The following is a 57671-nucleotide window of genomic DNA, read 5'->3' on the forward strand; positions in this document are numbered from 1 at the left end:
TTAATACCACTGAAACGGTTGTAAAGAAGACCAGCTACAACCCCTGTAATAATACCACCAAGGGCAGCCATATTAATATCTTTATTTATCGTTGTTGTTCCTGCAGTTAATACAAAGTAACCGATTGCACCTGCAAGACCGGCGGCTCCATTTCCATCCTTTGAAATACCGATTGCAACACCGATTGCAAAGATTAATGGAAGATTAGAGAAAATTGCATTACCAGCAGCCGCCATAAACGGTATGTCTAGTAGATCGGGTTGTCCAAAGCGCAGTAAAAGTCCTGCAGCAGGAAGGACAGCGATTGGTAACATTAATGCTTTACCAATACGTTGTAAGAAACTAAGCATATTATTTTCCCTCCGAAAATTTTTATAATGATTACGCTTTCAATAATAACTTAAAAGCTTTAACTTGTCTATACAACTAGTTAAGATAAAAATTGCTATTTTCTTCCAAAAAAATTAAAAATAAAAAGGGAAGAATCAAATCTCCCCCTATATTAAGCCATTTTATATAGTTTGTTTTTCTTTAATTATTGACCCTTTAAATGACTTTGCGCTTGAGCAATTAAACGTTTAGTGATTTCGCCACCAACTGATCCGTTTGAACGTGCAGTTGTATCGGATCCTAAAGTTACACCGAATTCGTTAGCGATTTCATATTTAAATTGATCAAGTGCTTGTTCTACACCTGGAACTAATAGTTTATTTGTTCTTGTCATGATGATCTCCCTTTCTGTAAGTAATAGCTTACAATTCTATTTTTTACATTTAGGGTTTTCTCATGCTTGGTAAATACAGTCATATTAGGGTTATGTTAACTTTTTAACCAACGCTGATCCCTCAACAACGAGTACATTTTCTTGATTATATACATTCGTTTGAAGCGTTAATAATTTTTTATCATCTCTTTTTCGTACAACATTGACGATTACTTTAATTGTGTCATTAATTTTTACTGGTGCTTTGAAAAATACTTCTTGAGATAGGTAGATGGTGTTTTTGCCGGGTAATTTTGTACCTAGTACTGAGGAAATAAAGCTGCAAATCAACATGCCATGTGCAATTCTTTCCTTAAAGATGCTTTCTTTTGCAAAATCATCTAATAAGTGAATTGGATTTACATCTGTTGAAATTGCAGCAAATTGTTCAATTAACTCTGCAGTAATTTTAACTTCAAGAGTAGCTTCGTCACCAACTGAAATGGAGTCAAAATGAACTTCCTGTACATGTCTTGCACTTTCGAAAACATTCATTTTGTTTCATCCTCTCCTTGATGAAATGTCTAGCTAATCAAGAAAATTGTTTAACTATATTGATTATAGTTTAGTGAATGAGAATTCTTGTAAGTTTTTAAACCAATCTTCTTGTGTTTTTTGGAACTGTTGGTACATGTTCGTCCAAGCAGTGTAAGGTGTGCTATTTAATGGTTGTTTAAATAATTGTTGAAAAAATTGTTGTTGTTGATTTGAAAATGTACTCATAGCTTGGAAAAATGGTTGATATGGGTTTTGATTCATATTTGTCCATAAAGATTGAAATGGAGCAAACTGATCAACTAATTTTTTCCAAGTCTTTTCATAAGTTTCTTGATTAATTGTAGGCTTAATTTCGTTTAATAACTTAATCATTTCTTGGAACTGCTCGTAAGACTCTTGTTGTTGTACTTGAACTTGCTCGTTTAACGTTTTCCATTGTTTTGCTTGTTCTTGAAATAAAGACTCTGTCCATTGTTGAATTTGTAATTGATTGTCTAACAAATATTGAAGCATTTTTTGAAAATTCTCAGCTGCAAGTTCAGTTTGTAATTCGATTGTTTTTTCAGTCATTAGTGTTTCCTCCAAAAAAATTTATTATTGAATGCATTGCTGCAATTTCAATCATCTTTAAAACTTTGATCAGAGTTGCTAAAAGGAAAGAATGAATTTGTGTAAATCGAAAAAAATGTTTGGAGCATCTGATTATATTGAGTAAATGAATTATGACAAGTTTTTAGATATTCCTCTCCGGCATCTGTAATTGAGTAAATTCGCTTTGCCGGACCTTCCATTCCATATTCCCAACTAGATTTAATATAACTTTCTTTTTCAAGTTGTCTTAGAATTCGATAAACATTACTTGAATCAAGCGTAGTAAAACCTAAATCAAATAATACTTGCATTAATTTATAGCCATGCATATTCCATTGCTTAAGGCTAAGAAGTAGAAAGGGAACTAAGAAGTTTTTAGGCAATGTAATCGATTCAGAGGTTTCGTGTTTATTTTTTTTACTTGTTTCCTTTTCATTTGTTGTCATAAAGTTATGTTCCCCCCTATATCGTAGTAATGGAATCATCATCCCTTAGGTGTAATTTACACTTAGTTAAATTTATTGTCAATGTATTTTAAATATAATGAATATTAAAAAACAAATTTCGACAGAAGATGTAGAAATATCGCGAAAACATTGGATTGTTTTGTCGTTAGCTTGTTTTCTATACTTAAAAGTAGTGAGGGGGATTAACATGTCAGAGCAAAATTATTCAGATCCATTGAAAATGTGGAAGCAAATGTATGATGTAAATGAAAAATACTTTGGAAAAATGATGAACGAATATGTTCAGAAAGAAGAATTTTCCGAGTGGATGGGTTCTGTAATAGATTTTAATCTATTCTGTAAAAAGATGTTGAATGATCAATCAAAAACCTTCTTAGAGGCTTCAAATATTGCTTCTAAAGAAGATATCGCAAATGTAGCTAGCTTAGTGATTAATTTAGAATCGAAAGTAGATACATTAGAAGATCAATTATATTTAGATTCCCAACCCGAGTTAGATGTAGCAGCATTGAAAAAAGAGTTAGACATTGTGACAGTTAAACGAGATCTTACAAAATTGAAAGCTGAAACTAAATCAATTCATCAACAAGTTAGTGAATTAAAGTCTTCAATGGAAAGTATTGAACAACTAAAATCTTCAATGGCTAACATTGAACAACTTTTACAACAATTAACGACTAAACAACCAACAAAACAATAATTAGTTAAAAAAGGAGAAATGATAATGGATTTAGTAAATCGTGTAGCGATCGTAACAGGTGGAGCAAAAGGGATAGGAAAAGGTATAGCATTTGCTTTAGCAGAAAAAGGCGCAAAAGTTGTAATCAATTATAATAACAGTGAAGCACACGCAAAAGCAGTGGTAGATGAACTTTTTGAAAATGGTTATGAAGCGTTAGCAGTGCAAGCTAATGTTGCTGAATTAGATCAAGCGAAAGCATTAATTGATCGTACGGTTGAGCATTTTGGCCGTTTAGACATTATTGTTAATAATGCTGGTATTACTAGAGACCGTAGTTTCAAAAAACTAAGTGCAGAAGATTGGCATGAGGTTATTGATGTAAATTTAAGCAGTGTTTATAACACTTGTAATTCTGCTTTACCATACTTACTTGAATCTGATAACGCACGTATCGTTAATATTTCATCAGTTATTGGTCAGGCAGGCGGATTCGGCCAAACAAACTATTCTGCTGCAAAAGCTGGTATGATTGGATTTACTAAATCATTAGCACTTGAATTAGCTAAAACAAACGTTACAGTAAATTCTGTATGTCCAGGATTTATTGAAACTGACATGGTGAACGAAATTCCAGAAAATGTAAAAGAGCAAATTAAATCAAGAATACCAAAGAGAAGATTTGGTACTGTAGAAGAGATTGCAAAAGCTGTTATTTACTTATGTGAAGGTGGAGAGTACATTACTGGTCAACAGATTAATGTAAATGGCGGACTTTACGTTTAAGTCTAACTTATAGATTACCTTTTTTAAGATCAAAAGGGGGGAAATATGTGTTTAATTCTCAATTGTTAGAAGAAGCTACGAAATCGCTTCCGAGCGGATTAAAAGAATCATACAAAAGATTGAAGAAAACTGCAGATATTCTTATAAAAGAGGGAGAACCTTTAGTAGGTCAATCTCCTAAAGAAGTGATTTGGACGAAAAATAAAAGTAAATTATATCATTATATTCCAACTACAAAAAAGGTAAAAAAGACTCCAATCCTTCTTATCTACGCTCTAATTAATAAACCGTATATTCTTGATTTAACAAAGGGGAACTCTTTTGTTGAGTATCTTGTTAATGAAGGATTTGATGTTTATTTATTAGATTGGGGAACTTTTGCACATGAAGATCGTCATTTGAAATTTGACGATATTATTCACGACTATATTGCAAAAGCGGTAAATAAGGTACTTCGTTTTTCAGGTGCAAAAGAATTATCGATGTTAGGATATTGTATGGGTGGTACTTTAACAAGTATTTACGCATCACTTTATGAAAATGCACCAATTAAAAACTTAATTTTTGTAACTAGTCCATTCGATTTTTCAGATACAGGATTATATGGTGCATTTTTAAATGAGAAATACTTTGCACTTGATAAAGCTGTTGATACATTAGGGAATATACCTCCTGAAATGATCGATTTTGGTAACAAAATGTTAAAACCAGTTACGAATTTTGTTGGGCCTTATGTAACATTATTGGATCGCTCTGATAATACAAAATTTATTAAATCATGGCAGTTAATGCAAAAATGGGTTACAGATGGTATTCCATTCCCAGGTGAAGCATATCGCCAATGGATTAGAGAGTTTTACCAACAAAATAAGTTATTAAGCGGTGACTTAGAAATTAGAGGAAGAAAGGTAGATGTATCTAACATTAAAGCTAATGTTTTAAATATATCTGCTACGAAAGACCATATTGCGATGCCTTGCCAGGTTGAAGCTTTAAATGAGCATATTTCTAGCGTAGATAAGCAGTATGTTTCGATTCCATCGGGCCATGTATCAATCATGTATGGACCTGTTTCATTAAAAACGACATATCCGACAATTGGTAAATGGTTAGCTGAAAGATCATAATTTCAGTAAATTTCTAGAAAACCATTCATATTATATTATGTTAAAAAATCTCACTTTTAAAAAAGTGGGATTTTTTTTATTCAACTGACAAAAACTACCTTAAATATGATCTAAAAGAAAGGAGAATTGAAGACGTGAAAAGTATTAGCGGGGTCTTGTATTGGCCAACGACTTACACTGATTCACATCCTGAACTTGAAAATATAAAGCCACTCGATAAAGATCTAGATTGTGATTTTGTAATAGTTGGAGGTGGTGAATCAGGGAGTTTATGTGCATATTTCTTAAGTCAAACAGGAGCTAAAGTCGTTTTACTAGATAAACGAAAAAAAGTAGTACAGGGAAGTACTAGTGCAAATACGGGGCTCTTACAATATTCAAATGACAAAACTTTAAAGTCGTTGATTAATTCATATGGAAAAGAAAAAGCTGTCCGTCATTATCAATTATGTGTAGAGGCAATTAAAGGTCTTGAAGAAATGTCAAAAACAATTGATATTAATCCTGATTTTATAAAAAGAAAAAGTTTATATTATGCTAGTAATTTAGATGGTAAAGAAATGATTGATTTGGAATATAAAACATTAAAAGAAAATGGTTTTAATGTTGAACGATATACAAAATCGCAAATTGAAGAAAAGTTTAATTTTACAAAGGAAGTTGCACTATTCACAGGGGATGACGCAGAAGCTAATCCATATAAATTCGCACACGGCTTACTTTTATATGCTATGAAACGAGGATTGAAGGTGTATTCGGATACAGAGGTAACTCAGATCATCGGTACAGATGAAGGGGTACAACTTTTTACTAAGAAGAAACATACGGTTCGCGCAAAAAAAGTTATATTTGCTGGAGGCTATGAATCGATGGAGGTAAAAAGTGAGAAAAATGCAATCTTAACTTCAACATTTGCGATTGCAACACAACCTCTAGTTGAGAAAAACAATGCATGGTATGAAAATTGTTTAATTTGGGAGACGGCAAGGCCATATTTATTTCTCCGGACTACAGTTGAAGGAAGAATAATTGTCGGAGGACTTGACGAACCTACAATAATACCAGAAAAACGTGAATCTATGTTATTCCATAAAAAAGAACAGCTTATAAAAAATTTAATAGAGTTGTTTCCTCATTATAAAGAAGCTAAAGCAGAATATTATTGGACTGGTACATTTGGAGGCACACATTCCGGCTTACCAATGATTAGACAATACGATGAATATCCTAATTGCCTTTTTTTAATGGCCTATGGTGGCAATGGAACGGTTTATAGTTATATATTAGCTAAAATATTAAAAGATCTAGTTACTGTCGGCTCTCATCCAGACGCATCTATTTATATGGATCATTAAATTTTAATTAGAATGTTGATCAATTACCAATTTTATGTATAAAAAGAGTAAAGTAGTAAGAAAATTTAATAGGTAATAAAAATATAGGAGTGTATTACATGAGTTATCATGAAATGTTTACAGAGTTGTTTTTAGGTTATATAGCTCTTTTTATTGTCGTTAAAATTAATGGGAAAACACAAATTACACAAATAACGCCATTTGACTTGATTTCGTCACTAGTGTTAGGAAATATACTTGGGGATGGAATATATGATAAAGAAGCAAATCTACCAAAAATTCTTTTTAGTATTTTTGTTTGGGGTGCATTAATATTTGTTACTGAGGTCTTGACACAAAAGTCAATGTGGGCAAGAAAGTTCTTAGAAGGTGATGCTTCAGTTGTAATTAAACACGGAGCAATTCAATGGAAAGAATTGAAGAGAAATCGTTTGGACACTGACCAATTGATGCAATTGCTAAGAGCAAAGGATACTTTTGCAGTCAGTGAAGTTGCGTATGCTATTTTAGAAAATGACGGTACGATTAGTGTCTTGAAGAAATCAAATTTCGACACGCCTACGAAACAGGATTTAAAGATTCAAATGGAAAAAGAATTTTTACCTGTGGTTGTAATTAGTGATGGGAAAATAATTAAAAGAGCCCTTAACTCGTTGAAAAAAGATGAAAAGTGGGTTCATAAAAAACTTTCTGAGTCAAATTTATCACTTAAACAAGTATGCTTTGCAGAATGGGATTCAAAACAATTACATTTACATACGTATTAATATAAAAATTTGAGGATGAGATAAATGAAATATTATATTTATTACTGTTTTGGAGGCACACATTCTTCACCTTTGGCTGCTGCGTATCATTTAAAGCAATTACCACTTGATCGCCAGCCGACAACGGAGGAAGTAAAGAATACCTACTTATTTAATAAGCTAAAACCTAAAGATGGTGGAAAACTATTTTATCACGGTGAAGATGAAAATGGGGACCAAGTGTATACAGTAGCAAAAAGATATACTAAGAATGTGCCGACAGCAATCGAAGGTTTAGGAAAAATCTTATTAAATGAAGAAGATAAAATTATTTTATCAAGTACATCGCCAACAGTCCCTTTAGCTATGACTTTAGGTGGTTTTACTTCAAGATTTTTACATATCGATTTTATTGGGGTTCCATTACTTGTATTAGGGGCTAAGCAAACTTATCTTAATTTGATAAAATTAGTTGAAAATACGAAAAGATATCACAACATAGCAGCTGAAAAGGTCACTGACTTATCTAATAAAAACTTCAACAAAGATTAAAAAATGGACGTTCTATTACGTCCATTTTTTAATATTGCATATTTATGACATCCATAGCTTTTTTAGCATCGTTTTCGATTAACTTATTAATATTAAATACGGAATATTGACCTTGCTTTGATAAATAGCTAAAAATTTGAGTATGCAAATTGTTCACCGCTACAAGATGCTTAATAAATAAATTATTTAAATCAGGAGTAGCTGTTTCTGTAAGCGCATGCGCATACATTTTTGTTAATACTTTTGTTGCTGATAATAAATCTTCTGCACTCATTTCACTTGCTAATTTATCGCTTGCCGCATCCCTTTCCCCAATCGTAATATTGCTCATAAATTTAAGTAATTCCCGTAAGTTATTTTCAAACAATGTAATAGAAGTTTTATATAATTCTTTTAATCCAGAATCTGTTATATTTTTTATATTTGTTTTAAGCTTATATAAGTAATAAGTAGTTGTAGCAACAATTTCATGTAATTCTAAGGTTTCATGCCAAGCCAATGTTCTCATTAATATCCCTCCTATATGGTACAAGTCTATTCAGTAGGAAAGGGTTATATGACGGATAAAAAAAGTAGAGGTTAAGCAGGAAAGGAGGAAAAGGGAGAAGGTTGGTAATTAATTGAGGGATTGATCTAGAACTATTCCGCCATTCTTGTCCCGCCCAACTTATGTATATTGAAAATGTTATTCATCAATTGAGTTTATGTGTAAAGAGTGTTTTAGAAATGATTGATTTAATTAATGAGGAAGATTTAAATTTCCGACCTGTTGAGGACAAGAAATCGATCGGGGAGTTAGTCCAGCATCTATGTGAACTTATTGGTGCTGATATGGTAATTATGAGCGGTGTTAGTCAAGAAATGATGGTTAATTACTATACTGGGGTTGAATGTAAATCACTAGTTGAAATGAAAAGTTTATTACAAAATAATTTTCAAGACTTAAAGGAATTCTACTTTAATATAAAAGAAAAAGATTTAGTTGAAAAAACTACTTCATATTGGGGTCTTCAATATTCAAAATTTGAATGGTTATTAGAGATTTTAGTTCACTTCACTCATCACAGAGCACAATTACATATGCTACTAGTTCAAAAAAAGGGCGAAATTAATATCGGACTATTTTAAAGATAAAATAGGGGATAGAAGAAATGATACTTTCTTCCTATCCCCTAAATCTTGCACTTCATCAGTCCGTCGTTTCATGCTGTGGATGCATAAATTGTTTTGCAGGTTGTTCTCTCTTTTTTGATTCTAATAGGTCAGTGTTTTCTGCACTTGCCCAACCAATATCATTAGTTGGATGAACCCATTCGTCACCTGCCATAACTGATGGATCAACATCTTCAGACCAATTATTTAATGGAGAGTTAGGAGAGCTATACTTACTGTCTCCAATTACTACACCCTTTGAATTTACAAAAGGTTCTTCCATTTTAATGTCTGTACCTTTAAAAGAAGGAAAACTTGAAATATGGGGTAAAGTATCATTCATTACCGGTGAATCGATTTCAGTTTTCTCATTTTCTCTCTTCATTATATATCACCTCTACTTACAAATTATTATTTGCTAAATAGTAAAATCAATACAAAAAGGACAATATCTAAAATGAATATTGTCCTCTTTTACTTATGCTTCAATTGTAAAAAATGAAGGCGATAATGCTTTAGGAGAGAAATAAACTAGCATCGCATAATTACCAGTTCTATATTCTCCAGTTAATAAGAAATGTTCGATATCAAATGAAAGTGACTCAATCATTGTATGCTTATAAATTTCTTTTTCATTTAAATTAAGTGAAATAAAATCCAAACCTAAAAATTCAGGATTTTCGATAATTCGCTTATAAATATCCTTCGCAAAATCATGGCTTGTTACTTCGTCCCACCAAGGTTTACGCGGTTTATATTTATGATTTAAATAATAATCAATTTTCATAATATCTTTAACGATTGTCTCGTTTTTAATTTGATAGTGAGTTAAAAATTCATTTAGACGCTTAAATAAATCTTCAAGCTGGTGTCCGATTCTTGACCAACCTCTTTCTTCCCAATATGAACCAAATAATTGGAAGAAATCAAATGGACTTTCAAACTCATTTTTAATTAAATATTCAATCGTACTATTAGTTCGATGGTCATTCCAATATTTTTCAAGTACGTCTTCAACTTGCTTAATTTTTACAATATCGTCAAAGGGTAATACATTATTACTTAATATTTCATACGGAGCATAATCCATATACACATAATCATGTTCATGCGCTCTTAATCGTACGCCAGTGCCTCTTAGCATTTTTAAGAATCCTAGTTGCAGCTCTTCCGGCCTTAATGCAAAAACGTCATTGAATGTTTGACGGAATGAATTGTAATCCTCTTCAGGTAAACCAGCAATTAAATCTAAATGTTGATCTATTTTTTCGCCATCTCGTACAAGTGTGACAGTTCTGCAAAGCTTTTCAAAGTTTTGTCTTCTCATAACTAGTTCGTTTGTAGCATCATTTGTAGATTGAACACCTATTTCAAATCGGAATAAGCCTTTAGGAGCATTTTGATTTAAAAATTCGATGACTTCTGGTCGCATAATATCACCAGTAATTTCAAACTGGAATACCGTTCCTTCTACATGTTCGTCAATTAAAAATTGGAACATATCCATTGCATAACTACGACTTATATTAAACGTTCTGTCTACGAATTTAAACACCTTCGCTCCATTTGCCATAAGATAACGGATATCATCTTTGATTACCTCTCGATTAAAATATCGCACCCCAACCTCAATTGAAGATAAACAAAACTGGCAATTAAATGGGCAACCTCGGCTTGTTTCGATATATTGAATTCTTTTACTTAGAAATGGTAAATCTTCTTTAAATCGATATGGGGAAGGAATAGTTGTTAAATCTAATTTTTCGGTTTGTGGTTTAATGATATTTTTTCCTTCATCTCGATAACCAATGCCATTGATGGAAGTGAAATCATTCCCATTTTCAATAGCTTTAATTAATTTCTTAACCGTAATTTCTCCTTCACCAATCGTAATGATGTCAATTTCCTTTACGCGATCTAACCAATAATTCAAATCATAGCTTACTTCTGGTCCGCCAACAAAAATAATAACGGAAGGATCAATTTTTTTATACATACGGATGACTTCAATTGTTTGTTCGATATTCCATATATAGCAGCTAAAACCAAGTATCTTTGGCTTACGTTTATATAAGTCAGTGATGATGTTAAGACTTGGGTCTTTAATTGTATATTCTGCAAGCTCTATATCATATTCAGGCTGAGCATACGCTTTAATGTATCGAATACCCAAATTAGTATGGATATATTTTGCATTTAATGTTGCTAAAACAATGTTCATTTATATACCTCGTTCTAAATTATTATCGATTTATTTTATCATAAAATATTGAGATTACTAAATTTTCAAAAGCGAAATAAAAAATGAATGATGAAAAGAAGCGATCCAAATATCAAATTACTTATTTATTAGGGGATTTTAGTCCGTACCTTCTCCAAAATATTTACCGCCTTAAAGTGATTTCGTCTAACTGAAACTTGCCAGATTTTATAGTAGATTTTCTTCACATTTTTTGTAAAAAAGACATATGATTTACTAAATACAAAAAAGTTTCCCTAGGGAAAGAAAGGATAAATAATATGAGTAAGAAAGTTTTATTTTTCACTTATTTGTGTAATAAAATAGGAGTACTGTCAAATCAGGATGTAAAAAAAGTATTAAATCATTAATTACTATCAAAAATGGATAAAAGTTGTAGAAAATTGATGATTGTTCATTTACTTAGAACTATTGACAATGAAGACCGACACATGACATAATTTTATTAAATAGTATGAATAGTTTGAATTTTTAACGGTGTCCAAATAGATAGTCTAAATAAGTGGAGGTGTAAATTATGAGTTTATTTTTAGAACAATGGAAAAAGCTTGCGAATATTAAATGTGATTTGGCTAAAAGAGATTGGTTTTATGGTACTAGTGGAAACTTGTCTATGAAAATTTCAGACGATCCATTATTATTTCTTGTAACAGCGGATGAGAAGGATAAGAGAGCACGCTGTGATGAAGAATTTATAGTAGTTAATAATCTTGGTGAACCAGTATTTGATACGGTATTAAAGCCATCACTTGAAACTTTAGTTCATGCAAATATTTACGAAAAAACATCTGCTAGTTGTGTGCTCCATGTACATACCGTAGATAATAATGTTATTTCTGAATTATTTGGTGACGAGGGGCAGGTAGAACTTGAAAATAATGAAATGATTCATATCTTAACAAGTTCTTATTTTGAAAATAAAATAAAAGTTCCAATCATTGAGAATGCACAGGACATGGAAACTTTTAAACGTGCATACACTCCATTTTTAACTAAGGATTTTGGGGCTGTTCTTGTTAGAAATCACGGGATCACTGTTTGGGGGAGAAGCCCACTAGAAACGAAGAAGTGGCTAGAAGGAATTGAATTTTTAATAAGTTATAAAGTGAAACTAATGATGATTCAAGGTCATAAAATAAAAGCAGGCAACTAAATAAAAGCGAAAAAAGCTGAAATAGTAGTGGTAAATAAATTCCATTACATTTCAGCTTTTTTATTTTATAATAAAAATATACTATTTTTTAATAGTCGTCATTTGTAGTAGTTTTGCTAAATAAAAATTCTTTAGAGTATACTGTATATAAAGAAATTGAGCATTACTATTTATACATAGCTACAATTACTAAATTTTAGATTAAAGTGCCTATAAATATTTCACTTAAATCAAAATTAATCAATTTAAGCAGGATTTAATAAAAAGTCGTCTAATTTATAAGTAAAGAACGATAGAAATAAGCGCTATTTCATAAAATAAATAAACCTACTAGGTAATTTTGCTTAGTAGGTTTCATATTGTATCTATTTTAAATAATTTAGATAGAATGAATAATAAAAATTAATTCGATTATGAATGAAAAGGTTTGTTAAAAAACATCCTGTAGAAGGGAATCAGTCTAATGAATGAATATCAACTCAGCCGTTTATTATTATCTATTTCATTAAAAAGGGAAGAAATGGTATTTTTTGCGGAAACTAAGGGTTTAAACGAACATTTGACCTTAAAGGCCAGTCAAGAATTGGACGAGTTAATTATTTCATACCAAAAAAAATTGCTATCGGAATTAAATAAGTCATTTTCATTGAAATAATCTTAAGATTGATTAATAAGTGTAAAATAAAAATATAGAATAAACAATGTAAAAGAATTGAAGGGGTAATATTATGGAAGAGACAAATAGAAAAGATATAGAGCTTTCTTTAAAGCTATTTATTGTGTTATCGCGAGCTCATAGAAAGATTAATGATTCTGCAAATAAATCAATTGCTAGTTTTAATTTAAACCCAACTGAATTTGCAGTGCTAGAGCTCTTGTATCATAAAGGAAATCAGCCACTTCAACATATTGGAGAAAAAATATTAATTGCAAGCGGCAGTATTACTTATGTTGTAGATAAACTTGAGAAAAAAGGTCTAGTTTATCGAAATCCTTGTAGCGCAGATCGTCGAGTAATTTATGCAGAAATAACTGAAAGTGGAAATAAACTGATGGAAGAAATATTTCCTGTGCACGAAGAATTTTTACATGAGCAAATGAGTGATCTATCTAATGAAGAAAAAAATTTCTTAATTCACTTATTGAAGAAAATTGGATACCATGGGTCTAACTAAAAAAGCTCTCATTTAATGGAGCTTTTTTTATTTTCAATCAATTAACGCTTAAAAACAACTATTTATGCTAGTAAAAACTAGTATATTTGAAATTTTAGTGTTAGGTTCTAAGTGGATAATTTTTAAATTTTCAGAAATTTATTTAGATTTAGGTTTTTTTACACGAAGTTTTTTTATATAATAGCAATATCACAAAAAATGGAGGGATTAACATGGGTTTTCAAGATTACCAGTATTCTAGACCAAGTATTAAGAACTTTGGTGAACAATTTAAACGTTCACTACAAAATTTTTATGATGCTTCAACGGTCTATGAACAAGAATTAGCAATGAATGAAATCAATGATTTAAGAAATGAATTTTCAACAATGGAAAATTTATGTGCAGTTCGCCATTCGGTTGATACAAACGATAAGTTTTATGAGGATGAGCAAGCGTTTTTTGATGAGAACACTCCAATTGTTCAATCATATGGACAACAATATTATAAAGCATTAATCGGTTCTCCGTTTAGAGAGCAACTTGAAGAAAAATATGGCCATCAATTATTTGCTTTAGCTGAATGTGAAGTGAAAATTCTAAGTGAAGAAGTAATTCCGGATTTACAGGAAGAAAATAAACTAACGACTGAATACGCTAAGTTAGTAGCGGCTGCTAAACTTCCGTTTTATGATGAAGTGAAAACGTTAGCACAAATTTCAGCACATTTCGAGGATAAGGATCGAGAGGTTAGAAAGACAGCTTACGATACATACTTTGGATACTTCTCGCAGAATCAAGATAAATTTGATGAGATTTACGATAAATTAGTAAAAATCCGAACTCGTATTGCAAACAAACTTGGTTTCTCAAACTTTATTGAACTAGGGTATGCTCGTATGATGAGAACGGATTACGATGCAAAAGATGTTAAGAAGTTTAGAGAGCAAGTTCTTGAAACAATTGTTCCAATCGCTACCGAATTAAGAGAACGACAAGCTAACCGAATTGGCGTAGATCAACTTTATTACTATGACGATAAATTCGAATTTGTAACTGGTAATGCAACACCTAAAGGTGATCCTGAGTGGATTATTGAGAATGGTAAAAAAATGTATGATGAATTATCAAAAGAAACAAGTGAATTTTTCAATTTTATGTTAAAGGAAAACTTACTAGACTTAGTTGCTAAGGAAGGAAAACAAGGTGGGGGATATTGTACTTATATTCCAAACTATAAAGCTCCTTTTATTTTCTCGAATTTCAACGGAACATCTGGTGACATTGACGTATTAACACATGAAGCTGGTCATGCATTCCAGGTTTATGAAAGTCGTAAATTTGAAACACCTGAGTATAACTGGCCAACTTTTGAGGCGTGTGAGATTCATTCAATGAGTATGGAATTTTTTACATGGCCTTGGCAAGAAGAATTCTTTAAGGAAGATACACAAAAATATTATTTTACACATTTAAGTAGTGCAATTACTTTTATTGGTTATGGTGTGGCAGTAGATGAATTCCAGCATGAAATCTACGAAAATCCTGATTTAACACCTGAGGAACGTCACGGACTTTGGAAAAGCATAGAAGAAAAATACTTACCACATCGAGCAAATGATGGAAATAGTTATTTAGAAAAGGGTGGTTTATGGCAAAGACAGGGGCATATTTACCAATCACCATTCTATTATATTGACTATACATTAGCTCAAATTTGTGCATTACAATTTTGGAATAAAATGCATGAAGACCGAAATTCAGCTTGGTCCGATTATGTTGGACTATGCCAATTAGGTGGAAGTAAATCATTTTTAGGCTTAGTTAAAGAGGCTAAACTTGAATCTCCATTTAATGATGGCTGTATTGAGGAGACATTAGAACCTGTTAGAAAATGGCTAGCAGGAGTTAACGATCAAAATTTATAAGGAATTACTCCGACTTTTTAATAGTCGGAGTTTTTTTATATAGGTTTGAAAAGATGAGGAAATGATTTTTATGCCGATGAAGTACAATTAAAGATGAAAGCAAAAAGAGAAAGGATTATTACCTTTCTCTTTTACTATTTATCAAATTTAATGATTAACCACTTTAGCAGTTTCCTCAGAATTAGCATGCTTCTTTGTTCTTTTAGTAAAGAATAGTTCATATACGACCGGAATAAATACTAGCGTTAATAAAGTCGATGAAGTCAAACCACCAATTACTGTAATAGCTAAACCTTTTGAAATAAGTGTACCACTAGACTTTGTTAATGCCAAAGGTAGTAATGCAGCTATTGTGGCAAATGCGGTCATTAAAATAGGTCTTAGACGTGTTTTACCTCCTTCGATGATTGCTTGGCGAAGAGGTAATCTTTTTTGTTCAATATTTTGTCCGATTCGATCGACTAGTACAATTGCATTTGTTGTAACGATTCCAATTAGCATAAGTAAACCAATCATTACACTAATCGAAAGCGGTTCGCCTGCTAGGAATAGTGCAACAAATGAACCGATTGGTACAAATACTAATGCGGATAAAATAATAAATGGAATGCGAGCTTTTCCAAAAGTAATTAACATCGTTAAATAGACTAATCCGATTGCAACTCCCATCGCAACACCTAAGTCTTTAAATGTTTGAGTAGTATCATCACTACCGCCACCACCTTTTAAAGTTACATCAGATGGTAAGTCTATATCTTTTTTTACATCATTGATTACTTCATTTGTTACTTTTGCAATGTCTTTTCCCTTTATTTGAGCTGAAACCTTCGCAAATACTTTTCCATCTAATTTTTGAATTGCAGAATATGTTTCAACTGCTTTTACTTCGGCTACATCTGATAATTTAATGGGTCCTAATTTACCAAGCAATTTAATATTTTTAATATCCTCTACAGATTGGAGTTCTTTATTATAAGTTAATTGCACATTTTGGTCTTTACCATCAATTTTTAATGTTCCCATATTGACTGGGTTTGTTTGGTCTGCAACTAAGCCTAAGATCATGCCAGCGGAGAGACCATTTTCAGAAACTTTTTTCTCATCAACTGAAACAATAACTTGTTTTTGTTTTTCAGAAAAATTATTCGTAACATATTTTATGTGATCATTTTTTTTCATATAATCTTCAACTTTTTTTGCACTTTCTTGAAGTGCAACTAAGTTATTAGAATATAAATTGATGTCAACATTATTATTTGAAGGTGGACCACCAGAAGAGTTTTCTTGCAATCCTACTTTAGCACCTTGAACTTCTGAAGCTGCTACTTTCGCCATTTTACTTTTTGTATCTTTAATAAATTGATCAACATCTGCACTTTGTTTTAAATTAATAAAATAGCTAGCTTTATTCTCAGTTTTTAGGCCAGTCATAAAGTCCCGGCTACCAACACCAGTAGAAACTTCTTTCACTTGCTTCATATTTAAGAACATCTTTTCCATTTTTAATGAAACATCATTTGTTTTTTCTAATGATGTTGATGATGGCAATTCTAAAGAAGCAATAATTGATCGTGAAGATTCATTTGGAATAAATGTGAAACCAAGTCTACCTACTATAGAGAAAGAACCTGCAAGTAATACAATTGCTAGTAAAATGATAATCCATTTGCGATTCAATGATTTTTCGATCACTTTTCCGTACCAAACTTGAATTTTTTCTTCTTTTTCTTCAGGTGGCACTTTTTTAAATGCATAGCAACCTAAAATTGGTACGATTGTAATCGAAACTAATAATGAAGCAAGTAAAGAAAAAACAATTGTTAAAGCAAAAGGTAGGAATATTTTACTAGTAAATCCACCTACAACACCCAAAGGTAAGAAAACTACAATAGTTGTAATAGTAGAAGATGTAACTGCTTTTACTATTTCTTTTGTTGAAGATAAAATTAAATTATTTGAAATGCCTTCTTTTGATTTACGTATTCTTCGGAAAATATTTTCAATTACAACGATACTATCGTCCACTACACGTCCTACTGCAACTGCCATACCACCAAGGGTCATAATATTTAACGTTATATCTAATTTAAGCAAGAAAATTGATGTAATTAATAATGATAAAGGGATCGATATAATAGCAATAAATGTAGCTCTGAAATTACGTAAGAAAATCAATACTGCTATTGAGGCGAATAATGCGCCTAATAAACCTTCTTTAATTAAAGATTCAACAGATGACTTTACGCCTTCAGCAGAACTATAACCCACTTTATATGAAATTTCATTTTTGTACTTTTTTAGTATGTTTATTACTTTGTCAGCTACTTCAACTGTATTTGCATCTTGTTTCTTCGTTATTGCCATTGAAATAGCATCGTTTTCGTTATAACGAATTAATTCATCTTTAGAGTCTACTGATTCAATTTTAGCGATTTCTCCTAATAAAACTTTCGGAGTTTGAGCATTTTGATTTGGTGCGGTAGAAGTAAATGATGCAGGTTGTAATTCTAAATCCTTTAATTTTTGAAGTGTATCTAATTTTTCTTCGACTCGAATTGGAATTTTAATATCGCCATCAGTTATTTTTCCAGCCGGGAAGGATAGGAATTTTGCATTAATTTGATTCTTAATACTTGTTAATGAAAGCCCTAAGTTTGCAATTTTTTGCTTATCAACTTCGATCGTTAAGGAAGTAGATTTTCCTCCACCTATCGAAACACTGTTTACACCTTCAATTTTATTTAAAGCTGGTACAATTTCTTCATTTAAAGTTGATTCAATATTTGAACCATCTTTTGAAAACATAGAGATGTAATAAATAGGGAATGATCCGAACGAAAAACGGTCTACCTTTGTTGTTACATTCTCAGGCAAGCCAGCGTCCTTTAAAGTCGTATTTACTTGTTGTTCAACTTTATCCATATCCGTATTAAAAGGAAATTCTAAATTAATAACAGAAACGCTTTCGAATGAAGAGCTTGAAAGTGTCTTAATTCCTTCGATTGATTTAAATGAACTTTCAAGTTTTGTTGTAATCTGCTCATTTATATCATCTGGTGCTGTACCAGGGTAAACAACTTGAACAGAGATTGCTGGAAATTCAATATTCGGAAGCTCTTCAACTTTTAATTTTGAATAAGAATATAATCCTCCAAATATTAATAAAAACGAAATAATAAATATTGCTACAGAGTTTTTTAAACTAAACTTAGTTAAAAAGTTCATTAACTACCTTCCTTTCTATTAATAGTGATAAAGTGATAAATATGTATAATCCGAATTTTCAATCTTTTAATGGCGTTTTTTCTATAAGAAATAGAATGTTCATTTCAGCTCTAGGATGCGCGTTTTAAAATTCAAGAGAAAGAACTTAAAATTTTATACGATTTTCATGCTCAATCCTTCTAAAAATAATTAACATAGATTTTCATTTTTTGTGAAATGATAAGATGGCAAGAAATTGATTAATTTTAGGAGGTATGAAAATGTCAAAATCAAAAAAAGAAAAGGAACGATTTTGGAATGAAAGAAAGTCGAACCAACAGCCACATGATAAAGTAAAATCGTTTAAAGAATTGGACAAAGAAACAAAATAGCCATCTCCTTTCTAAAGAATGATTGGTACAGATTTTTTTCGTGAAGATCACTTATCACATTTTCATTTGTAATCATAGAAAAAAGTCCCGTGATATACACGGGACCTGAGACTGATTTGGTAAAGAATTCTAATGAAATTTTAATAAAATTGAAATATATGTAGTTCGAACCTTTTAAAATATGAATATAAGCAGAATCTACTATTTTTAAACTATTCGGCTGTTCTTAGTATTTTATAATTTTTATGATTTACGACTGTTAGCGGTTCCATTTCTAAATCTCTGAAGTTTTCCATTATGGATATGTCAACAATGACAGAATTTTTATTAACTTTTTGTACTCTACCTTTCAACCCCTGTTTAAACTCAATGATATTTCCTGCTTCTGCAATTTTCATGAGCGTATCTCCTAACAAAGTTTTGACTTGACACCTTCTATAATGCATGAAAACGGTTTAAAGGTAAAGAGAAAATTTAAATTTTTTTACAATTTTGTCTTTTTTCATAAGAAATTATGTTTAAAAACCTTTTGAAAGGCAAAAATGGTTGTAGCACTTTCAGGAGGTTAGTTTGTTGAAAGAATGGTTTGAAGAGTTTGAGGTAGAAATTTCAAATGAAATTAAAAATTTGGTTAGTAGTAATACGCTAATAGGTGATCCGATTTTATTTTTTGAAAACATTATTTTAGTACCATTTTTTGAGATGATTTTAGCGCTAGGCGAAGCTCATTCATCATACGAGTTTGCGAGTATTGGAACAGGAGTAGAAGTAATTCCTAAAGCATTTTTAGTTTTAAAAGATGGAAAAACTGAAGTAATTTTAGTAAATAATAAAAATATGAATTTAGCTGTTACAGAAAAAATTCTTGATGTAACGATTTAGTTTCCATTAAGTTCATTCTTTGTTAATGTTAGGATTGAAGTTTATTTCTTGTAGCCATCAATAAAAAACGATCAAAATAATAAAGGGTGATTATATGGAACAAAATGAATTTATCAATTTGATTGATCAGCTAGTTAAAGGTGAGATTTCAGAAATTAGCGTTACAAAAGATGATTTTTTAATATTTAGACAAATAATCGTTAATCGAGAGGATTTTAAGCACTTTCGAGGAATCGCTCAGCATGGTGGACATGTAATTTATACTTACTTGGAAGAAGCTAGAAGTTAACTGTTTTTGTTAAAATCTAAAGTCAAAATAATATTATTTTAATCGTGTACTCATTAAAAGTTTGCGAAAAAAAAAAGTTTTTTTAGCTTTTTTTCTTATTTCGCAAGGTGTTAATGAGTACTTTTTTTGTGAAAATGTTATGACCTCATTTGACAAAAAAATCGTTTTACACTTTATTGCACTCTTCTCCATAATTTGTTAAATTTCATATATTGTTTTATTTCGAGACATATTGTCGAAATGTTTATTTTTTAAATTCAGTACCTATATGTTGTGTTTGCTCTAAAAAGGTAATACAATATGTAGGTATATAATATAAGTATTTTCAATATTCTTACATATTAACGAGGGTGATAATATGGTGATAGTTTACAGTTCAATGACTGGCAATGTTAAGCGATTTGTCAATAAAGTTAGAATGCCGTCAATCCAAATAAAAGATGGACTAAAAATTGAAGTACCGTATATTCTCGTAACCTATACTACAGGATTTGGTAACGTACCTGAAAACGTAAGTACTTTTTTGGAGAGTAATTCGAAGTATTTAAAAGCAGTCAGTGCAAGTGGTAATAAAAACTGGGGAGATTCTTTTGCAGCAAGTGCAGATAAAATAGCATCAGACTATCAAGTTCCAGTGTTATCAAAGTTTGAACTGTCAGGGACAAGTCGAGATGTACAATATTTTATTGAGGGAGTGGAAAAGCTTGAGACATATTGAGCTTAATAATGAATTGACGATTAAAAAAGATGGTTTTTTTGATCTCGCAAAAGATAAAGAAGCGCTTCTTTGTTTCCTAAAAGAAGTTGAAGATAAAAAAATTCAGTTTTCTTCTTTAAAAGAACGCTTAAACTATATGATTCAAGAAAACTACTATTATAATGTTGAGATGGATTACTCCTTTGATGAAATAGAAAAATTATATGAGTTAGTATACAATGCAGGATTCACTTTTCAATCATATATGGCCGCATCAAAATTCTTTAAAGATTACGCATTAAAAACTAATGATGGAAAGCATTATTTAGAAGGATATGAAGATCGAATTGCGATCGTTGCACTATATTTAGGAAGAGGCAATATTGAAAAAGCATTGAAATTAGCAAAAATGATGATTCAACAAAACTATCAGCCAGCTACTCCAACTTTCTTAAATGCTGGAAGAAGTAGAAGAGGCGAATTGGTGTCATGTTTCTTATTAGAAATGGATGATAGTTTAAATTCAATAGGATTTCAAATTAATACGGCAATGCAACTGTCAAAAATCGGCGGTGGTGTTGCATTAAATCTATCAAAACTTAGAGCTCGTGGAGAGCAAATAAAGGAAATTGATAACGCTGCAAGTGGTGTTGTTCCTGTTATGAAGCTATTAGAGGATTCATTTTCATATGCTAACCAGCTAGGACAACGTAAAGGTGCTGGTGCAACCTATTTAAATATTTTCCACTGGGACGTAGTTGAATTTCTTGATACAAAAAAAATCAATGCCGATGAGAAGAGTAGAATTCAATCACTATCAATCGGTTTAATTGTTCCAAATAAATTCTTTGAACTAGCAGAAAAAAATGAACCATTCTATGTATTTGCACCATATACAGTGTATAAAGAGTATGGCATTCATTTAGATGATTTTGATATAGATGAAAGATATGAAGAGTTAGTAAATAATGAGCGAGTTAAAAAGAAAAAATTAGATTCAAGTGCACGTGATCTATTAGTAAAAATTGCTGCGATTCAGTTAGAATCTGGTTATCCATATTTGATGTATAAAAGTAATGCTAATCAGCAGCATGCATTAAAGGATATTGGCGAAATTAAAATGTCTAACTTGTGTTAATAGCTAGCACCTTCTAGAAGAAATTCTAGTCGAAAACTCTGTTAAACGGGAGAAGCCTTATAATAGGTAATCTACCGTGCTAAATCTTATCTTAATTGGTTTTATAGTAAGTGTCTTATAGGTATTAAGTGTTATTAATTTTAATAATCAAGATGTAACATAATATTTAGGAATATCTGAAGAAACTAAATCAAAATCGCGATAAATTTCCTACCTATAAGAGACTTTCTGAAAGATTAAGATAAGTAAATGCCTAACGACTATCGAAAGCATAGCTGGATGAAAAACTCCAGTGAAGAAGCGAGTAGAGTACACTTAAAAGCGAGTGGAAAAGCAGAGCACCTTACCAGGTTGAGCTGAAGGTGATGATATAGTCTATCCTGCATGGTGACATGTAGCAGTTCATAAGAGAACGGGTTGGGTTGTAGCGGGCCTGATTGAATATAAGAGACAGAAATTTTTCAACTACAAGAAACATCAGTCATCAATAACTATGGCGAAGAAGATCAAATCAAACGTGATGTGAATTGTAATTTAGGATCATTAAACATTGTAAATGTAATGGAAAATAAAGCGATCAGAGAATCTGTACATGTTGGAATTGAAGCATTAACAGCTGTAACAGATATGACGGAAATAGAGAATGCACCTACAGTGAAAAAAGCAAATGAAGAACTTCATTCGGTTGGTCTAGGTGCAATGAATTTGCATGGATTTTTAGCGAAAAATGGAATTTCATATGAAAGTGCTGAGGCTAAGGATTTTGCGAATACATTTTTTATGATGGTAAACTATTATTCTATTGAAAAAAGTATGCTAATCGCTAAAGAAACTAGTAAAACGTTTAAGGATTTTGAAAAGAGTGAATACGCTAAAGGAACTTATTTCGAAAAGTATACTTCAAAATCATTTGAACCTAAAACAGATAAGGTAAAGGAATTATTTAATGGAATCTATATCCCAAATGAATTTGACTGGGTTACATTAAGTAAGCAAGTACAAGCGTATGGATTATATAACAGCTATCGTTTAGCAATCGCGCCTACACAATCGATTAGTTACATTCAAAATGCTACTTCATCGGTTATGCCGATTGTAAATGTTATAGAGTCTAGAACTTACGCAAATTCAACAACTTATTATCCGATGCCATATTTATCAAAAAATAGTTTCTGGTATTATAAATCAGCTTATGATATTAACCAATTTAAGTTAATCGACTTAATTGCTGAAATTCAGCAGCATGTCGATCAAGGTATTAGTACTATTCTTTATGTAAACAGTGATATCTCAACGCGAGAGCTTGCTAGATATTATATTTATGCTAATAAAAAGGGTTTAAAGAGTTTATATTACACACGTACTCGTAAATTGAGTGTAGAAGAATGTATAAGTTGTTCAGTATAAAAAAGTAGTATTGAACTTTAGTATATAAAGAGTTCAATAGTCTAAATTAAATTACTTAATGATCTAAAATGAAAAGCTCGAATATAGAATGCTTTATGCATATTGTTCTATATCATCGAGCTTTCTTTATGATTAGGGGGAAATATGAATGAAAGCTGTTAACTGGAATAAAAAAGAAGATGAGTTTAGTTTAGTATTTTGGAAGCAAAATCTATCACAGTTTTGGACTGAAGAAGAAATTGTCGTTTCATCTGATAAAAATACTTGGAATACATTATCAAAAGAAGAACAATCAGCATTTAAAAAGGTTTTAGGCGGTCTAACATTATTAGATACTAAGCAAGGCGGAGAAGGTATGCCTTTAATCTTAGTTCATCTTAAAAATTTACAAGCAAAAAGTGTACTAGCGTTCATGGGTGCGATGGAAGAAGTACATGCTAAAAGCTATTCGCATATTTTTACAACTTTAGCTACAGAAGATGAAATTGAAGATTTGTTTAAATGGGTGGACGAGCATCCAATTTTAACAAAAAAATCGGAATTAATTTCCTCTTATTATCTAAATTTATTAAAGCGTGATGTTTCGGATGAAGAGTTATACATGGCAATGGTTGCAAGTGTATTTTTAGAAAGTTACTTATTTTATAGTGGATTTTTCTTCCCGTTATACTTAGCTGGTCAAGGTAAAATGACTGCTAGTGGTGAGATTATTAATCTAATTTTACGAGATGAAAGTATTCACGGTGTATTTGTTGGACTATTAGCGCAACAAATTTATGACCAATTTACTGATGAACAAAAAACTCGACTTTACAATGAAACAATGTCATTATTAGTTCAATTATATGAAATTGAGTTACAATATACTGAAGAAATTTATTCTTCAATAGGTTTAGTAGATGAAGTTAATAAGTTTATTCGATATAATGCAAACAAAGCGTTAATGAACTTAGGCTTTGATACTTATTTTGATGAAGAAGATATTAATCCAATTGTTTTAAATGGTTTAAAAACGGATACAAAAAATCATGATTTCTTCTCTGTTAAAGGTAATGGGTATGTAAAAGCAGTTACAGTGGAAAAATTAACAGATGAGGATTTTGTTTTTGAATTTTAAATGTAAGGAAGTATGTAAATGAAAGCACTTGTTTTTAGAGAATTTGGTCAATCAGACGTATTGAAATATGAAGAAATAGCAACACCTAAAATTTCAAATGATGAAGTATTAGTTGAAATGAAAGCTGTAGGTGTTAATTTTGCAGATATCTACCGTCGTAAAGGAAATTATCATTTAGCAGGTGATCCTCCGTATATTTTAGGGTATGAAGGCTCTGGAATTATTACCGAAGTCGGTTCTGATGTAAAAGACTATAAAGTAGGAGATCGCGTAGCGTTTGCAGATGTTCCTTTTTCGAATGCAGAGTATGTTGCTGCAAAGGAATCTCATATTGTACCAATTCCAGATGAAATTAATTTTGAAATTGCTGCGTCTATTATGCTACAAGGGTTAACTGCCCATTATTTAATTAATGATAGTTATAAAATAAAAGCTGATGATATTGCACTTGTTCATGCAGTAGCAGGTGGTGTTGGCCAATTATTGACTCAAATGATTCTTTTAAAAGGTGGAGAGGTAATCGGATTAACCTCATCTCAAGAAAAAAGAGAAAAAGCTTTATCAATCGGTGCGAAAGAAGTATTTTTATATAGTGATAATTGGGTTTCACAAATAAAAGAGTTTACAAAAGAAAAAAATGGTGTAGATGTTGTATATGAATCAGTAGGATCTACAATAATGGATAGCTTTGAAGCAACAAAAGTTCACGGTACAGTTGTATTTTATGGAATGGCTGGAGGGGATCCAGTTCATATTGATCCAAGAATGTTAATGGATACTTCAAAAACACTAACTGGTGGAGACTTGTGGAATGTGCTAATTTCGAAAGAAGAGAGACTACGTAGAAGTAAAGAGCTATTTAATTGGATTGCAACTAAACAATTAATCGTACAACAACCTACTGTGTTTCCTTTAAAAGAAGGTAAACTTGCTCACGATCTATTAGAAAGTAGAAAATCAACCGGAAAAATCATATTATCTGTTTAATAAAAAAGACCAAAACTTTGATGTTTTGGTCTTTTCTTTTTTCACGCTGTTAAAAACAACCTTTTCAATAAATTACCAAATTTTCGTAAAAGGAGTAGAGTGATGTTGATTCCAATCAACTTATTCATCAAAAAATGTCTGCGATAAAACCTAATCAAATAGCCTTTACTTAGAGTAAACTAAAAGTTGTTTCTTAATCAGTATATGTCAAATAAATTAATACCGAACATTAATAAATAAACTAATCAATTGATTTGTTTTTCTTAAATCTAGCTCAAAATATTTTTAACCTTAAAAAAACATTACTAGTGTTATTGGAATCATAAAATTGCTTAAACATATTTACAACAAAAACCATTAATAGCACAACATCCAAAAGATAATTCAATCATTAATTAATGTTCATTTAATGACCGTTTTCTAATTCAACATGCTGAAAAACGAAGTCAATATTGAAAAACGGAAGTCTAAGTATGTTTTTAAGCAAAAATATGGAAATAATATACTCATAACAGGCTTTAGTGAAAACAACCACAAATTAGTGACAGTTGACAAACCCATTTTTCTTCAGCCTGAAAAAAGACCAAAACTTTTATGTTTTGGTCTTTCTTTATAAAGCTATTTAATTGGTAATGTAATTGTAAAAGTAGTTCCATTATTATCGCTCTTTACGCATATAGTACCGTTATGATTTTGGATTAGTTTTTTAGTTAAAGATAAACCGAGTCCAGTACCGTCATCTTTAGTTGAGAAGAACGGATCAAATATATATGGTAAATCTGAAGGTGGAATTCCTGATCCATCATCTTTTAATGAAATATAAATAAAATCCTTATCAATATAAGTTGCAATGATAATTGTAAGCAGACCTTCTTTTTTTGCATCTAATGCATTATGAAATAAATTTAAAATAACTTGTACAAGTTGGTTTTTATCAAAGAAAATATGTGCTCCTATTAATTCCTCAGATAGGTAGTATTCAATTTTAACATTATTTAAAACGGTCTCGCTAAATAATAGTTGTTTTATGTGATTCGATAAGAAATCATTAATATTAATTGGCTCTGGTTTATAGTTCGCATTCTTTGTAATGGATAAAAAGTCAGTAATGATTCCATTTGCCCTATCTAATTCTGGAATCAATAAATCATTAAACAATTGCTTATATTGAGGCGGAGCTTCTTCTTGCAAGAATTGTAAATAACCTCTAACAGTTGTAAGTGGATTGCGGACTTCATGTGCTATACCTGCAGCAATTCTACCAGACATTGCTAGCTTTTCAGAATCCCTTGCCTCGTTTAAATTATGAAAAATACCAATTACTCTTGAAATTTCTCCATTTATATCACGGATTATACGGGTATTGATAATGCCATAATTAATATTTAAAATTTCCTTATTATAAAATTCTTCACCTGAATAAAGTGTTTGTAGTAAACAAATGTCTTTATCGTCTATTTTTAATAAATTTCTAATATGCCGTCCGATTAATTCGTATTTAGTAATTTTAAAATCAATCGCAACTTGTTGGTTATATAGCGTAATGATTCCATCTTTATCGATAAATACTATGTGATGCGGTAAAGCATCATAGATCGATTGCAAAGTTCTTCGACTATTAGATAAAAAGGTAGAGAATTTAGTATGTAATGGAAGTGTTTCATTATTTGTATTACATAAACCTGTATTTCTAGTTAAATGATTTGAATTTGATAATTCACGAGTTTCATTTGAAAATATAGATCCGGAAGTTATTGTATTTAAAATTGTTTCATACGATTTTACTTTTTCTTCAAGCTCGGTTATTTTATTTTTTAGTTCATGCACTGTCTCGTTAATCATTTACACTATACTCCAATTTCTACTAAAATAAGATTATACTGTAGTCAATTATATCAAACTAATTCGTTTATTTTAATGAAAATTAGAAATAATTAATTAGTAATGAAAGAACTAATGGGAGAAAAGTATGGAAATAAAAATTGGAGTTACTGGGTGGGGCGATCATGATAGTTTATACCCTGATCGGATTCACTCTTCAAAAAAATTGAGACAATATTGTACGCATTTTCCTATTGTTGAAATTGATTCTTCCTACTATAGTATTATGCCACAATCAAACTATCAAAAATGGGTAAATCAAACAACCGCTGACTTTTCATTTATCGTTAAAGCGTATGGCGGTATCACCGGCCATTCAAGGCAAACCTATTCTAAAGAGGAACAAATTTTACTGTTAACGCCATTTTTAGAATCAATCCAGCCTTTAATTGAAGCGAATAAATTAAAAGGTATATTATTTCAGTTTCCACCATGGTTTAATTGTAAAAAAGAAAATGTTGAATTATTAAGAACTTTAAAAAGTAAACTTAAAGGTCTTCCTGCTATTTTAGAATTTCGTAATCAGACGTGGTTTTATCCTAAGTTTTATGAGCAAACGTTGAAATTTATGGAGGATGAAGGATGGATTCATTCAATTTGTGATGAGCCACAAGCAGGTAATGGAAGCATACCAATCGTATTACATCCTACGAATCCAAATTTAACTTTAATTCGTTTCCATGGCCGAAATATATATGGATGGAATCACAATGGACAAGATAATTGGCGTGAGGTACGTTATTTATACCGATATAATGAAGAAGAATTATATGAATGGGTAGAAAGAATTGAACAGTTATCAAAAAACACAAAAGAAATTTGTATACTGTTTAATAATAATTCTGGTGGAGATGCAGCGGATAATGCTAAACAATTAATGAAGCTGCTTGGTATTGAATTTGGACCATCCTCTACAGAGCAGCTTGAATTATTTTAATTTGATTTTCGTAACAGAGTTATGCAGCAAATATTAATAAGTAGGAATGCAACAAATGCCAGCATTGGAATTGTAATGAATCCAAACCAATTTAAATAATCCCCAGTACAAGGGACTGGACCACACTGTGTTGCTGTTTCCTTAAGTGCAGGAACTTTTTGAATTAAAATATGATAGATTGAAATACACATACCTATTAATGATAAAGGTAAAACATAAATAACATCTTTTATTTTATTTTTATAAAAAGCGATTCCTAATATAAAAACAATTGGGTACATAAAGATTCGTTGATACCAGCATAATGAACAAGGTGTCCAATGATTAATAACTGAAAATGATAAACTACCTAGTGTTGCAATAATACTTACAATCCAGGTGAAAAATAAAATTGATTGCTGTTTCTTCATTCCTTACCATCCTTAATTTGATTTTCGATATTGCTATTGTACCTTTGATTGGATGTAAAGTGGTATAAAAACGACGTTTGGTCATGAAATTTAAATTTTAGTTATTTATAGAGCCCAGAAAAAGAATATTCTATGCTTTTCTGATTTGATAAAAAGAATATTTTAAAAGCTAAAAAACCTGAGATCATAATCCCAGGTTTTTTAAAGATATCTTAAGCGATTGCCGCATCTAACGCGATGACAATCATGTCATTAAAAGTAGTTTGTCTTTCCTGTGCAGATGTTTCTTCACCAGTGAAGATATGATCACTTACAGTTAAAACAGTAAGTGCGTCTACATTATATTTTGCTGCGATTGTATATAATGCAGTCGTTTCCATTTCTACAGCAAGCACTCCGTAATTAGCTAATTTTTCATACATGTCCATACTGTCTCGATAGAAAAGATCTGAAGTTAAAATATTTCCTACTTTAACATTTAACCCTTTATTCACTGCACCTTCATACGCTTTCTTTAATAAATCAAAGCTAGCACATGGAGAATAATCGAAACCAGGGAATGTTTGACGATTCATATTTGAATCTGTACAAGTCGTCATCGCAATAATGACGTCACGAATTTTTACATCCTTTTGAAGTCCACCACATGTACCAACGCGAATTAAAGTTTTTACACCATAACTATTAATTAGTTCATTTACATAAATACCAATTGAAGGTACTCCCATTCCAGTACCTTGAACGGAAATTCTTTGGCCTTTATATGTACCAGTAAAACCAAGCATTCCACGTACATCATTATAACAAACAACATCCTCTAAAAATGTTTCTGCGATATATTTAGCTCTTAATGGGTCACCAGGTAATAAAATTTTATCAGCAATTGCACCTTGTTCGGCACCGATATGTATACTCATTTAATGATCCTCCTTAAAACTGTGTGTAAATAGCCCATCCATTATCAGTATGTTAGTTTCTACATTTAAATAAAAAACATTCTTATTTGTATGTCGCTTAAAGGAAAAAGTGAGATGGACGTAGTACATATTAAATATAGAAATATTCATAGACAAAATTAACCAATACAGATAATTTATGGCGATTTTTAATTATTGCACAGGTGATAAAATAATGAAAGAGTTTACAATTAGAATTTCAGCTTTCTTGAAATAACTAAAAATTATTAATTTTAACCTATTTAAGGGAGAATGATCTATGAAATTTCGTTTTATTGCAGCTCTATGTATAGCTATATTAATTATTCTATTAATTAGCAATCGTCTAGTTAATCATAGTATATTATCAAGTGGTAGTCAGGTTAGCCAACTGAAAGTTCAAAAGGTAAAATGGAATCTTACAACTAAAAAAAATTCACAAGAAGTAACCGTATCCTCTAGAACTTTGAATGTGTTACAACGGGAAAAAATCAGAATATTTATTACGACAGATCAATTAAAATCTTATAAAGTCATTGAACCAGTATATAATGGAAGTAATCAATTTACATTTAAGTATTCTTTTAAGAAAGACATTCCTTATTATGTTAGTATATTTTTAAATAATCAAACGCTTGATACTAAGATATTCCAAAAACAAAAGGACAAAAAATCAGAAGTATTTCCGACAGCTATTCTAACGGAAAAGACTGATGATTATAGAGTTTCCCTACTATATACTTCAATTCTTCCAAAAACTAAGAGTAAAATTACATTTGATTTTGATCAATTTAAAAAACGTTCCCAATTTACAAATCAGCAATTTTATATTATGAATGAAGAAGGAACCTATTTTAAGTTAATTAGTAATCCTACTAATCATTCAAAAGTAAACTATGAACTTGATTTACCTGAAGCAGGTATGTATAAAATATTTTATGAATTTAAATTAAATGACGATCAAAAATCATTTGATTTTATTTTAGACGTAAAAGACAAAGACAGCTAAGGAGTAGGAAATGCATAATTTATTAATGAATTCAAAAGTATTAGTTTTTGATTTAGATGGTACTTTGTATGATGGTACTGAGCACTACGATTACTATGCTAAATTACTAGCTAGTGAAATAAGTTCAGAAAAGCGTGATTCTTTTTTAAAGGATTATAAAAAAATAAAAGATTATGACCATGCATTAACAATTGGAAAAATTTATGACACAGAAAATGATTTAATCATTTCATTAGATCCAATTACATTGAAGCCAATACAAGTATTTACTTGGGAAGGGCAGCTGCTTTCTAAAGAAGAACTTCCAGAGAATTATCTTGAAAAAATTCATTATGAATTACCATATATCCCAGTAGGAGATGGTTGGTGGATTCCTTTAGTAGCAAGTTATCACTACGGTGCAAGAGACGTATATCACTGTTATGATAAAACAAAAGAATATATGGCAACAAAAGAGTTTAGTATTCCTTATATAAAAGGATTAAAAGAGGCTTTAGAAAAAGTTAAGGATTCTAAAAAATTAGTATTGTTAACGAACTCTGATCGAGAAGATGTAACTAGATTACTGAAGTTACTTAATTTAAATGAATTATTTCACCTAGAAATTACTGATGGTAAGAAGCCATTAAAAACAGAAAACCATTTTAAAACGATCATGAATAAGTTCAATGTCATGCCTCATGAAATTGTGTCAATCGGTGATAATTTCATTAATGAAATTTCTCCTGCATTAAAATTAGGTATGCACGGTGTTTACATTACAAATCAAACGACTACGCAAGTTAGTGACTCCTTATTAGTAGTTAAAAAACTAGAGGAAGTATTTGAGTAACAAAAAAACTGTAAGCGAAAAATTGCTTACAGTTTTTTTTGTTATGCAGTGGAATTACAATTCCAATTTGAAGTATACTCAATTTCTAACTTATTTTTATGGGCATCATACATACTTTTGAAATGGCTATGAGAAAATAATGTCAGGAGGAAGTGTGAATGAACAAAAATCGAAAACGATACTCTCTCATATTTTCTATCTTTATTTTTTTTACTGCTTTTTTTAGTAATAACATAAATAGTGAAGCAAGAACTACAAATTACGGCTATATTACTCACCCGTTATTAATTTACTTTTTTGATGTAGGTCAAGGAGATAGCATGGTTATGATTTTACCAAATGGTAAGACTGTACTGATCGATGGAGGAGATGTTGAACATGGAGGAGTCGTTATAAAAAAACTGAGACGACTACATATAAATTCGATTGATCTATTAGTCAGTACACATCCAGATATCGATCATATTGGTGGGTTATTAAAAGTAATGAATAGTGTTAAGATAACAAAAATCCTGGATAGTGGGAAAAAATATAATTCACATTCTTATTACTTATATAAGAAAGAAGCGTATCAGAAGAATATTCCAATTAGTGTTGCAAGGTTAAATGAAAAAGTAATGCTTGACCCTAATGTAGAAATTACTGTTTTAAATAGTGGGAAAAAATCGTATACAAATAATAACAGTTCAATTGTATTGAAGATTAAATATAATGACATTTCAATTTTGTTAACTGGAGATATTGAAAGGAACACTGAAAAAAGATTAATTAAAAATGAGAATATCAATGCTCAAGTACTAAAAATTCCGCATCATGGATCATCAACATCAACTTCAGAAGCGTTTTTATTTGCTGTAAATCCTACAGTCGCAATCCTTTCATATGATAAATTTAATTTATTTGGTCATCCACATCGGTCAGTAATGAAGCGGTTAAATCATCTAGGTATTAAGCAATATACAACGGACCAGTTCGGAGATATCGAGTTATCAACAAATGGTCATAATTTATATATTGAAAAAGAAGAAGTTTTGGTAGATCCTTGAAGGACAATAACCATTACTTCTTCTTTTTTTAATAGAGAGGATATTAGGTATCTATATCCGTCATTATTTGTGACGTTTTTGTTAATTACTCGTTAGTAGTATAGACAACTAGGAGTATATATCATAAAATAGTTATGAAGAAATCAAGGTACTTATATAAATGAATGTGAATGATGATTAGGTAAACACTACTTTCTATATTGGAGTATTGGCGAAGACTTCTTAAGCAAAGGAAAGAGGAGAGTAAATGAAATCAATTATTAATGTAAAAATTTACACAGGTACAGAAGTAATTGAAAATGGTTATATTCGATACGATGAAAAAATTTCTTCTGTTGGTCATATGAATGGATACGAAAATGAAGGTGAAGAAATAATTGATGGAAAAGAGACAGTTATTATTCCTGGAATGATTGATATCCATATTCACGGAGCATATGATGTCGATGCAATGGATGCTGATCCTAACTCAATGGTAACGATGAGTAAAGAAATGATGAAGGAAGGGGTAACAACCTTCTTTCCGACTACAATGACACAATCTAAAGAAAATATTAAAAATGCTTTAAAGTCTTTAAACGAGGCTAAAAAACTTGGTGCTCATTTTGAATATATTCACTTAGAAGGACCGTTTGTTAATAAAAATAAAGCTGGAGCACAACCATTAGAATACATTATTAACCCTGACGTTGAACTATTCAAAGAATGGCAAGAAGCTTCTGGTGGATTAATTAAATTAGTTACTTATGCACCTGAGGTTGAAGGTGCAAAAGAGTTAGAAAAAGAACTAGAACGCACAAATGTAGTTGGCACAGTAGGTCACTCTGATGCGATCCGTTCAGATTTTGAAGGTAGAAATATTTTCCATGCTACACATTTGTACAACCAAATGAGCCCTATGCATCATCGTGAAGCAGGAACAGTTGGACATGTATTACTTGATGACAGAGTAATGGTAGAAATGATACCTGATGGAATTCATATTCATCCTGATATGGTAAAACTTGCTTATCGCCTAAAAGGTGCTAAAAAAATAAGTGTAATTACTGATGCGATGAGAGCAAAAGGGTTAGAGGACGGCAAATATGAATTAGGTGGACAACCTGTATTTGTAAAAAATAAAAGTGCAAGATTAGAAGACGGAACGCTTGCGGGTAGTATTTTAAAAATGGATGATGCATTCAGAAACATTATGGCATTTACTGGCTGTAGTCCTGAAGAGGCAGTACAAATGACATCAATAAACCAAGCTGAAGAATTTGGTCTTAAACATAAAGGCGTATTAGAACCAGGTAAAGACGCTGATTTTGTGCAAATGACTCCTGATTTCTTCGTTATTGATACAACTAGACAAGGTAAAAATATGATTGAGGTGACATTATGAACGTAATCGTAGTAAAAAATGCAGAAGAAATTTCAAGAGTAGCATATGAAAAAATGGTAAAGGCATTTGAAGGGAAAGCGGAATTCACATTAGGATTAGCTACAGGTGGATCTCCACTAGGTATATATGAACTTTTCCGTATTCATAAACCAGATGTGTCAAACGTCATTACTGTAAATCTTGATGAATATGTTGGACTTGCTGAAGATGATCAAACAAGTTACCACACTTATATGGCAGAACAGCTTTTTAACCATTTAAATTTTAAAGAAAACCATTTACCAAATGGAAATACAAAAAATTTAGAAGAAGCTTGTAAAAATTATGAGGAATTACTACAGAAGCATCCTGTAGATTTACAACTTTTAGGAATTGGTGAGAATGGCCATATTGCATTTAATGAGCCTGGTACACGATTCGATACACCTACTCATATTGTAGAGCTTACAGAATCAACTCGTAACGCAAATAAAATTTATTTTGAGAACGAAGAAGATGTCCCAACACACGCAGTTACTATGGGAATTGGTTCAATTATGAGAGCGAAAGAAATCATTTTAGTGGCTTCAGGCATTAAAAAGGCTGAAGCAGTTAAGGAAATGTTAAATGGAAAATTAGATATTAACTGTCCTGCTACTGCACTCCAAAACCACAACAACGTAACAATTGTTGTTGACGAAGAAGCATACTCACTTAGTAATAAATAATGTTAAAACTAGATAAAAATTCACCGTTACCGATTTATTTTCAAATACAAGAGATTTTAAAGCTTAAAATTAACTCAGGAGAATGGAAACCTGGTGAGCGAATTCCCTCTGAGCAAACATTGAGTGAGATGTTAAATGTAAGCAGGATGACAATAAGACAAGCATTAAATAATCTTGTAAAGGAATCATTAATAAGTCGGAAACGTGGAATTGGTACGTTTGTATCAGTAAAAGATGGGATTGAAGTTGAGGAATCACTAAAATCATTAAGGAGTTTTTCTGAGGATATTACATCCATAGGATTGACCCCTACCAATAAACTACTTGGCTTTTCAACGATCGAAGCTGATGAATATTTAGCAGAAGTGTTATCAATTGAAAGTGGTTCTGAAATTTTTAAAATTGAAAGATGTCGTTTAGCAAATGATCATCCCATTGCAATTGAAACAACATACCTACCAAAAAAATTAGTAAATCGAATTGATGAAAAAGTATTGAATCATTCCTTATATGAATATTTTGAAGTTACATTAGGTTATTCAATTAAAAAAGCCACAAAATGGATTAAAGCATCTTTAATGACAGAAAAAGATTCATTAATTCTTGAGGTAGCGGAGGATTCTCCTGCACTAGAATTACACCAAGTAACATTTATTAATGAAGGAATACCACTTGAATATGTAAGCTGTATTTACCGAGCTGATCGCTATCGTTTTACAATTGATATTGACCGTTAAAAAGAGTGCTTTTTTAAGCACTCTCAGACTGTTGACAAACGCTCGCTCTCTTCGTTGCTTCGTCTGTCTGCGGTGCTCATTACCGTCTAAGGTAACTCCGCTCCTCACCAGACTTCGCGCCTCGAAAGACAAGCGTTTTCAATCAGTCTGAATATCAAAATTTTAGAACTTTGTCTACAAACAGAGTGCTTTATAGCACTCTTTTTTCATTGTATAGTGGTCAAGCCAGCGGTGATGCAAATAATATGGATGAAACTGCAATTAAATTTGTGGAAGTGCAAATAAAAAAGCCAAAACTGCAAATAAAATTGGTAAATCTGCAAATAAAAAAGTTATATCTGCAATTAAATTTAGAGAAACTGCAATTAAAGGGCCCCAGACAAGAAGAAATGGAGTGAGGAATCAATAATAGAAGAAATTTCGGTAAAATGATTTGAAATACGTATAATAAATCGATCATGAGTAAGTAAAAAAGGGAAAACCAGAAAAATACTAACTCATTAACGGTGACTTCCATACATTATATTTCAATAAGAAAAAGGGTGTCTTAAGTAGCACCCTTTCCTCTTACTTAATTTGTAAAACAATATTAACTGCTTCGGCTACAGAAGGAACGATATACGAAGCGTATTTCTTAACTTCATCATCAGCATTTTCCATTGCAAAGCTATTAGGAGTTAGTTCAAACATTGAGATATCATTGTATGCATCACCGATACAAGCAATTTCATCAGGTTTAATTCCTAATTTATCGATTAATATTTGAATTGCTGAACCTTTACTCACATTAACTGGAACGATGTCTAAACAATTTTTAGCAGAAATAAAAGAAGTTACAAATTCAGGTAGTTCTTTTTGTAATTCTTTTTGAAGCTCAAGTAAGTCCTCATCTTCACCTAAAACTACATATTTTTTTGGGGTAATCGATTTTCCTAAATCGGTTTTTAGTGTTTTTAATTCAACTGCATTCATGCTAGAGTTCTTTTCAATTTCTCTAACTAAATCTGTTTTCTCTTCGATATAGTAGGTTGAATTATCAGCTACATAGATTAAAAATTTATCGTGTGAAATCATTTCGTAAACTTTATCGATTATACTTGGATGGAATGTTGCATCTAACAATGCTTCGCCATCATTCGAATAAATATAAGTTCCATTCATACTAATACGATGGAAATTACCTTCTAAGCTTTCCATAATTTTTACGATTTCATAATCTAAACGTCCGGAAGCAAAGCATAATAAAACACCACGATCTAAAAGGTTTTTTAAAGCTTCAACATCATGTTCAAATAGTTGACCTTGATGAAACATCGTCCCATCTAGGTCACTTACAAATAACTTAATCATTTTTCTTAACACCTACTCAATTTATATTTATACTTTTATATTCTATCCTACTATAATAGATAATCAAAAAAATATGATTAATTTATGAAACTTAAACCGTGTTTTAACTTTTTCAGAAAAATTATGTTATGATATAAAAGCGATTTTTTAAACTTGGGGGTGATAAAAAAAATGTCAGAGATGTCAGTATGTTATACAATTAAAAAAGTTCTTAATAATAATGTTTTAATAGCGAAAAATCCCGATCATACCGAAGTAGTTTTGCTTGGTAAAGGCATCGGTTTTAATAAAACTAGAGGGGATTTAATTTCCGAAGGTGTAGTAGAAAAAATGTTTATCTTAAAAGATGAACAAAAACAAAAACAATATAAATCATTAATCAACTTTATGGATGAAAAATTAATGGGTACGCTACAGCAGGCGATTTATTTGATTTCTGAAAGAACAGGATGTACTTTAAATGAACAAATTCATATAGGGTTAACAGACCACTTAATATTTGCGATCAAACGAATTAGAGAAGGCTATAATGTCGATAATCCTTTCTTACAAGAAACGAAAGCAATGTATCCAGAGTATTTTAAAATTGCACAAGAAGTTATTGATTTGATAAATAAAGAAATAGATATAAATTTACCGATCGAAGAGGTGGGGTTTGTAACTCTTCATATCGTTAGTAATTTATCGATGGAAGTTGTATCGGATGTAAATAAGTTCTCTCAGATCATTAAAGATTTAGTAATCTATATAGAAGAATATTTACAAATTGAAATTGATAAAGAAAGTATTCATTATTCAAGATTAGTTCGTCATTTGCGGTTTTTAATTGACCGTATATTTCATGGTAATTCATCTGAAGAGTCACCAGCTTTGGGCATAATCTTAAAAAAAGAATACCCGGTATGCTATGATTTAGCATGGAAAATTTTAAAGTCAATCCAAGCTTCATTAAATAAAAAAGCAAGTGAAGCCGAAGTAATATACTTAACCTTACACTTAGAACGACTTGTTCAGAGTAAAATTAATAAATAATTCAATAAGCCTAAAGAGCAATTGCGCTTTTTTAAACATAGTAAATTAATATTAAAAAAAATAGGTAATTTGGCTTGATATTTTTAAAATCTATAGATATAATGAAAGCGAAATCATAAAAAAAACATAATTGAATACTGTACACATTAAACGTGTTACTGATTCGATCAGGCATGAGTTGAAAAAATGTGAATTATTATACTTGGGTAGGGGAAACTATATCCAGGATTCAATAATCTCATTTTTTCTGCTCATGCCTTTTTTGTTTGGATAAAAGGAGGAAAACAATGTTTAAGAAAATCTTTGGAGTTTTACAAAAAGTTGGTAAAGCGCTTATGCTTCCAGTTGCAATTTTACCAGCTGCTGGATTGTTACTTGCATTCGGTAATGCATTTCAAAATCCACAAACATTAAAGTATTTACCGTTTCTTGATGCGCACTGGTTCCAACTAGTAGCAAAAGTTATGGAACAATCCGGTGACATCATTTTTAGTAATCTGTCATTATTATTTGCAGTAGGTGTTGCCGTTGGTTTAGCAGGAGGAGAAGGTGTTGCAGGTTTAGCAGCGATCGTTGGATTCCTGATTATGAATAAAACAATGAGTGTGTTCAAAGATGTTGGACAATATGTTGTTTTAGATAAAACATTAAATATTGCCAAATTTGATGATCCATCATTTGCGTATGTATTAGGAATTCCTACATTACAAACAGGTGTTTTTGGTGGGATTATCGTAGGTATTTTAGCTGCATGGGCTTACAATAAATATTATGAAATTGATTTGCCATCATACTTAGGTTTCTTTGCAGGTAAGCGATTTGTACCAATTGCTACAGCAGCGTTTTCAGTATTACTTGGTATTTTAATGTGCTTTATTTGGCCGCCAATTCAGCACGGTTTAAACTCATTCTCACATAATATGATTGATGCGAATTTAACATTATCCGCATTCGTATTTGGTGTTATTGAGCGTTCATTAATTCCATTTGGTTTACACCATATCTTCTATGCACCATTCTGGTTTGAGTTTGGTTCATATACTGATAAAACTGGTATGGTTGTACACGGGGATCAAAAAATCTTCTTCGCTCAATTAAAAGATGGAGTAAAATTAACTGCTGGTACATTCATGGTAGGTAAATTCCCATTCATGATGTTTGGTTTACCAGCTGCTGCATTAGCTATGTATCATGAAGCAAAACCTGAAAATAAAAAAATCGCTGGTGGTATTTTAGCTTCAGCAGCATTAACTTCATTCTTAACAGGTATTACAGAACCAATTGAATTCTCATTTTTATTTGTTGCACCAGTATTATTTGGAATTCACGCAATCTTTGCTGGTTTATCATTTATGATCATGCAATTATTAAATGTTAAAATTGGTATGACTTTCTCAGGTGGTTTAATCGACTACTTATTATTCGGTGTTTTACCGAATAGAACTGGCTGGTGGTGGGTAATCATCGTCGGTTTAGTATTAGCAGTCATTTACTACTTTGGTTTCCGATTTGCAATTAGAAAATGGGATTTAAAAACTCCAGGACGTGAAGATACAATCGCTGAAGATACTAAAAGCAATACTCCAGCTAATGAATTACCATATGAAATTTTACAAGCTTTAGGTGGAAAAAGTAATATTTCTTCATTAGATGCATGTATCACACGATTACGAGTACAAGTGAATTCAAAAGATGAAGTAAATAAAGATCGTTTAAAAGCATTAGGTGCCGCTGGAGTTCTTGAAGTTGGAAATAATATTCAAGCAATTTTTGGACCTAAATCAGATACATTAAAATCACAAATTAAAGACATTATGACTGGCAAAACTCCAGTTGTAAGTCAAGAAGCACATAAAGAAACAGCTTCAGCAGTAGATACTACTATTGAAGAAGCGATTATTAATCCAATTGAAGGGGAAATAATCCCAATTACAGAAGTACCAGATCAGGTATTTTCTGGAAAAATGATGGGTGATGGATTTGCGATTATTCCTTCAGAAGGTACAGTTGTATCTCCAGTAGATGGCGAAATCGTAAATGTATTCCCAACTAAACATGCGATTGGTATTTTATCAAATGGTGGAAAAGAAATTTTAATCCATATTGGTATTGATACTGTAAAACTAAATGGTGAAGGCTTTGAAGTACTGGTATCACAAGGTGAGAAAGTAACAAAAGGTCAACAATTAGTTAAAATTGATTTACACTTTATTCGTGAAAATGCACCTTCTACAATTACACCTGTTGTATTTACAAACTTAGCTGAAGGACAACAAGTTGTAATTGAAAAACCAGGTAAGCAATCAAAAGGTGAAGTAGGCATCATTAAGATTAAATAAATCTAATTAAATAGACGAAAAATGTTTGATTTTATAAGGGGTAGTATAGTTGACACTATGCACCCCTTTTAATAGAATATTTATAGTAGGCCAAACGTCTATACCAAAAATGTAGATTTAATCACAAAGGAGATAAATTATTATGGAAAAAACTTTTAAAGTAACAGCTGATTCTGGAATCCACGCTCGTCCAGCAACATTATTAGTAAATGTAGCAGGTAAATTTAATTCTGATATCAATCTTGAGTATAATGGTAAAACAGTTAACTTAAAATCAATCATGGGTGTAATGTCTTTAGGAATTCAACAAGGAACTGAGATCAAAATTAGCGCTAACGGTGAAGATGCAGAACAAGCGATCGCTTCAATCGATGAAACAATGAAAAAAGAAGGTTTAGGCGAATAATGTCTTTACATATTAAAGGTATTGCCGCTTCTAGTGGAATTGCAATTGCAAAAGCATTTCGCTTAGAAAATCCTGAATTAAACATTGTTAAAAAACAAATTTCAGATATTGATGCTGAAATTGCTAAACTTGACAATGCAATTCAAGTTTCTAACACAGAATTAGAAAAAATTCGTGATCACGCGAATGCGGAACTTGGTGAAGATAAAGCTGCAATCTTTTCTGCACACATCTTAGTTTTAAATGATCCAGAGCTAGTTAACCCAGTTAAAGATAAAATTAAGTCTGAAAGTGTCAACGCTGATTTTGCAATGAATGAAGTTGCTTCAATGTTCGTTCAAATGTTTGAAAGCATGGATAATGAATATATGAAGGAACGTGCTGCAGATATCCGCGATGTTACAAAACGTGTAATGGCGCATCTGTTAGGCGTTACGATTTCTAACCCTGCTAATATTACTGAAGAAGTAATAATTATCGCAGAAGATTTAACACCTTCTGATACAGCACAATTAAACCGTAAATACGCTTTAGGTTTTACAACTGATATTGGTGGTCGTACATCTCACTCAGCGATTATGGCTCGTTCTCTTGAAATTCCTGCTGTTGTGGGGACAAAAGAAGTAACTAGTAAAATCGAAAATGACGTTATGGTCATTGTTGATGGATTAGATGGTCATGTAATAGTAGATCCTTCTAATGAAGAATTAGAAGAGTATAAAGCTAAAAAAGAAAAATTCGAGCTTCAAAAAGTTGAATGGGCTAAACTTAAAAATGAACCAACTGTAACGAAAGATGGACATCATGTTGAGTTAGTAGCTAACATTGGTACACCAAATGATGTAGAAGGCGTTATCAATAATGGTGGTGAAGGTGTTGGCCTTTACCGAACTGAGTTCCTATATATGGGACGCGATAACTTCCCATCAGAAGAAGAGCAGTTTGAATCATACAAATCAGTTCTTGAAAGTATGAGTGATAAGCCGGTAGTAGTAAGAACACTAGATATCGGTGGAGATAAAGAATTATCTTATTTACACTTACCAAAAGAAATGAACCCATTCTTAGGCTACAGAGCAATTCGTTTATGTTTAGATCAGAAGGAAATATTCCGTACACAATTACGTGCATTACTTCGTGCGAGTGTATATGGTAACTTAAAAATTATGTTCCCGATGATTGCAACTTTAGATGAGTTCAGAGCTGCAAAGGCTGTTTTATTAGAAGAAAAAGAACAGTTAGTAAAAGAAAATGTTCAAGTCTCAGACAATATCGAAATTGGTATGATGGTAGAAATCCCAGCTTCTGCTGTTTTAGCAGATGTATTCGCTAAGGAAGTTGATTTCTTTAGTATCGGGACAAACGATTTAATCCAATATACAATGGCTGCGGATCGCATGAATGAACAGGTTTCATATTTATATCAACCATATAACCCATCAATTTTAAGATTAGTTAAAATGGTAATCGATGCTGCAAACAAAGAAGGTAAATGGGCTGGAATGTGTGGAGAGATGGCTGGAGATGCATTAGCTATTCCTTTACTTGTTGGATTAGGCTTACATGAATTCTCTATGAGTGCTACTTCAATCTTACCTGCTCGTAGTCAAATGGCTAAACTTTCTAAAGCTGAAATGGAGATATTAGCTGAAAAAGCTTTAAATATGTCTACAGCTGAAGAAGTTGTTAACTTAGTAAATAGCATCTAAAATAAAACAACAGAATTTAAAGTATTTTGTCTACACATCGAACAACAGGGAGACCTGTTGTTTTATTTTTAAGATTATATATATTCTGTATGATGATCTACCGAATCGAAAAATTCCTACTGTTGACAAATTCGCTTCTTTAATTTAGTGTATGTTTAAATTATTAAACGAATAAGATTATTTTTGGATAATAAAAGTAGGTGGAAGATTTGAGTAAAGAAGCAATTGAAGTATTTAGAGAATGTATTCCCTTGTTCCAAGCGTTAAGCGATCCTTACAGACAGGATATCATATTAATGTTATCAGAAGGTGAAGCGCTAACAGTTAATGAAATTACGGAAAAAACTTCATTATCTAGACCGGCTATATCACATCATTTAAAAATTTTACGTGATAATCAATTAGTACAAATTGAGCAAAAAGGCACACATAGATATTATTCATTAGCGATTGATTCTTCTCTAGAATTACTTAAGAAATTAATCATTACTGTTGAACAACATTGTTAATGAATCGTAATGACATAAAAGGGACTCCGACTTTTGTCAGAATCCCTTTTACTTTTTATTTATGATTAAATCCAGATAGACATTTCTTTTGCAGAAAAACGTGTTGTATGATGTCCTGGTACTTTTTCTTTACCAATAGCAATCAACATCGTTGGAATATAGCGATCATCAGTTAAGAAAGTTTCTTTAAACGCTTGTTCGTTAAACCCACCGATTGCACAAGTGTTCCAACCTTTTGCAGAAGCAGCCATTATTAATTGCATAGCAGCAAGAGAAGAATTTAAAATACCTTGTTCACGATTACGTTGCTCTGTTGCATAAGCATTTTCAACGTTGGCTTTTAATTTGTCTTTTGCTTCTTGAGTCATAAAACCAGCTTCCACAGCAGGTCCGAAAACTAAGTCAACATTTTTTGCTGATTGTGTATCCGCTAATACAGCAATTACACATGAAGCATCTTTAATCTGACCTTGGTTGTATGCAACAGGTAATAACTTACCTTGAGCATTTTCACCATGGAATACAACGAATTTCCAATGTTGTAAATTCCAAGCAGATGGTGCAGTCATTGCAGCATCAAGAAGTTCAGTAATTTCGCTGTTACTGATTTCAGTAGAAGAATCGAATACTCGAGTCGAGTTTCGTTCTTTAATCATTTCAAAAAATTGTTCATTTTTCATATGAAAATACCTCCAAAAATTAGGTGCATTAGATACATTTTTATGTACTTTTTTAATATAGATAGTTCTATTATTAGAGTCAACAAATTAGTGTTGAAATAACCTAAATTTAATTTGAAATAAAGTTTAGTTTGCTTATTTTTTTATAAGAATAGCTCAGGCTTTTTTATTAATATTTTTTATGTTAGTTTATTTATGGATATTAAAAGAGGAGTGTGTAAAATGGAAGCAATTAATTTAAAAGATTTACAAGTTGGATTTATCGGAATTGGCGTTATGGGTAAAAGTATGGCAAAGCATTTAATCAATGCAGGTGCAAAATTACATATTTATAACCGTACAAAAGAAAAAGCAAATGAACTAATTGATTTAGGTGCTATTTGGTATGATACACCTAAAGAATTAGCACCAAATTGTCAGGTCATTTGTACGATGGTTGGCTATCCAAGTGACTTAGAAGATGTATATTTTGGCGATAATGGAATCATCCAATCTGCTTCAAAAGGAACTACTTTTATCGACTTTACAACTTCGACACCAACTTTAGCTAAAAAAATTGATGAGCTGACAAAATCAGTAGGTATGTCATCATTAGATGCACCAGTGTCAGGTGGAGATTTAGGGGCAAGAGAAGCTAGATTAGCGATAATGGTTGGTGGAGAAGAAGAAACTTTTCATAAAATGTCCACATTATTTGAAGTTTTAGGAAAAAATATTGCGTATCATGGAAATGCTGGTAGTGGACAACATGTAAAAATGTGTAATCAAATTGCAATTGCTTCAGGTATGTTAGGAGTTTGTGAAGCCCTTGCATATGCTTCATCAGCAGGATTAGACGGTGAAAAAGTATTAGGAAGTATTTCTACAGGTGCAGCAGGCAGTTGGTCATTATCTAATTTAGCACCACGTGTTTTAAAAGGAGATTTCGAGCCGGGGTTCTATATTAAACATTTTATAAAAGATATGGGAATCGCAATTGAAGAAGCTGAGAAGATGGAATTAAATCTGCCAGGACTTTTACTTGCAAAAAAATGCTACGATGAACTGTCTAAAAATGGTTTAGATGAAAAAGGAACGCAAGCACTTTATACATTATACGATCCGTCTCACCACATTCAATAATTTAATGAATAGAGGTTAACAAGTGCAAAATTTTCAACTTGCAAAGTTTTATCAACGATTAAGTGCGTTTTTATTCGATACGTTTATCGTTTCAGTAGCTTATGGGATCATCATCGCTATTATTACGATGAATCCTGAGAAGATATTAAGTCGTTTTAATTCTACATCAGGAAATTCAACGGTCGATTTAATCGTTATTTCAATTATTATGATCATATTATTTGTAGTTGTTCCACAATTTAATAAAGGGATGACATTTGGTCAAAGATTTTTAGCTATTAAAATGATAAAAGATAACTATGAAGAAACGACAATGATACTATTTTTCATACGTTTTATCTTTATAGCAGGAATATCAGTTCTATTTTTAGGTGTACCATTAATAGTTAATGTTTATTTAATGTTATTTAGAAAAGACCATAAAACAATTCAGGACTTGTTATTTAAAACAAGAGTAATACAAGCTAGATAAAAAAGCAGGGGAGGATCAAAAAATCCACCCCTGCTTTTTTAATTTAATTTCTAAGACTAGTTACAAACTCTTCTAATCGATCACATGCAATTTCTAGTTCTTTCATTGAATAAGCATAAGATAATCGAATGTATGAATCTCCATATTCAGAAAAAGCTTCTCCTGGAATAACTGCTAGATTATGTTTTTCTACTAGATTTAGTGCGAACTCCATGGAAGGCATATTGAATTCTTTAATTGATGGGAATAAATAAAATGCACCTTCTGGCTTAATACAAGGTAGACCCATCTTTTCTAAACGATCAATCATATAATTACGTCTTATTTTATACTCCGTTGCCATTTCAATCGGAGAATCAATGCAATCAGTTAATGCTGTAATTGCTGCATATTGAGAGATTGATGTTGCGCATGATACGTTATACTGATGCACTTTTAAGATTTCCTGAGCTAAATAAGCAGGCGCATAGATAAAACCAATTCTCCAACCAGTCATAGAATGTGATTTGCTAAGACCGTTTATGACAATTGTCTTTTCTCTCATTCCAGGGTAACTAGCAATTGAGGTATGAGTCGTATCATATGTCAGCTCACTATATATTTCATCTGATAAAATGAATACGTCTTGCTGAGATAAGTAGTTAGCTAAATTCTCAAGTTCCTCTTGCGTTAATGTGACGCCTGTTGGGTTATTTGGATATGGTAAAACAATACAACGTGTTTTTTCAGTAATGTGTTCTTCCAATAATTCAGGTGTAATTTTAAAACCACTATTAGATGTATCTACAAAGACTGGTTTAGCTCCACATGTTTGAATAATTGGTGCATAGCCAGGGTAGATTGGCGCAGGAAGAATAACCTCACATTCATCGTTAAGGATTGTTCTGAATGTAACATCGAGTGCTTGACTAGCTCCTACTGTAGCGATTACTTCATTCGTTGGATTATATGATAAAGAATATTTTTTCTTTAAAAAATTAGAAGCAGCATTTCTAAGTGCAGGCAGTCCTGCATTAGGAGTATAGACTGTTTGATTTTGATTAATTGCATGAATAGCAGCTTCTTTAATAGGTGCTGGAGTTGGAAAATCTGGTTGACCCAATGTTAATGCAATGACATTATCATATTTTTCAATTTTTTGGGCAAATTTTCTAATACCGGAGATTTGAATTTCTTTTACACTTTCGTTTATATATCTGTTCATTTTAAATCCCTCTACTTATTATTTTTATATTAAAATTAAACTTTTTAATCGAACTATTCAATGAAATTTTCTTCATTTTACCATATAATAAAAAAAGTATTTAGTAGTGAAATAATTTGATTGCCTAAAGAAGGTGAATAATAACTTGTTACAAGTAATCGGAATAACTAAGAAGAAAGAAATCGACCGTAATATAACAATTGCAGATGCGAAATCAAATGATTACTTATGGTATTGGGTAGATATTGATGAACCGACCGAAGATGAGATTCAACTTTTATCAACCGAATTCAATTTTCATCCTTTAGCGATTGAAGATTGTTTAGAATATGTTCAACGACCTAAACTTGACTACTATGAAGGATATCATTTTTTAATATTGCATGAATTAAATAAAATAGACTTAGAGGAGACGGAACTAGATATTTTTGTAAGTGATCATTATGTTATCACATTTCATATCCATAAAAGTCCGACTGTACAACTAGTTTTAGATAATATAGTGTCAGATCGTCGAGCTTCGAAGAGTCCACTTCATTTAACTCATCGAATTATTGATGAGCTTGTTGATAGTTATTTTCCATTAATTTATCGTTTGGAGGATGAACTCTCAGACCTAGAAATTGATCCTTTAAAGAAACAAGTAAATAATGCTGTAGAAAGATTATATGATATTAAATCGGATTTATCGAAATTAAGAAGGACGATTTTACCAACTCGTGATTTATTATATCGAATCCTTAATTCGAATCGATTTAAAGATATATCTGAACATCGAATTTATTTTGAAGATATACACGATCATTTAATGAAGCTTTCGGATATGATAGAGACCAATCGAGATTTAGCGTCCGATATTCGAGAAAGCTATTTTTCATTAAGCTCAGAAAAAATGAATAATATTATGAAAACATTAACAATCATATCATCTTTCTTTTTACCACTAACGTTTATCGTAGGTTTATACGGAATGAATTTCCATTATATGCCAGAATTAACTTGGAAATATGGATACTTATTTATTTTAATTTTAATGGGATTTGTTACCATCCTAATGTACATATTTTTTAAAAGAAAAGGTTGGTTTTAAGTCGTTAAGCACTTAAGCTTGACGACTTTTCTTATATTTTAGAATACTTTGTAATAATGTGTCTTACTATGTAGAAATGTTTTTTTCGAATTTTTTGTATTAATAATTAGAAGTTTAAATAACTATGTTATAATTTGTTGAAAGAAGGGGTGGGGGACACTTTAATGCTGCAATTAAAAGATTTATTAATTCAATTTGCAATCATAATCATTCCGGTCTTTTTATATGAAATGTTCTGGCTTAGTAGATACCACAATACAAGCCCGAAACAAAATAGAATATTAGTTGGATTGCTAACTTTTTTTAATATTTTTATTTGCTTGCTTTACCCAATTCACATTAGTGAAAGCATGGCTATTACTTTTAGTATTTTATTAATCTATTCATCTATTTTATATGGTGGAAGATTGATTGGAACGATTATTATTTTAACGAAAGCAGTTTTTGTGTATTTGCTATATGGTTTAGCATCTTTGAAATCTTTTCCATTTGAAGTGATTTCGTGTATCTTACCATTTATAGTTTCACCACATTGGGTTAGTTTTTCTAAACGAAAGAAATTTGCTTTAAGTATATTAATGCCAATTTTATTTTCGTTCAGTATGGTCTGTTTGCTTTATTATGAAGCAACGGTAAACGGTATAAAAGAGTACCAATCAGATCAAACAATTTTTTCGGCGTGCATATTTTTTACTGTTTTAACAATTACAATGCTGTTCCATGTTTATTTAAGAGAGTTTTTATTTGAAAATGCTGAAATTCGCGTTCAAATGCAGAAATCAGAGAAATTAAATATGGTGAGTGAACTTGCGGCGAGTGTAGCTCATGAAGTTAGAAATCCATTAACAGTTGTAAGGGGTTTCATTCAGTTAATTGAAAATCAAGAAAGTGGAACGAATCGAGAATATATGAAACTTGTATTAGCTGAACTAGACCGGGCAGAAAATATCATTTCAGATTATTTAAACTTAGCTAGACCTCAAATTGAAGAAAAGAAAATAATCAATATGACAGAACAACTGAATGAAGTAACAACATTAATGTCAAGTTACGCCTCACTGCAAGGTGCTTTCTTACAAGTAAATGTAAATGAGGATATGTACACTGTCGGAGATCGAGCTAAGCTTAAACAAGCAATCATTAATGTTCTAAAAAATGGCGTAGAAGCTATAAAGGACACGAAAGGCTATATTAAAATTGAAGCAAATATTGAGAAAGAAAGAGATCGAGAGTACATACGAATTGTAGTTAAAGATAATGGAGTAGGTATGTCGAAAGCACAATTGGATCGTTTAGGACAACCTTTTTATTCTTTAAAAGAAAAAGGAACAGGTCTAGGATTAATGGTTACTTTTAGTATTATCGAAGCTCATAAGGGAACGATTGAGTATTTAAGTGAAGAAGGCAAAGGGACTGAAGTTCATATTGTCTTACCAGCTTATCTTCAAGAACAGAGTGAAGAGGGTACAATGAAAGAATAAAGAGAAGGGAAAAAATCCCTTCTCTTTTCAAACTAAAAATCTCTAAATTTCATAATAGAGTAAAAGTACTGAATAATAAACAAATTATTTTACTGACTTAGGTTTAAAAAAGAGTGATTTAATTGCATTTTTCCAGTCTCTTTCTTTTGAGGCAGCTACCATCTTCTTTGTTTCTTGTAATTCTCTAATCATCCTCATTAATTGAGCATCTCGACCAGATTCTTTTGATTTAATTTCTTCAAACATTTGCTCTAATTTTTCATCTTTTTCTTCAATTACTGTTGCTAATCCTTGAAGTTCTTCACTTTTTTCTTCAACTGAATATAAGATTTTTTCTAACTTTTGATCCTTCTCCAAGTTCTGTTTGATTAATGTTTGATTTTGGGTTAGGATTTGTTCATTTTGATATGCTAGATTCGTAATTTGGGACATAAACTCTTCAAACATAATTTGATTAGAATTTGTCGGTACAAAAGTAGTAACATTCTCTTTCGAAACGATAGGTTCCGTTACTACGTTTGATCCATTTAATGTTGAAAGAACGACTTCATCAGGTAGTTTATTATTTTCCTCTAGTACTTGTTCAACAGTCATTTCTTCAAAACGATATTCTTGGACTTCCTCATCCTCAGAAACTTGAACTGTTTGATATGATAATGCACCAGATCCTATAACAGTCTCTTCTTTTGGTAAAGATTGCTCTAGTACGACTTCTTCAATTATTTCTAATTGTGATACGGAGTCTTCAAACTTCCCAGTATCTTGTGAAAAAGATTGCTCCATTACGCATTCATCAATTGTTTCTAGTTGAGAAAGTGAATCTCCTAAATGCTTTGTATCTTGTGAAGTGGTTTGATTGATTTCTACTACTTCGATTGATTCTAATTGGGAGACAGACGCTTCTAAAGGTGCTTCTTCTTGTAAAAGTGAATGATGGATTAATTCCGAATCAATTGTTTCAATTTGGGAATCTGCTACTTCAACAATTTCATTCTTTTTTACTTCAATTAATTCCATGTCATTCTTCATGTCAAAATTTTTATGTATGTTATTTTCTAGAGGAATATTCGGGGTGTTATTTATAACGATTTCAGTGTTTTTTTCTGTAATTTCATTCTCAATTGAAGTTGTTTCAATTACATGAACTTCAGATTGATTTTGTACTGAATGGTTATTTAATGCATATTCAACTGATTGTAAAAGATTTTCATTCTTTTGGTACTCTTCAATGATCATTTGGAATAATTCGAAATCGTTTTGATTATAGATCCTAGTATCTTGGTTCTTTGTAAAATGATATTCTTTCTTTTCTAGTTCCTTACTAATTTCTCTTACACGAGATTTACCTATTTTTAATTTCTTTGAAATGTCTTTACTTGTAAAAATTACTGACATTTGATATCCTCCTGAAAAATATGTGTTTTTAGAACATTCAATACAAAGTTAAATTTTTCCTACCTAATCTACTTAAAATAATTCTACAATGTATAACAAAGTCCATATGATTACTAAAATTAAAATCAATATATGAGGAAAAATAGTGAAAAATAGAAAATATTACTTAAAAAGTAGCATAAATTCGACTAAAAAATTGAGAGTGACACAATGTTTAATCACTCTCAAACCAAATCTTTAAATTTGTAATCTAATCTATTAAAAAGTAGACATAAAGTAATCTATTGATCCGAATTTGTCTGCTTATTTGTTTTTTCTAATCCTGCTTCTTGAAGTACAGCCTTTTGAGCTTGTCCTTTTTTACCTAAATAATTATGCTTAGCACCGAAATATAAAATAAAAAGGAATGAAATTATATTAATTACAGCATCAATTTGTTCATTATTTAGGAATTTAAACCCAAAAGAATTTAGTAACAATTGAAGTGCAAATAAGAACCCAGCAACATAACGAATAATATCTTGTAAGTTATTATTACCGAACATATCAATCACCCCCTATTGATATAGTATGCTTGTCTCACGTAATAGGTGAGACAAAACTACTATAATATGAGAGGAAATTAATGAATTTCCGTACATTAAAAAAGGGAAGAATTAAAAACCCTTTAATTTAAAAGTTCTTAATCTTCCCATTTAATCTATATTAATGTTATTTTAGTAAGAATTGTTTCAACTTATTTCTCTTGCTTACCTTTATTTTTACGAATTGGTTCACTCGGAAAAGTAAATGTAGAGTTATTTAGAAATGAAGAAGCTCTTAAAAATTGCCCTGGGGTATTTCTTCGGTAGTTCGATCCGTTTTTGAAATGGTTTTCAGATTTAACGTTTTGAATACCTAAGAAATGATGAAGTATTTTTTTGGCATAGCTTAATGACATGGAAACTTTTGGGTTACGATGAGTATTTTCTAATATTCCTAAATGCGGGAGAAGTTTAAAGTCTTCTTTTAACGGTGGTATATGAAAGAAAAAATCTCCACAAGCAATCAACACGTCAGATTGTTGTTTACTTGACTTGGGATTATTTGAAAAATGTAATCCAACTTTCTTAGCAATTCCTTTATCAATAAGCTTTAATATAGCTTGTCTTTTTAGTGAATATAGTTCACTTGGTTCAAGTGCTGTTTTAGCATGTTTATTTACAACAAATATTGCCTGAAAAATTTCTTCATTTGTAAAATTTAGTTTATTCAGGCTAGGTTCTTTCGATTTCATGCTTCTTGGTTACCTCCAAAAAATAATAGATATGAGTATATTATATCTTTTGTTTAAATTTTTTCAAATCAATTCTAGAGAAGTGGTTATATAATAAAAAGCTAATCGAAATAATATTCATTAATGCGACTAGCTTTTTTATCTATTTAGTATGGATAGGGTCCTATATTACCTGGCGAATTTAATCCTGCATTACTAGGTAAATAAGCACCAGGATTTACAGGTGGGTAAGGTTGTTGGTATCCAGGGTACCCGCCACCGAAGCCACCACCAAATCCACCACCGTACGGAGGATATGCTGGGTATGGTCCATATGGCGGATAATAAGGTGGTCTAAACGCTAGTGCACCTAACGCGAATCCGCCTGCTAATCCCGCTAATCCTCCTATTATTGGCAAAAATGGGAAAAAAGGAACAAAGCGTTGTTCGTTATGATCAAAGTAGTAGGATGGAGCATGATCTTCTCTATAATAATAATTTAAATTAGGGTGATATTGATAATTCATGTATTTAACCTCCTCTCTTGTCTTCAATATTAGTGTATGGAGTACTAAAATAATTGAGCAAGTACCCATAAAAATAGGTAACCAACCTAGTATGGGTGAAATCTGTGAGAATTATATTTTTACTTATTAATTTGGCCAGTAATTTTAATTGATACGATTTCAGGTGGAGTAAATAGGCGAATTGGTAGTTTAGTTGTCCCAATTCCATTTGAAACGACTAAATGACTATTATATTTACTTGATAGGGTGTAAACACCTCGGTTGTATTTCTTTGCATATGGAGGCATTATAAAGGACTTATATAAAGGTAAATAGATTTGTCCGCCATGACTATGGCCAGAGAGCTGAAGATTAATCGGATAGTTTTTCGTCAAATCAGCAATGTCGGGTTCATGAGCTAGAACAACTGTATAACTTTTTTTTTGAATTCGTTCTAAAATGTCATTATATTGTTTGTTTCCTAGCATATAATCATCGAGACCGATAAATGAAACTTTTTGTTTTTGAACGTAATAAGTTTTTTCTTCGTTTTTTAATAATATAAAATTGCTTTCGGTTAACAGCTCTTCGTATTGTTCAGTAAAATAACCTCCATGATCATGGTTACCGTATATTGCAAGCTTTCCTATTTTTGGATTAAGTTCTTTTAAAAGCCGAATAACTTCATTCTTGTAAGAAAATTTTCGTATATCACTAACCAAATCCCCAGTAAATAGAATAAAATCAGGCTTCATTTGGTTTATATTTTTTACGACCATATTAAATCGATCTATATCTTTTTTATTATTAAAGTGAGTATCAGAGATTTGTATTAATTTAATAGTCGTATTCGAATTTAACCGATCGTCTGAAAATGTTAAATGCTTAGTTCGAATTGATGTTGGCTCAACATAGACTGAATAATAGATTGTACAAATTAATAGTAAAAAAAATGATGTAAGTTTTATTTTCAATTGTCCCCCGACCTTTTTAAAGAAATAAATACTGCATACTATATTAAATAGTTTAATTGTTAAAAATATTCTCAAAATAACAAAATGTTGTTAAACTATTGAATACAAAGGGAGTGATACGAGTGAAGGATAAGGTTGTGATCGTTACTGGTGGCTCTAGTGGTATGGGGAAAGCAATGGCTATGCGTTTTGCAAAGGATGGTGCAAGAGTGGTCATTGCGGGAAGAGATATAGAAAAATTAAATAGTGCAAAAGAAGAAATTGAACAATTTGATGGTCAAGTATTACCAATAGCTATGGATGTACGGGATCCCGAATTAATTAAAAATATGGTAAATGAAGTTGATCAAAAATTTGGAACGATCGATTTCTTAGTAAATAATGCGGCTGGTAATTTTATTTGTGCTGCAGAGGATTTGTCTGTAAACGGTTGGAATACGGTTATAAATATCGTTTTAAATGGAACCTTTTATTGTAGTTCTGAAGTAGGACGGTATATGATACAACATAAAATAAAAGGTGCGATTACAAATATAATAGCTACATATGCCTGGGATGCGGGGCCTGGAGTCATTCATTCTGCATCAGCTAAAGCTGGTGTTCTTGCTATGACAAGAACTTTAGCAGTTGAGTGGGGTAGGAAATATGGAATTAGAGTCAATGCGATTGCGCCTGGTCCTATTGAGCGGACAGGTGGAGCGGCTAAACTTTGGCTTTCTGAGGAATTAGAAAACAGAACAATACAAAGTGTACCACTAGGCAGATTAGGTACTCCAGAAGAAATAGCGGGACTTTGTGCATATTTATTTTCAAATGAGGCTGGTTATATTAATGGTTCTTGTTTTACAATGGATGGAGGACAGTCCTTACATCAATACCCATTCTAGAAGGAGGTTCAAAATGGATCCTTTAGACGTAATAAGTAACTTAGATAAAGTCGTACCATATTTTCAACCAATATATGGAGCCGATACACAAAATTGTGTAGGAGTAGAGGTTGTTGGTAGACTAAAACTTGAAAATTTACACAGCCTTGAATTCTTCTTTGCAAATGATTTGGTGCCAGATGACTACTTATTAGAGGTTGACAATCATATATTAATTCAAGCTCTCGATGAAGTTGTACATTCTAAATTCGATGGTGGTATTTTTATTAATCGTCACCCTTCAGCGCTTCTTTCAGATGACCCAGAAAATCTATTATCGATTTTACAATCATATGAAGAAAAGGGCATACAACTAAATAAAATTGTCATTATTCTTCAACATCAACTGTTTTATGGTTTTGAGAAAGAACTAAAAAATTTAATTACATATTATCAAACTTATGGTATTAAATTTGCGATTAATAGCGTAAATGAGAAGTTAATTAACTTAGAAAAACTTCGGTTTTTGTCTCCTGATATCATTAAAATCGATTTTAAAATGGTTCAACAACTTCATACATCATCATTTCAAGATTTATTAAATTCTGTAATTTATGTGGCAAGAAAAGTAGGGGCTTCGATGTATTACGATGGAATAATCGATTCAATTCAATTAAGAAATGCATGGAAGAATGGTGGAAGATTCTATCAAGGCGCATACTTGTTTATACCACAACCATCAATTAGTCAGTTAAATCATGAATGTGAGCCACTAAAGAATGATATCTTAAAATATATTCGAGGCGAAAAGAACAAATTAATTGCGCTTAGAGATATGACTAATTTAATTCAACAAAAAGTCGAATCGACAATTAATAAATTTAAATTAGGAGCGGATTTAAATTCATTTTTAATGAATATATCAAGTGAATTAAATTCCTTTTGTTTTAGGATGTATATTTGTGATGAGGATGGTTTTCAGCAATCAGCTAACTTATTTAAAATTAATGGTGAACAGTGGGAGCTTCAAGAAAAGTATAAAGGTAGAAACTGGAGCTGGAGGCCGTATTTTTTAGAAACCGTTTTGAAAATGCAATCAAACGATCAGGGACAATTATCAGATATGTACAGAGATATTGAAACCGGTGAAAAGATTCGAACGTTTTCTTATCCAATGAATAATGGAAGCTATTTATATATTGACTTAAGTTATGATTTTTTATTTAAACATAATGAGTTACTTTTTTAACGACTCTCTTATAAGATTTAATCAGAAAATGACTGTCGCTTTGAAAAAAGGCAGTCATTTTTTTTATAGCAAAAAAAAATTGTCAATTAAATAAGTACTGTCATGTTGATTTCACGATGCTTGCTTTTTATTGGAGTGGAAGACGACTTGAGCCTTCCCGCATCTCCAACAATTTATAATTTTATTTAAAACAAGAAAAGACAAGTACGATTGGTATTCTTTGTCTTCTTAAAAACTCTTCTTCACTTTTAAAATGTATTTGTTTTGGAGTACCTTCATGTAATTGGTCGATCCGGAATCCAGTTTTTCTTAAAAGATTAAAATATTGTTCAATTGTTCGATGGTATTTGACTATTACTTTATTCATCCATAGTTCTTTTCTTTCACCAGTTCGAAAGTAATCATCTACAATCCAATTTTCACGTCGATCTCCTGAGAGTTTGCTTAAAAAGGAGGCAGTAGTTAATGGATGTTGTACACTAAATATAAAATGGCCGTTTTCTTTTAAGCTGTTAAATATTTTTTGAAATACTAGCTCAATGTTTGAAATATAGTGTAGTGCAAATCTAGAAGTGACAAGTTCAAATGAATTTGTAGGAAAATGATAATCCTCGATTGAAGTATGATGGATGGTTCCTACTGTATCCTTTAAATTAGTCAATGCTGCTTTAATCATGTGCTCTGATCCCTCGATACCTGTATAGGTTTTAGCTCCTAGAAGTAGAAGTTCATTACCGAAGGAAGCGTCACCACAACCTAAATCTAATATGTTTTTTCGATCAACTTTCCCAATTAGTTCATTGATGATGGGTCCTTCGATTGCATTATTAGGACTATCTTCTCTATTTTTTCGTCGAATGTATTCTGAAAAAAAATCATCTTGATTGTAAACCGTTGAACCACGATACTCCATAATAACACTCCCTAACCGTTTAAAAAATTTTAAAAAAATTGAAAAGTAGACACAAATTATCTAACTTTAACATTAAATTTGATCTAGATAAAGGGAGAAATTACCTAGTAAAAAAATTTGATTTGGAGTATAAGGTCTTAGTTAATCTTAATCAAAAATCGACGAATTCATATATAATAGCCTATTTAAATTAAAAGTAGTGTTTTTCTCTGTCAACTAATGTAAAAAAGATAAGAACGATTCGTATAGTATATGTCAATATAATAATGATACGATTAGTAAAAGTTCAGCCTGAGGAGGATATTAATTGAGAGGACTTATTTCGAAAGTTCTTTTTGCATCGTCCGTCATGTTTTTTGTTTTTCATTTTATAGGAGTTGGGTAATTAGGAACTATTATTTGGACAAGTCGTTGAAACAATCTTAAAAACAAATGTAGTATAGAATGATAAAAAACACCTAAATGAATGTTTATTTAGGTGTTTTTAATATGATAGATAATGGATTAACGTTTTTGTAATGCTGCTTCAATTTGCTCCATCTGAACGCCTCTAATAACTTCATCATCAATTATTAAAGTAGGTGTTGAGTATGAATCTAACTCAAACATCATTCTTTTTTTAGCACCTTCATCTTGTGATACGTTATATTCAATATAAGAAGCATTCATTTCTTTTAAATAATTTTTCAAAAATTCACAAGGAGGGCAACCATCTTGTGTGAATAATTCGATCTTCATAAAACGACATCCTTTTTTATTTTTTCTTAAAGCATTTGTATAAAACCATTATGACATAGAAAAATATAGTATATAAAGAAATTTGTTTTTTAGTTGAAACGACTATTTTTCTTGAATTTATCTTGAAATACAAGTATTCTTATTAATGGACACTTACATAGCTGAAATCTATCAGAAGTTTTTTGGATAGAAATTGTAAGAAAGTAAAACCTATATTTAGGGAATGACACATGGTAGAAAGGAGTTCTAATATGTCTTTATTATTAGGAATTTTAGAACGCTTAGAAAGTTTAAAACAACAAGCTACGAACGGTGAGGTTGCTCAAAGATATTTTGAAGTTAACGGTGAAAGAAAGTGTAGCGTTAAGTATTCTGAGAAAAATGAAACTTTTGAATTAGAAGTATTTCAACAAGGTGAAAAACCACAAACGTTCCCATTCGATAATATCGATATGGTAGCAATTGAAATATACGAAATTATTTCATAAGAAAAGAAAAAACAAGCTAAGCTTGTTTTTTCTTTTTTTTTTAATATTTTATTACAAAATAGTATGGGTGTGCTAATCCCAATTCTTAATGAATACATTATTATGTATTGTTATGAATAGGGAGGTCATATACGTGAATAAAGATCAGTATCGATTTTACAATGTAAGTGAAAGAAATATGAGTTTTGATCATGTAGTTGATCGGCTATATCATTTTGTAAAAAGTGATCCTAATAAACAATATCGACTTTCCATTGGAACAGATTCTCAAGTTCATAGTAATGGAACTAAGTTTATTACAGCACTTCACTTGCATCGGGTAGGTAATGGCGCTTGGGGATGTTTACATACTTGTTGGCATCACAAGAAAATCCGAAATTTAAAAGAGAAAATATTTTTAGAAACTATGTATAGTCAGGAAATAGCTTTTTTATTATCACCCTTTCATTTAGAAAAAATTTTTAGTCCTCTTCATGAAAATGCTAATTCGAATAATTTTAGTTTTGAAATTCATCTAGATATTGGTACGATGGGGCTAACGAAAGAGTTTATACAAGAAATGACATCTAAAGTAAGTGCGATGGGCATCATTCCTAAGATAAAACCTGATTCTTATACAGCATTTAGTTATGCAAATAAATTTACAAAATAAGAAGTTTAAACTAAATAAACATTGATTAAAATGAGGATT

61 protein-coding genes and 2 pseudogenes (1 of these 63 cut by a window edge) are annotated in these 57671 nt (G+C 31.2%); 40 read left to right on the top strand and 23 right to left on the bottom strand.

Annotation, left to right across the window (positions count from 1 at the left end; translation table 11 throughout):
- The 5 genes from nagE to phaQ form a co-directional block, all read right to left on the bottom strand.
- Positions 1-350 carry the 5' end (the start) of an N-acetylglucosamine-specific PTS transporter subunit IIBC gene (nagE, locus tag V5E38_RS04100; protein WP_097975799.1) on the bottom strand. 1015 nt of this gene lie to the left of the window's left edge, so the window shows 350 of its 1365 coding nt (coding positions 1-350); the start codon lies at positions 348-350; its stop codon lies off the left edge, out of view.
- A gap of 185 nt (positions 351-535) precedes the next feature.
- Entirely contained in the window at positions 536-724 is a 189-nt protein-coding gene (locus tag V5E38_RS04105) for an alpha/beta-type small acid-soluble spore protein (protein ID WP_056474082.1), read from the bottom strand.
- Positions 725-814: 90 nt separating this feature from the next.
- Positions 815-1258, bottom strand: coding sequence for a MaoC family dehydratase (locus tag V5E38_RS04110; RefSeq protein WP_499212328.1), 444 nt, complete (start codon positions 1256-1258; stop codon positions 815-817).
- Between the two features lie 63 nt (positions 1259-1321).
- Positions 1322-1831: a hypothetical protein gene (locus V5E38_RS04115; protein WP_499212329.1), complete on the bottom strand. Its 510-nt coding sequence runs from the start codon at positions 1829-1831 to the stop codon at positions 1322-1324.
- Between the two features lie 47 nt (positions 1832-1878).
- Positions 1879-2298, bottom strand: a complete 420-nt coding sequence (phaQ, locus tag V5E38_RS04120) for a poly-beta-hydroxybutyrate-responsive repressor (protein WP_097975794.1) — start codon at positions 2296-2298, stop codon at positions 1879-1881.
- Positions 2299-2506: 208 nt separating this feature from the next.
- On the opposite strand from phaQ, the gene V5E38_RS04125 reads away from it, so the two are divergent.
- The 6 genes from V5E38_RS04125 to V5E38_RS04150 all read left to right on the top strand — a co-directional run bounded on the left by V5E38_RS04125 (position 2507) and on the right by V5E38_RS04150 (position 7564).
- Positions 2507-3019, top strand: a complete 513-nt coding sequence (locus V5E38_RS04125; protein ID WP_097975792.1) for a polyhydroxyalkanoic acid synthase subunit PhaR — start codon at positions 2507-2509, stop codon at positions 3017-3019.
- A gap of 21 nt (positions 3020-3040) precedes the next feature.
- Positions 3041-3784, top strand: a complete 744-nt coding sequence (locus V5E38_RS04130) for a 3-oxoacyl-ACP reductase (protein ID WP_390313030.1) — start codon at positions 3041-3043, stop codon at positions 3782-3784.
- Between the two features lie 47 nt (positions 3785-3831).
- Positions 3832-4911, top strand: a complete 1080-nt coding sequence (phaC, locus tag V5E38_RS04135; protein ID WP_097975790.1) for a class III poly(R)-hydroxyalkanoic acid synthase subunit PhaC — start codon at positions 3832-3834, stop codon at positions 4909-4911.
- Positions 4912-5045: 134 nt separating this feature from the next.
- Positions 5046-6266: an NAD(P)/FAD-dependent oxidoreductase gene (locus V5E38_RS04140; RefSeq protein WP_499212330.1), complete on the top strand. Its 1221-nt coding sequence runs from the start codon at positions 5046-5048 to the stop codon at positions 6264-6266.
- 98 nt (positions 6267-6364) lie between these two features.
- Positions 6365-7033, top strand: coding sequence for a DUF421 domain-containing protein (locus tag V5E38_RS04145; RefSeq protein ID WP_097975786.1), 669 nt, complete (start codon positions 6365-6367; stop codon positions 7031-7033).
- A 24-nt stretch (positions 7034-7057) separates the two neighbouring features.
- A complete protein-coding gene (locus V5E38_RS04150) occupies positions 7058-7564 on the top strand; it encodes a DUF3189 family protein (RefSeq protein ID WP_097975785.1) in 507 nt (168 codons plus the stop codon).
- Between the two features lie 28 nt (positions 7565-7592).
- On the opposite strand, the gene V5E38_RS04155 is transcribed toward V5E38_RS04150, so the two are convergent.
- Positions 7593-8072: a spore coat protein gene (locus V5E38_RS04155; RefSeq protein WP_499212331.1), complete on the bottom strand. Its 480-nt coding sequence runs from the start codon at positions 8070-8072 to the stop codon at positions 7593-7595.
- Positions 8073-8233: 161 nt separating this feature from the next.
- Here V5E38_RS04155 and V5E38_RS04160 point away from each other — a divergent pair, with 161 nt between their 5' ends.
- Positions 8234-8692, top strand: a complete 459-nt coding sequence (locus V5E38_RS04160; RefSeq protein ID WP_499212332.1) for a DinB family protein — start codon at positions 8234-8236, stop codon at positions 8690-8692.
- A gap of 61 nt (positions 8693-8753) precedes the next feature.
- On the opposite strand, the gene V5E38_RS04165 is transcribed toward V5E38_RS04160, so the two are convergent.
- Together V5E38_RS04165 and V5E38_RS04170 are read right to left on the bottom strand one after the other, a co-directional pair.
- A complete protein-coding gene (locus tag V5E38_RS04165; protein WP_499212333.1) occupies positions 8754-9101 on the bottom strand; it encodes a DUF3905 domain-containing protein in 348 nt (115 codons plus the stop codon).
- A gap of 93 nt (positions 9102-9194) precedes the next feature.
- Positions 9195-10937, bottom strand: a complete 1743-nt coding sequence (locus V5E38_RS04170) for a B12-binding domain-containing radical SAM protein (protein WP_499212334.1) — start codon at positions 10935-10937, stop codon at positions 9195-9197.
- Positions 10938-11493: 556 nt separating this feature from the next.
- Between V5E38_RS04170 and mtnB the strand changes: the two genes are divergently transcribed.
- The 4 genes from mtnB (at position 11494) to V5E38_RS04190 (ending at position 15211) form a co-directional block, all read left to right on the top strand.
- On the top strand, positions 11494-12129 hold the full coding sequence (mtnB, locus tag V5E38_RS04175; RefSeq protein WP_499212335.1) for a class II aldolase/adducin head domain-containing protein: 636 nt from the start codon (positions 11494-11496) through the stop codon (positions 12127-12129).
- 463 nt (positions 12130-12592) lie between these two features.
- Positions 12593-12784: an aspartyl-phosphate phosphatase Spo0E family protein gene (locus V5E38_RS04180; RefSeq protein WP_025671755.1), complete on the top strand. Its 192-nt coding sequence runs from the start codon at positions 12593-12595 to the stop codon at positions 12782-12784.
- Positions 12785-12857: 73 nt separating this feature from the next.
- Positions 12858-13304, top strand: coding sequence for a MarR family winged helix-turn-helix transcriptional regulator (locus V5E38_RS04185; protein ID WP_056474121.1), 447 nt, complete (start codon positions 12858-12860; stop codon positions 13302-13304).
- A 212-nt stretch (positions 13305-13516) separates the two neighbouring features.
- The gene (locus V5E38_RS04190; protein WP_499212336.1) at positions 13517-15211 is read left to right on the top strand and encodes a M3 family oligoendopeptidase; all 1695 of its coding nucleotides are present in this window, start codon (positions 13517-13519) and stop codon (positions 15209-15211) included.
- A gap of 147 nt (positions 15212-15358) precedes the next feature.
- Here V5E38_RS04190 and V5E38_RS04195 read toward each other — a convergent pair whose 3' ends face one another.
- Positions 15359-18436, bottom strand: coding sequence for an efflux RND transporter permease subunit (locus tag V5E38_RS04195; RefSeq protein WP_499212337.1), 3078 nt, complete (start codon positions 18434-18436; stop codon positions 15359-15361).
- 260 nt (positions 18437-18696) lie between these two features.
- On the opposite strand from V5E38_RS04195, the gene V5E38_RS04200 reads away from it, so the two are divergent.
- Complete coding sequence (locus V5E38_RS04200; RefSeq protein WP_286133526.1) at positions 18697-18807, top strand: DUF6254 family protein; 111 nt, start codon at positions 18697-18699, stop codon at positions 18805-18807.
- A 212-nt stretch (positions 18808-19019) separates the two neighbouring features.
- Here V5E38_RS04200 and V5E38_RS04205 read toward each other — a convergent pair whose 3' ends face one another.
- Positions 19020-19205, bottom strand: a complete 186-nt coding sequence (locus V5E38_RS04205; RefSeq protein WP_097975771.1) for a YkvS family protein — start codon at positions 19203-19205, stop codon at positions 19020-19022.
- Between the two features lie 175 nt (positions 19206-19380).
- Here V5E38_RS04205 and V5E38_RS04210 point away from each other — a divergent pair, with 175 nt between their 5' ends.
- From V5E38_RS04210 to V5E38_RS04240, 7 genes and pseudogenes are all read left to right on the top strand, one after another.
- Entirely contained in the window at positions 19381-19689 is a 309-nt protein-coding gene (locus V5E38_RS04210) for a spore germination protein GerW family protein (RefSeq protein WP_097975769.1), read from the top strand.
- Positions 19690-19783: 94 nt separating this feature from the next.
- Positions 19784-19978 carry a protein YkzS gene (gene ykzS / locus V5E38_RS04215; protein WP_499212338.1) on the top strand — a complete coding sequence of 65 codons (195 nt, stop codon included), beginning with the start codon at positions 19784-19786 and terminating at the stop codon, positions 19976-19978.
- A 358-nt stretch (positions 19979-20336) separates the two neighbouring features.
- Entirely contained in the window at positions 20337-20696 is a 360-nt protein-coding gene (nrdI, locus tag V5E38_RS04220) for a class Ib ribonucleoside-diphosphate reductase assembly flavoprotein NrdI (RefSeq protein WP_025671746.1), read from the top strand.
- Positions 20683-21810 (top strand): annotated as a pseudogene (locus V5E38_RS04225) (ribonucleotide reductase barrel domain-containing protein); the annotation flags it as partial. The gene nrdI and the pseudogene V5E38_RS04225, both read left to right, overlap by 14 nt.
- 453 nt (positions 21811-22263) lie before the next feature.
- Positions 22264-23220: pseudogene (locus V5E38_RS04230) on the top strand (ribonucleotide reductase barrel domain-containing protein); the annotation flags it as partial.
- Positions 23221-23368: 148 nt separating this feature from the next.
- Positions 23369-24337 carry a class 1b ribonucleoside-diphosphate reductase subunit beta gene (gene nrdF, locus V5E38_RS04235; protein WP_499212339.1) on the top strand — a complete coding sequence of 323 codons (969 nt, stop codon included), beginning with the start codon at positions 23369-23371 and terminating at the stop codon, positions 24335-24337.
- Positions 24338-24355: 18 nt separating this feature from the next.
- Positions 24356-25324: a quinone oxidoreductase family protein gene (locus V5E38_RS04240; RefSeq protein ID WP_499212340.1), complete on the top strand. Its 969-nt coding sequence runs from the start codon at positions 24356-24358 to the stop codon at positions 25322-25324.
- 618 nt (positions 25325-25942) lie between these two features.
- Here V5E38_RS04240 and V5E38_RS04245 read toward each other — a convergent pair.
- Entirely contained in the window at positions 25943-27166 is a 1224-nt protein-coding gene (locus tag V5E38_RS04245) for a two-component system sensor histidine kinase NtrB (protein WP_499212341.1), read from the bottom strand.
- A 127-nt stretch (positions 27167-27293) separates the two neighbouring features.
- Between V5E38_RS04245 and V5E38_RS04250 the strand changes: the two genes are divergently transcribed.
- Complete coding sequence (locus tag V5E38_RS04250; protein ID WP_499212342.1) at positions 27294-28142, top strand: DUF72 domain-containing protein; 849 nt, start codon at positions 27294-27296, stop codon at positions 28140-28142.
- On the opposite strand, the gene V5E38_RS04255 is transcribed toward V5E38_RS04250, so the two are convergent.
- A complete protein-coding gene (locus V5E38_RS04255; RefSeq protein WP_097975758.1) occupies positions 28139-28552 on the bottom strand; it encodes a disulfide oxidoreductase in 414 nt (137 codons plus the stop codon). The two genes, V5E38_RS04250 and V5E38_RS04255, sit on opposite strands and share 4 nt — an antisense overlap.
- Positions 28553-28764: 212 nt before the next feature.
- Complete coding sequence (gene deoD, locus V5E38_RS04260; RefSeq protein ID WP_097975756.1) at positions 28765-29469, bottom strand: purine-nucleoside phosphorylase; 705 nt, start codon at positions 29467-29469, stop codon at positions 28765-28767.
- Positions 29470-29767: 298 nt separating this feature from the next.
- Between deoD and V5E38_RS04265 the strand changes: the two genes are divergently transcribed.
- The 7 genes from V5E38_RS04265 (at position 29768) to V5E38_RS04295 (ending at position 35600) form a co-directional block, all read left to right on the top strand.
- Entirely contained in the window at positions 29768-30496 is a 729-nt protein-coding gene (locus tag V5E38_RS04265; RefSeq protein ID WP_499212343.1) for a hypothetical protein, read from the top strand.
- A gap of 10 nt (positions 30497-30506) precedes the next feature.
- Entirely contained in the window at positions 30507-31328 is an 822-nt protein-coding gene (locus V5E38_RS04270; RefSeq protein ID WP_499212344.1) for an HAD family hydrolase, read from the top strand.
- Positions 31329-31486: 158 nt separating this feature from the next.
- Positions 31487-32374, top strand: a complete 888-nt coding sequence (locus V5E38_RS04275) for a ComEC/Rec2 family competence protein (protein WP_499212345.1) — start codon at positions 31487-31489, stop codon at positions 32372-32374.
- 247 nt (positions 32375-32621) lie between these two features.
- Positions 32622-33758 (top strand): N-acetylglucosamine-6-phosphate deacetylase, encoded by a 1137-nt coding sequence (gene nagA, locus V5E38_RS04280; RefSeq protein WP_499212346.1) that lies wholly within the window; start codon positions 32622-32624, stop codon positions 33756-33758.
- Complete coding sequence (gene nagB / locus V5E38_RS04285; protein WP_141437782.1) at positions 33755-34465, top strand: glucosamine-6-phosphate deaminase; 711 nt, start codon at positions 33755-33757, stop codon at positions 34463-34465. Before nagA ends, nagB begins: the two co-directional genes overlap by 4 nt.
- Positions 34465-35202, top strand: a complete 738-nt coding sequence (locus tag V5E38_RS04290) for a GntR family transcriptional regulator (protein WP_098429933.1) — start codon at positions 34465-34467, stop codon at positions 35200-35202. The genes nagB and V5E38_RS04290 overlap by 1 nt, the downstream gene beginning before the upstream one ends.
- Positions 35203-35447: 245 nt before the next feature.
- A complete protein-coding gene (locus V5E38_RS04295; protein ID WP_499212347.1) occupies positions 35448-35600 on the top strand; it encodes a hypothetical protein in 153 nt (50 codons plus the stop codon).
- Between the two features lie 169 nt (positions 35601-35769).
- Here the strand turns inward: V5E38_RS04295 and V5E38_RS04300 are convergent, their stop codons facing one another.
- A complete protein-coding gene (locus V5E38_RS04300) occupies positions 35770-36552 on the bottom strand; it encodes an HAD family hydrolase (protein WP_499212348.1) in 783 nt (260 codons plus the stop codon).
- A 180-nt stretch (positions 36553-36732) separates the two neighbouring features.
- Between V5E38_RS04300 and glcT the strand changes: the two genes are divergently transcribed.
- The 5 genes from glcT to V5E38_RS04325 all read left to right on the top strand — a co-directional run bounded on the left by glcT (position 36733) and on the right by V5E38_RS04325 (position 42547).
- Positions 36733-37584 carry a glucose PTS transporter transcription antiterminator GlcT gene (gene glcT / locus V5E38_RS04305; protein ID WP_097976180.1) on the top strand — a complete coding sequence of 284 codons (852 nt, stop codon included), beginning with the start codon at positions 36733-36735 and terminating at the stop codon, positions 37582-37584.
- A 287-nt stretch (positions 37585-37871) separates the two neighbouring features.
- Positions 37872-39923 (top strand): PTS sugar transporter subunit IIABC, encoded by a 2052-nt coding sequence (ptsG, locus tag V5E38_RS04310; protein WP_499212349.1) that lies wholly within the window; start codon positions 37872-37874, stop codon positions 39921-39923.
- Between the two features lie 142 nt (positions 39924-40065).
- The gene (locus V5E38_RS04315) at positions 40066-40329 is read left to right on the top strand and encodes an HPr family phosphocarrier protein (protein ID WP_499212350.1); all 264 of its coding nucleotides are present in this window, start codon (positions 40066-40068) and stop codon (positions 40327-40329) included.
- A complete protein-coding gene (gene ptsP / locus V5E38_RS04320; RefSeq protein WP_499212351.1) occupies positions 40329-42038 on the top strand; it encodes a phosphoenolpyruvate--protein phosphotransferase in 1710 nt (569 codons plus the stop codon). The genes V5E38_RS04315 and ptsP overlap by 1 nt, the downstream gene beginning before the upstream one ends.
- Positions 42039-42247: 209 nt before the next feature.
- Positions 42248-42547, top strand: a complete 300-nt coding sequence (locus tag V5E38_RS04325) for an ArsR/SmtB family transcription factor (RefSeq protein WP_025568637.1) — start codon at positions 42248-42250, stop codon at positions 42545-42547.
- A gap of 65 nt (positions 42548-42612) precedes the next feature.
- Here the strand turns inward: V5E38_RS04325 and V5E38_RS04330 are convergent, their stop codons facing one another.
- The gene (locus tag V5E38_RS04330) at positions 42613-43227 is read right to left on the bottom strand and encodes a nitroreductase family protein (RefSeq protein ID WP_499212352.1); all 615 of its coding nucleotides are present in this window, start codon (positions 43225-43227) and stop codon (positions 42613-42615) included.
- A 231-nt stretch (positions 43228-43458) separates the two neighbouring features.
- Between V5E38_RS04330 and V5E38_RS04335 the strand changes: the two genes are divergently transcribed.
- Together V5E38_RS04335 and V5E38_RS04340 are read left to right on the top strand one after the other, a co-directional pair.
- On the top strand, positions 43459-44349 hold the full coding sequence (locus V5E38_RS04335; RefSeq protein ID WP_499213509.1) for an NAD(P)-dependent oxidoreductase: 891 nt from the start codon (positions 43459-43461) through the stop codon (positions 44347-44349).
- A gap of 22 nt (positions 44350-44371) precedes the next feature.
- On the top strand, positions 44372-44821 hold the full coding sequence (locus tag V5E38_RS04340; RefSeq protein WP_025568640.1) for an RDD family protein: 450 nt from the start codon (positions 44372-44374) through the stop codon (positions 44819-44821).
- 43 nt (positions 44822-44864) lie between these two features.
- On the opposite strand, the gene V5E38_RS04345 is transcribed toward V5E38_RS04340, so the two are convergent.
- Positions 44865-46025, bottom strand: a complete 1161-nt coding sequence (locus tag V5E38_RS04345) for an aminotransferase A (protein ID WP_499212353.1) — start codon at positions 46023-46025, stop codon at positions 44865-44867.
- Between the two features lie 145 nt (positions 46026-46170).
- On the opposite strand from V5E38_RS04345, the gene corA reads away from it, so the two are divergent.
- Together corA and V5E38_RS04355 are read left to right on the top strand one after the other, a co-directional pair.
- Positions 46171-47115: a CorA metal ion transporter family protein gene (corA, locus tag V5E38_RS04350; RefSeq protein WP_499212354.1), complete on the top strand. Its 945-nt coding sequence runs from the start codon at positions 46171-46173 to the stop codon at positions 47113-47115.
- A 164-nt stretch (positions 47116-47279) separates the two neighbouring features.
- Complete coding sequence (locus V5E38_RS04355; protein ID WP_499212355.1) at positions 47280-48596, top strand: sensor histidine kinase family protein; 1317 nt, start codon at positions 47280-47282, stop codon at positions 48594-48596.
- Positions 48597-48680: 84 nt separating this feature from the next.
- Here V5E38_RS04355 and V5E38_RS04360 read toward each other — a convergent pair whose 3' ends face one another.
- The 5 genes from V5E38_RS04360 to V5E38_RS04380 form a co-directional block, all read right to left on the bottom strand.
- Positions 48681-49991 carry a DUF3967 domain-containing protein gene (locus V5E38_RS04360; RefSeq protein WP_499212356.1) on the bottom strand — a complete coding sequence of 437 codons (1311 nt, stop codon included), beginning with the start codon at positions 49989-49991 and terminating at the stop codon, positions 48681-48683.
- A 281-nt stretch (positions 49992-50272) separates the two neighbouring features.
- Complete coding sequence (locus V5E38_RS04365; protein WP_088013908.1) at positions 50273-50536, bottom strand: phage holin; 264 nt, start codon at positions 50534-50536, stop codon at positions 50273-50275.
- 191 nt (positions 50537-50727) lie between these two features.
- On the bottom strand, positions 50728-51267 hold the full coding sequence (locus tag V5E38_RS04370) for a YkyB family protein (RefSeq protein ID WP_025568646.1): 540 nt from the start codon (positions 51265-51267) through the stop codon (positions 50728-50730).
- Between the two features lie 146 nt (positions 51268-51413).
- Positions 51414-51773 carry a hypothetical protein gene (locus tag V5E38_RS04375; RefSeq protein WP_499212357.1) on the bottom strand — a complete coding sequence of 120 codons (360 nt, stop codon included), beginning with the start codon at positions 51771-51773 and terminating at the stop codon, positions 51414-51416.
- Between the two features lie 119 nt (positions 51774-51892).
- Positions 51893-52726 (bottom strand): metallophosphoesterase, encoded by an 834-nt coding sequence (locus V5E38_RS04380; RefSeq protein WP_499212358.1) that lies wholly within the window; start codon positions 52724-52726, stop codon positions 51893-51895.
- Between the two features lie 122 nt (positions 52727-52848).
- On the opposite strand from V5E38_RS04380, the gene fadH reads away from it, so the two are divergent.
- Together fadH and V5E38_RS04390 are read left to right on the top strand one after the other, a co-directional pair.
- Positions 52849-53613: a 2,4-dienoyl-CoA reductase gene (fadH, locus tag V5E38_RS04385; protein ID WP_499212359.1), complete on the top strand. Its 765-nt coding sequence runs from the start codon at positions 52849-52851 to the stop codon at positions 53611-53613.
- A gap of 13 nt (positions 53614-53626) precedes the next feature.
- Positions 53627-54841 (top strand): EAL-associated domain-containing protein, encoded by a 1215-nt coding sequence (locus V5E38_RS04390; RefSeq protein WP_176522512.1) that lies wholly within the window; start codon positions 53627-53629, stop codon positions 54839-54841.
- Between the two features lie 181 nt (positions 54842-55022).
- Here V5E38_RS04390 and V5E38_RS04395 read toward each other — a convergent pair whose 3' ends face one another.
- Together V5E38_RS04395 and V5E38_RS04400 are read right to left on the bottom strand one after the other, a co-directional pair.
- A complete protein-coding gene (locus tag V5E38_RS04395) occupies positions 55023-55754 on the bottom strand; it encodes a class I SAM-dependent methyltransferase (protein ID WP_499212360.1) in 732 nt (243 codons plus the stop codon).
- A gap of 504 nt (positions 55755-56258) precedes the next feature.
- Complete coding sequence (locus tag V5E38_RS04400) at positions 56259-56492, bottom strand: glutaredoxin domain-containing protein (protein ID WP_097975721.1); 234 nt, start codon at positions 56490-56492, stop codon at positions 56259-56261.
- A gap of 251 nt (positions 56493-56743) precedes the next feature.
- Here V5E38_RS04400 and V5E38_RS04405 point away from each other — a divergent pair, with 251 nt between their 5' ends.
- Positions 56744-56980, top strand: a complete 237-nt coding sequence (locus V5E38_RS04405) for a YkuJ family protein (RefSeq protein WP_056474223.1) — start codon at positions 56744-56746, stop codon at positions 56978-56980.
- Between the two features lie 178 nt (positions 56981-57158).
- On the top strand, positions 57159-57632 hold the full coding sequence (locus V5E38_RS04410) for a ribonuclease H-like YkuK family protein (RefSeq protein WP_387324921.1): 474 nt from the start codon (positions 57159-57161) through the stop codon (positions 57630-57632).
- Positions 57633-57671 lie beyond the last annotated feature (39 nt).

The sequence above is a fragment of the Rossellomorea sp. GAMAL-10_SWC genome (assembly GCF_049568075.1).
Taxonomy (GTDB): Bacteria; Bacillota; Bacilli; order Bacillales; family Bacillaceae_G; genus Gottfriedia.

Bases quoted from the DNA above. Each gene is read 5' to 3' on its own strand.
- V5E38_RS04105 (WP_056474082.1), bottom strand. From the start codon at position 724: ATGACAAGAACAAATAAACTATTAGTTCCAGGTGTAGAACAAGCACTT.
- V5E38_RS04110 (WP_499212328.1), bottom strand. From the start codon at position 1,258: ATGAATGTTTTCGAAAGTGCAAGACATGTACAGGAAGTTCATTTTGAC.
- V5E38_RS04115 (WP_499212329.1), bottom strand. From the start codon at position 1,831: ATGACTGAAAAAACAATCGAATTACAAACTGAACTTGCAGCTGAGAAT.
- phaQ (WP_097975794.1), bottom strand. From the start codon at position 2,298: ATGACAACAAATGAAAAGGAAACAAGTAAAAAAAATAAACACGAAACC.
- V5E38_RS04125 (WP_097975792.1), top strand. From the start codon at position 2,507: ATGTCAGAGCAAAATTATTCAGATCCATTGAAAATGTGGAAGCAAATG.
- V5E38_RS04145 (WP_097975786.1), top strand. From the start codon at position 6,365: ATGAGTTATCATGAAATGTTTACAGAGTTGTTTTTAGGTTATATAGCT.
- V5E38_RS04150 (WP_097975785.1), top strand. From the start codon at position 7,058: ATGAAATATTATATTTATTACTGTTTTGGAGGCACACATTCTTCACCT.
- V5E38_RS04155 (WP_499212331.1), bottom strand. From the start codon at position 8,072: ATGAGAACATTGGCTTGGCATGAAACCTTAGAATTACATGAAATTGTT.
- V5E38_RS04160 (WP_499212332.1), top strand. From the start codon at position 8,234: ATGTATATTGAAAATGTTATTCATCAATTGAGTTTATGTGTAAAGAGT.
- V5E38_RS04165 (WP_499212333.1), bottom strand. From the start codon at position 9,101: ATGAAGAGAGAAAATGAGAAAACTGAAATCGATTCACCGGTAATGAAT.
- V5E38_RS04170 (WP_499212334.1), bottom strand. From the start codon at position 10,937: ATGAACATTGTTTTAGCAACATTAAATGCAAAATATATCCATACTAAT.
- mtnB (WP_499212335.1), top strand. From the start codon at position 11,494: ATGAGTTTATTTTTAGAACAATGGAAAAAGCTTGCGAATATTAAATGT.
- V5E38_RS04180 (WP_025671755.1), top strand. From the start codon at position 12,593: ATGAATGAATATCAACTCAGCCGTTTATTATTATCTATTTCATTAAAA.
- V5E38_RS04185 (WP_056474121.1), top strand. From the start codon at position 12,858: ATGGAAGAGACAAATAGAAAAGATATAGAGCTTTCTTTAAAGCTATTT.
- V5E38_RS04190 (WP_499212336.1), top strand. From the start codon at position 13,517: ATGGGTTTTCAAGATTACCAGTATTCTAGACCAAGTATTAAGAACTTT.
- V5E38_RS04195 (WP_499212337.1), bottom strand. From the start codon at position 18,436: ATGAACTTTTTAACTAAGTTTAGTTTAAAAAACTCTGTAGCAATATTT.
- V5E38_RS04200 (WP_286133526.1), top strand. From the start codon at position 18,697: ATGTCAAAATCAAAAAAAGAAAAGGAACGATTTTGGAATGAAAGAAAG.
- V5E38_RS04205 (WP_097975771.1), bottom strand. From the start codon at position 19,205: ATGAAAATTGCAGAAGCAGGAAATATCATTGAGTTTAAACAGGGGTTG.
- ykzS (WP_499212338.1), top strand. From the start codon at position 19,784: ATGGAACAAAATGAATTTATCAATTTGATTGATCAGCTAGTTAAAGGT.
- nrdI (WP_025671746.1), top strand. From the start codon at position 20,337: ATGGTGATAGTTTACAGTTCAATGACTGGCAATGTTAAGCGATTTGTC.
- nrdF (WP_499212339.1), top strand. From the start codon at position 23,369: ATGAAAGCTGTTAACTGGAATAAAAAAGAAGATGAGTTTAGTTTAGTA.
- V5E38_RS04240 (WP_499212340.1), top strand. From the start codon at position 24,356: ATGAAAGCACTTGTTTTTAGAGAATTTGGTCAATCAGACGTATTGAAA.
- V5E38_RS04245 (WP_499212341.1), bottom strand. From the start codon at position 27,166: ATGATTAACGAGACAGTGCATGAACTAAAAAATAAAATAACCGAGCTT.
- V5E38_RS04250 (WP_499212342.1), top strand. From the start codon at position 27,294: ATGGAAATAAAAATTGGAGTTACTGGGTGGGGCGATCATGATAGTTTA.
- V5E38_RS04255 (WP_097975758.1), bottom strand. From the start codon at position 28,552: ATGAAGAAACAGCAATCAATTTTATTTTTCACCTGGATTGTAAGTATT.
- deoD (WP_097975756.1), bottom strand. From the start codon at position 29,469: ATGAGTATACATATCGGTGCCGAACAAGGTGCAATTGCTGATAAAATT.
- V5E38_RS04265 (WP_499212343.1), top strand. From the start codon at position 29,768: ATGAAATTTCGTTTTATTGCAGCTCTATGTATAGCTATATTAATTATT.
- V5E38_RS04270 (WP_499212344.1), top strand. From the start codon at position 30,507: ATGCATAATTTATTAATGAATTCAAAAGTATTAGTTTTTGATTTAGAT.
- V5E38_RS04275 (WP_499212345.1), top strand. From the start codon at position 31,487: ATGAACAAAAATCGAAAACGATACTCTCTCATATTTTCTATCTTTATT.
- nagA (WP_499212346.1), top strand. From the start codon at position 32,622: ATGAAATCAATTATTAATGTAAAAATTTACACAGGTACAGAAGTAATT.
- nagB (WP_141437782.1), top strand. From the start codon at position 33,755: ATGAACGTAATCGTAGTAAAAAATGCAGAAGAAATTTCAAGAGTAGCA.
- V5E38_RS04290 (WP_098429933.1), top strand. From the start codon at position 34,465: ATGTTAAAACTAGATAAAAATTCACCGTTACCGATTTATTTTCAAATA.
- V5E38_RS04295 (WP_499212347.1), top strand. From the start codon at position 35,448: ATGGATGAAACTGCAATTAAATTTGTGGAAGTGCAAATAAAAAAGCCA.
- V5E38_RS04300 (WP_499212348.1), bottom strand. From the start codon at position 36,552: ATGATTAAGTTATTTGTAAGTGACCTAGATGGGACGATGTTTCATCAA.
- glcT (WP_097976180.1), top strand. From the start codon at position 36,733: ATGTCAGTATGTTATACAATTAAAAAAGTTCTTAATAATAATGTTTTA.
- ptsG (WP_499212349.1), top strand. From the start codon at position 37,872: ATGTTTAAGAAAATCTTTGGAGTTTTACAAAAAGTTGGTAAAGCGCTT.
- V5E38_RS04315 (WP_499212350.1), top strand. From the start codon at position 40,066: ATGGAAAAAACTTTTAAAGTAACAGCTGATTCTGGAATCCACGCTCGT.
- ptsP (WP_499212351.1), top strand. From the start codon at position 40,329: ATGTCTTTACATATTAAAGGTATTGCCGCTTCTAGTGGAATTGCAATT.
- V5E38_RS04330 (WP_499212352.1), bottom strand. From the start codon at position 43,227: ATGAAAAATGAACAATTTTTTGAAATGATTAAAGAACGAAACTCGACT.
- V5E38_RS04345 (WP_499212353.1), bottom strand. From the start codon at position 46,025: ATGAACAGATATATAAACGAAAGTGTAAAAGAAATTCAAATCTCCGGT.
- V5E38_RS04355 (WP_499212355.1), top strand. From the start codon at position 47,280: ATGCTGCAATTAAAAGATTTATTAATTCAATTTGCAATCATAATCATT.
- V5E38_RS04360 (WP_499212356.1), bottom strand. From the start codon at position 49,991: ATGTCAGTAATTTTTACAAGTAAAGACATTTCAAAGAAATTAAAAATA.
- V5E38_RS04365 (WP_088013908.1), bottom strand. From the start codon at position 50,536: ATGTTCGGTAATAATAACTTACAAGATATTATTCGTTATGTTGCTGGG.
- V5E38_RS04370 (WP_025568646.1), bottom strand. From the start codon at position 51,267: ATGAAATCGAAAGAACCTAGCCTGAATAAACTAAATTTTACAAATGAA.
- V5E38_RS04375 (WP_499212357.1), bottom strand. From the start codon at position 51,773: ATGAATTATCAATATCACCCTAATTTAAATTATTATTATAGAGAAGAT.
- V5E38_RS04390 (WP_176522512.1), top strand. From the start codon at position 53,627: ATGGATCCTTTAGACGTAATAAGTAACTTAGATAAAGTCGTACCATAT.
- V5E38_RS04395 (WP_499212360.1), bottom strand. From the start codon at position 55,754: ATGGAGTATCGTGGTTCAACGGTTTACAATCAAGATGATTTTTTTTCA.
- V5E38_RS04400 (WP_097975721.1), bottom strand. From the start codon at position 56,492: ATGAAGATCGAATTATTCACACAAGATGGTTGCCCTCCTTGTGAATTT.
- V5E38_RS04405 (WP_056474223.1), top strand. From the start codon at position 56,744: ATGTCTTTATTATTAGGAATTTTAGAACGCTTAGAAAGTTTAAAACAA.
- V5E38_RS04410 (WP_387324921.1), top strand. From the start codon at position 57,159: ATGAGTTTTGATCATGTAGTTGATCGGCTATATCATTTTGTAAAAAGT.